Origin of the sequence: Natronobiforma cellulositropha (assembly GCF_025629245.1) — an archaeon.
Taxonomy (GTDB): Archaea; Halobacteriota; Halobacteria; order Halobacteriales; family Natrialbaceae; genus Natronobiforma; species Natronobiforma cellulositropha.
Map to the genome: position 1 here is coordinate 223,688 of NZ_JANZXN010000015.1, position 55,084 is coordinate 278,771.

The 55,084-nt window shown below is 65.6% G+C and carries 55 protein-coding genes, 2 tRNA genes and 1 CRISPR repeat array (2 of these 58 cut by a window edge); of the genes, 30 read left to right on the forward strand and 27 right to left on the reverse strand.

Annotated elements, in window-relative coordinates:
• On the reverse strand, positions 1 to 1,297 hold the 5' portion of the coding sequence (locus tag N0B15_RS06775) for an APC family permease (RefSeq protein WP_263018840.1). 143 nt of this gene lie to the left of the window's left edge; only the first 1,297 of its 1,440 coding nucleotides appear in the window; its start codon is at positions 1,295 to 1,297; its stop codon lies off the left edge, out of view.
• 185 nt (positions 1,298 to 1,482) lie between these two features.
• Between N0B15_RS06775 and N0B15_RS06780 the strand changes: the two genes are divergently transcribed.
• The 3 genes from N0B15_RS06780 (at position 1,483) to N0B15_RS06790 (ending at position 3,482) form a co-directional block, all read left to right on the forward strand.
• A complete protein-coding gene (locus N0B15_RS06780) occupies positions 1,483 to 2,466 on the forward strand; it encodes a hypothetical protein (RefSeq protein WP_263018842.1) in 984 nt (327 codons plus the stop codon).
• Between the two features lie 90 nt (positions 2,467 to 2,556).
• Positions 2,557 to 3,051, forward strand: coding sequence for a ferritin-like domain-containing protein (locus N0B15_RS06785; protein ID WP_263018844.1), 495 nt, complete (start codon positions 2,557 to 2,559; stop codon positions 3,049 to 3,051).
• On the forward strand, positions 3,048 to 3,482 hold the full coding sequence (locus N0B15_RS06790) for a metal-dependent transcriptional regulator (RefSeq protein ID WP_263018845.1): 435 nt from the start codon (positions 3,048 to 3,050) through the stop codon (positions 3,480 to 3,482). The genes N0B15_RS06785 and N0B15_RS06790 overlap by 4 nt, the downstream gene beginning before the upstream one ends.
• A 9-nt stretch (positions 3,483 to 3,491) precedes the next feature.
• Here N0B15_RS06790 and N0B15_RS06795 read toward each other — a convergent pair whose 3' ends face one another.
• Complete coding sequence (locus N0B15_RS06795; protein ID WP_263018848.1) at positions 3,492 to 3,662, reverse strand: FmdB family zinc ribbon protein; 171 nt, start codon at positions 3,660 to 3,662, stop codon at positions 3,492 to 3,494.
• A 203-nt stretch (positions 3,663 to 3,865) separates the two neighbouring features.
• Here N0B15_RS06795 and N0B15_RS06800 point away from each other — a divergent pair.
• Positions 3,866 to 3,938: transfer RNA gene (locus N0B15_RS06800), tRNA-Gln, on the forward strand.
• Positions 3,939 to 4,228: 290 nt separating this feature from the next.
• On the opposite strand, the gene N0B15_RS06805 is transcribed toward N0B15_RS06800, so the two are convergent.
• Positions 4,229 to 4,696 (reverse strand): pyridoxamine 5'-phosphate oxidase family protein, encoded by a 468-nt coding sequence (locus tag N0B15_RS06805; RefSeq protein ID WP_263018849.1) that lies wholly within the window; start codon positions 4,694 to 4,696, stop codon positions 4,229 to 4,231.
• A gap of 137 nt (positions 4,697 to 4,833) precedes the next feature.
• Positions 4,834 to 5,397 carry a hypothetical protein gene (locus N0B15_RS06810; protein WP_263018850.1) on the reverse strand — a complete coding sequence of 188 codons (564 nt, stop codon included), beginning with the start codon at positions 5,395 to 5,397 and terminating at the stop codon, positions 4,834 to 4,836.
• A 329-nt stretch (positions 5,398 to 5,726) separates the two neighbouring features.
• Here N0B15_RS06810 and N0B15_RS06815 point away from each other — a divergent pair, with 329 nt between their 5' ends.
• The 5 genes from N0B15_RS06815 to N0B15_RS06835 all read left to right on the forward strand — a co-directional run bounded on the left by N0B15_RS06815 (position 5,727) and on the right by N0B15_RS06835 (position 12,746).
• Complete coding sequence (locus N0B15_RS06815) at positions 5,727 to 7,922, forward strand: methyl-accepting chemotaxis protein (RefSeq protein ID WP_263018851.1); 2,196 nt, start codon at positions 5,727 to 5,729, stop codon at positions 7,920 to 7,922.
• 98 nt (positions 7,923 to 8,020) lie between these two features.
• The gene (gene leuS / locus N0B15_RS06820; protein WP_263018853.1) at positions 8,021 to 10,669 is read left to right on the forward strand and encodes a leucine--tRNA ligase; all 2,649 of its coding nucleotides are present in this window, start codon (positions 8,021 to 8,023) and stop codon (positions 10,667 to 10,669) included.
• A 170-nt stretch (positions 10,670 to 10,839) separates the two neighbouring features.
• Positions 10,840 to 11,112 (forward strand): DdfA family disk-determining factor, encoded by a 273-nt coding sequence (ddfA, locus tag N0B15_RS06825; protein WP_263018855.1) that lies wholly within the window; start codon positions 10,840 to 10,842, stop codon positions 11,110 to 11,112.
• A 71-nt stretch (positions 11,113 to 11,183) separates the two neighbouring features.
• The gene (locus N0B15_RS06830) at positions 11,184 to 12,086 is read left to right on the forward strand and encodes a J domain-containing protein (RefSeq protein ID WP_263018857.1); all 903 of its coding nucleotides are present in this window, start codon (positions 11,184 to 11,186) and stop codon (positions 12,084 to 12,086) included.
• Positions 12,087 to 12,137: 51 nt separating this feature from the next.
• On the forward strand, positions 12,138 to 12,746 hold the full coding sequence (locus N0B15_RS06835) for a DUF420 domain-containing protein (protein ID WP_263018859.1): 609 nt from the start codon (positions 12,138 to 12,140) through the stop codon (positions 12,744 to 12,746).
• Positions 12,747 to 12,759: 13 nt separating this feature from the next.
• Here N0B15_RS06835 and N0B15_RS06840 read toward each other — a convergent pair whose 3' ends face one another.
• Genes N0B15_RS06840 through N0B15_RS06850 form a run of 3 tightly spaced genes read right to left on the reverse strand, consistent with a single transcriptional unit; the run spans position 12,760 to position 15,481 of the window.
• Positions 12,760 to 13,551 (reverse strand): ABC transporter permease, encoded by a 792-nt coding sequence (locus N0B15_RS06840; protein ID WP_263018860.1) that lies wholly within the window; start codon positions 13,549 to 13,551, stop codon positions 12,760 to 12,762.
• Positions 13,548 to 14,552, reverse strand: a complete 1,005-nt coding sequence (locus N0B15_RS06845; protein WP_263018862.1) for an ABC transporter ATP-binding protein — start codon at positions 14,550 to 14,552, stop codon at positions 13,548 to 13,550. The genes N0B15_RS06840 and N0B15_RS06845 overlap by 4 nt, the downstream gene beginning before the upstream one ends.
• Before the next feature lie 56 nt (positions 14,553 to 14,608).
• On the reverse strand, positions 14,609 to 15,481 hold the full coding sequence (locus N0B15_RS06850) for a TrmB family transcriptional regulator sugar-binding domain-containing protein (protein WP_263018863.1): 873 nt from the start codon (positions 15,479 to 15,481) through the stop codon (positions 14,609 to 14,611).
• A gap of 139 nt (positions 15,482 to 15,620) precedes the next feature.
• On the opposite strand from N0B15_RS06850, the gene N0B15_RS06855 reads away from it, so the two are divergent.
• The 3 genes from N0B15_RS06855 (at position 15,621) to N0B15_RS06865 (ending at position 19,921) form a co-directional block, all read left to right on the forward strand.
• Positions 15,621 to 16,589: a TIGR03557 family F420-dependent LLM class oxidoreductase gene (locus tag N0B15_RS06855; RefSeq protein ID WP_263018864.1), complete on the forward strand. Its 969-nt coding sequence runs from the start codon at positions 15,621 to 15,623 to the stop codon at positions 16,587 to 16,589.
• 174 nt (positions 16,590 to 16,763) lie between these two features.
• Positions 16,764 to 19,167: a CRISPR direct-repeat array (repeat unit 30 nt; unit sequence GTTTCAGACGAACCCTTGTGGGGTTGAAGC).
• Between the two features lie 51 nt (positions 19,168 to 19,218).
• Positions 19,219 to 19,575 (forward strand): hypothetical protein, encoded by a 357-nt coding sequence (locus N0B15_RS06860; RefSeq protein WP_263018865.1) that lies wholly within the window; start codon positions 19,219 to 19,221, stop codon positions 19,573 to 19,575.
• 103 nt (positions 19,576 to 19,678) lie between these two features.
• Positions 19,679 to 19,921 (forward strand): hypothetical protein, encoded by a 243-nt coding sequence (locus N0B15_RS06865; protein ID WP_263018867.1) that lies wholly within the window; start codon positions 19,679 to 19,681, stop codon positions 19,919 to 19,921.
• A gap of 1 nt (position 19,922) precedes the next feature.
• On the opposite strand, the gene N0B15_RS06870 is transcribed toward N0B15_RS06865, so the two are convergent.
• On the reverse strand, positions 19,923 to 20,273 hold the full coding sequence (locus tag N0B15_RS06870; protein ID WP_263018868.1) for a winged helix-turn-helix transcriptional regulator: 351 nt from the start codon (positions 20,271 to 20,273) through the stop codon (positions 19,923 to 19,925).
• Between the two features lie 157 nt (positions 20,274 to 20,430).
• Here N0B15_RS06870 and N0B15_RS06875 point away from each other — a divergent pair, with 157 nt between their 5' ends.
• The 4 genes from N0B15_RS06875 (at position 20,431) to N0B15_RS06890 (ending at position 24,802) form a co-directional block, all read left to right on the forward strand.
• Positions 20,431 to 21,312 (forward strand): ABC transporter ATP-binding protein, encoded by an 882-nt coding sequence (locus tag N0B15_RS06875; RefSeq protein ID WP_263018869.1) that lies wholly within the window; start codon positions 20,431 to 20,433, stop codon positions 21,310 to 21,312.
• Positions 21,309 to 23,099, forward strand: a complete 1,791-nt coding sequence (locus N0B15_RS06880) for an ABC transporter permease (protein WP_263018870.1) — start codon at positions 21,309 to 21,311, stop codon at positions 23,097 to 23,099. The genes N0B15_RS06875 and N0B15_RS06880 overlap by 4 nt, the downstream gene beginning before the upstream one ends.
• Before the next feature lie 52 nt (positions 23,100 to 23,151).
• Positions 23,152 to 24,222: an ABC transporter permease gene (locus N0B15_RS06885; RefSeq protein WP_263018872.1), complete on the forward strand. Its 1,071-nt coding sequence runs from the start codon at positions 23,152 to 23,154 to the stop codon at positions 24,220 to 24,222.
• A 121-nt stretch (positions 24,223 to 24,343) separates the two neighbouring features.
• Positions 24,344 to 24,802: a response regulator gene (locus N0B15_RS06890; RefSeq protein ID WP_263018874.1), complete on the forward strand. Its 459-nt coding sequence runs from the start codon at positions 24,344 to 24,346 to the stop codon at positions 24,800 to 24,802.
• A 13-nt stretch (positions 24,803 to 24,815) separates the two neighbouring features.
• Here N0B15_RS06890 and N0B15_RS06895 read toward each other — a convergent pair whose 3' ends face one another.
• From N0B15_RS06895 to nikR, 8 genes are all read right to left on the reverse strand, one after another.
• On the reverse strand, positions 24,816 to 25,514 hold the full coding sequence (locus N0B15_RS06895; RefSeq protein ID WP_263018876.1) for an urease accessory protein UreF: 699 nt from the start codon (positions 25,512 to 25,514) through the stop codon (positions 24,816 to 24,818).
• Positions 25,504 to 26,208, reverse strand: a complete 705-nt coding sequence (gene ureE, locus N0B15_RS06900; protein WP_263018877.1) for an urease accessory protein UreE — start codon at positions 26,206 to 26,208, stop codon at positions 25,504 to 25,506. The genes N0B15_RS06895 and ureE overlap by 11 nt, the downstream gene beginning before the upstream one ends.
• 1 nt (position 26,209) lies before the next feature.
• Positions 26,210 to 27,214: an urease accessory protein UreD gene (locus N0B15_RS06905; RefSeq protein ID WP_263018878.1), complete on the reverse strand. Its 1,005-nt coding sequence runs from the start codon at positions 27,212 to 27,214 to the stop codon at positions 26,210 to 26,212.
• Positions 27,211 to 27,828, reverse strand: a complete 618-nt coding sequence (gene ureG, locus N0B15_RS06910; RefSeq protein WP_263018880.1) for an urease accessory protein UreG — start codon at positions 27,826 to 27,828, stop codon at positions 27,211 to 27,213. Before ureG ends, N0B15_RS06905 begins: the two co-directional genes overlap by 4 nt.
• Positions 27,828 to 28,238, reverse strand: coding sequence for an urease subunit gamma (locus N0B15_RS06915; protein ID WP_263018882.1), 411 nt, complete (start codon positions 28,236 to 28,238; stop codon positions 27,828 to 27,830). The genes ureG and N0B15_RS06915 overlap by 1 nt, the downstream gene beginning before the upstream one ends.
• Entirely contained in the window at positions 28,235 to 29,938 is a 1,704-nt protein-coding gene (gene ureC / locus N0B15_RS06920; RefSeq protein WP_263018883.1) for an urease subunit alpha, read from the reverse strand. Before ureC ends, N0B15_RS06915 begins: the two co-directional genes overlap by 4 nt.
• The gene (locus N0B15_RS06925) at positions 29,935 to 30,309 is read right to left on the reverse strand and encodes an urease subunit beta (protein WP_263018885.1); all 375 of its coding nucleotides are present in this window, start codon (positions 30,307 to 30,309) and stop codon (positions 29,935 to 29,937) included. The genes ureC and N0B15_RS06925 overlap by 4 nt, the downstream gene beginning before the upstream one ends.
• Positions 30,310 to 30,572: 263 nt before the next feature.
• A complete protein-coding gene (nikR, locus tag N0B15_RS06930) occupies positions 30,573 to 30,977 on the reverse strand; it encodes a nickel-responsive transcriptional regulator NikR (protein WP_263018887.1) in 405 nt (134 codons plus the stop codon).
• A gap of 146 nt (positions 30,978 to 31,123) precedes the next feature.
• Between nikR and N0B15_RS06935 the strand changes: the two genes are divergently transcribed.
• The 6 genes from N0B15_RS06935 to N0B15_RS06960 all read left to right on the forward strand — a co-directional run bounded on the left by N0B15_RS06935 (position 31,124) and on the right by N0B15_RS06960 (position 37,661).
• Positions 31,124 to 32,542 (forward strand): metal ABC transporter substrate-binding protein, encoded by a 1,419-nt coding sequence (locus N0B15_RS06935; protein ID WP_263018889.1) that lies wholly within the window; start codon positions 31,124 to 31,126, stop codon positions 32,540 to 32,542.
• Positions 32,543 to 32,953: 411 nt separating this feature from the next.
• Positions 32,954 to 34,216, forward strand: a complete 1,263-nt coding sequence (locus tag N0B15_RS06940) for an urea ABC transporter substrate-binding protein (RefSeq protein ID WP_263018890.1) — start codon at positions 32,954 to 32,956, stop codon at positions 34,214 to 34,216.
• Positions 34,209 to 35,105 carry an urea ABC transporter, permease protein UrtB gene (gene urtB, locus N0B15_RS06945; RefSeq protein ID WP_263018892.1) on the forward strand — a complete coding sequence of 299 codons (897 nt, stop codon included), beginning with the start codon at positions 34,209 to 34,211 and terminating at the stop codon, positions 35,103 to 35,105. The genes N0B15_RS06940 and urtB overlap by 8 nt, the downstream gene beginning before the upstream one ends.
• Entirely contained in the window at positions 35,102 to 36,184 is a 1,083-nt protein-coding gene (locus N0B15_RS06950; RefSeq protein ID WP_263018893.1) for an ABC transporter permease subunit, read from the forward strand. The genes urtB and N0B15_RS06950 overlap by 4 nt, the downstream gene beginning before the upstream one ends.
• The gene (locus N0B15_RS06955) at positions 36,184 to 36,963 is read left to right on the forward strand and encodes an ABC transporter ATP-binding protein (RefSeq protein WP_263018895.1); all 780 of its coding nucleotides are present in this window, start codon (positions 36,184 to 36,186) and stop codon (positions 36,961 to 36,963) included. Before N0B15_RS06950 ends, N0B15_RS06955 begins: the two co-directional genes overlap by 1 nt.
• On the forward strand, positions 36,963 to 37,661 hold the full coding sequence (locus tag N0B15_RS06960) for an ABC transporter ATP-binding protein (RefSeq protein WP_263018897.1): 699 nt from the start codon (positions 36,963 to 36,965) through the stop codon (positions 37,659 to 37,661). Before N0B15_RS06955 ends, N0B15_RS06960 begins: the two co-directional genes overlap by 1 nt.
• 1 nt (position 37,662) lies before the next feature.
• On the opposite strand, the gene N0B15_RS06965 is transcribed toward N0B15_RS06960, so the two are convergent.
• From N0B15_RS06965 to N0B15_RS06975, 3 genes are all read right to left on the reverse strand, one after another.
• Entirely contained in the window at positions 37,663 to 37,893 is a 231-nt protein-coding gene (locus tag N0B15_RS06965) for a hypothetical protein (RefSeq protein WP_263018899.1), read from the reverse strand.
• Positions 37,894 to 37,982: 89 nt separating this feature from the next.
• On the reverse strand, positions 37,983 to 38,522 hold the full coding sequence (locus N0B15_RS06970; RefSeq protein ID WP_263018901.1) for a CBS domain-containing protein: 540 nt from the start codon (positions 38,520 to 38,522) through the stop codon (positions 37,983 to 37,985).
• 74 nt (positions 38,523 to 38,596) lie between these two features.
• Positions 38,597 to 38,953, reverse strand: coding sequence for a DUF555 domain-containing protein (locus N0B15_RS06975; RefSeq protein ID WP_263018903.1), 357 nt, complete (start codon positions 38,951 to 38,953; stop codon positions 38,597 to 38,599).
• Positions 38,954 to 39,304: 351 nt separating this feature from the next.
• On the opposite strand from N0B15_RS06975, the gene N0B15_RS06980 reads away from it, so the two are divergent.
• Positions 39,305 to 39,484 carry a hypothetical protein gene (locus N0B15_RS06980; protein WP_263018904.1) on the forward strand — a complete coding sequence of 60 codons (180 nt, stop codon included), beginning with the start codon at positions 39,305 to 39,307 and terminating at the stop codon, positions 39,482 to 39,484.
• Positions 39,485 to 39,611: 127 nt separating this feature from the next.
• Positions 39,612 to 40,343 (forward strand): archaeal proteasome endopeptidase complex subunit beta, encoded by a 732-nt coding sequence (gene psmB / locus N0B15_RS06985; RefSeq protein WP_263018906.1) that lies wholly within the window; start codon positions 39,612 to 39,614, stop codon positions 40,341 to 40,343.
• 34 nt (positions 40,344 to 40,377) lie between these two features.
• Here psmB and N0B15_RS06990 read toward each other — a convergent pair whose 3' ends face one another.
• The 4 genes from N0B15_RS06990 to N0B15_RS07005 all read right to left on the reverse strand — a co-directional run bounded on the left by N0B15_RS06990 (position 40,378) and on the right by N0B15_RS07005 (position 45,410).
• The gene (locus N0B15_RS06990) at positions 40,378 to 41,592 is read right to left on the reverse strand and encodes a hypothetical protein (RefSeq protein WP_263018908.1); all 1,215 of its coding nucleotides are present in this window, start codon (positions 41,590 to 41,592) and stop codon (positions 40,378 to 40,380) included.
• 124 nt (positions 41,593 to 41,716) lie between these two features.
• Positions 41,717 to 42,856, reverse strand: coding sequence for a Gfo/Idh/MocA family protein (locus N0B15_RS06995; protein ID WP_263018909.1), 1,140 nt, complete (start codon positions 42,854 to 42,856; stop codon positions 41,717 to 41,719).
• 324 nt (positions 42,857 to 43,180) lie between these two features.
• Positions 43,181 to 44,467, reverse strand: coding sequence for a TIGR00341 family protein (locus tag N0B15_RS07000; RefSeq protein ID WP_263018910.1), 1,287 nt, complete (start codon positions 44,465 to 44,467; stop codon positions 43,181 to 43,183).
• Positions 44,468 to 44,558: 91 nt separating this feature from the next.
• Positions 44,559 to 45,410: an eIF2B alpha/beta/delta subunit family protein gene (locus N0B15_RS07005; protein ID WP_263018911.1), complete on the reverse strand. Its 852-nt coding sequence runs from the start codon at positions 45,408 to 45,410 to the stop codon at positions 44,559 to 44,561.
• 129 nt (positions 45,411 to 45,539) lie between these two features.
• On the opposite strand from N0B15_RS07005, the gene N0B15_RS07010 reads away from it, so the two are divergent.
• The 3 genes from N0B15_RS07010 to N0B15_RS07020 are packed head-to-tail and all read left to right on the forward strand — an operon-like array spanning position 45,540 to position 47,707.
• The gene (locus N0B15_RS07010; protein ID WP_263018912.1) at positions 45,540 to 45,860 is read left to right on the forward strand and encodes a DUF7969 family protein; all 321 of its coding nucleotides are present in this window, start codon (positions 45,540 to 45,542) and stop codon (positions 45,858 to 45,860) included.
• Between the two features lie 53 nt (positions 45,861 to 45,913).
• Positions 45,914 to 47,017 (forward strand): Mrp/NBP35 family ATP-binding protein, encoded by a 1,104-nt coding sequence (locus tag N0B15_RS07015; RefSeq protein WP_263018913.1) that lies wholly within the window; start codon positions 45,914 to 45,916, stop codon positions 47,015 to 47,017.
• Positions 47,018 to 47,074: 57 nt separating this feature from the next.
• Complete coding sequence (locus tag N0B15_RS07020; RefSeq protein ID WP_263019213.1) at positions 47,075 to 47,707, forward strand: uracil-DNA glycosylase; 633 nt, start codon at positions 47,075 to 47,077, stop codon at positions 47,705 to 47,707.
• Position 47,708: 1 nt separating this feature from the next.
• On the opposite strand, the gene N0B15_RS07025 is transcribed toward N0B15_RS07020, so the two are convergent.
• The gene (locus tag N0B15_RS07025; RefSeq protein ID WP_263018914.1) at positions 47,709 to 47,933 is read right to left on the reverse strand and encodes a hypothetical protein; all 225 of its coding nucleotides are present in this window, start codon (positions 47,931 to 47,933) and stop codon (positions 47,709 to 47,711) included.
• A 132-nt stretch (positions 47,934 to 48,065) separates the two neighbouring features.
• Here N0B15_RS07025 and N0B15_RS07030 point away from each other — a divergent pair, with 132 nt between their 5' ends.
• A complete protein-coding gene (locus tag N0B15_RS07030; RefSeq protein WP_263018915.1) occupies positions 48,066 to 48,806 on the forward strand; it encodes a hypothetical protein in 741 nt (246 codons plus the stop codon).
• A gap of 47 nt (positions 48,807 to 48,853) precedes the next feature.
• Positions 48,854 to 48,937 (forward strand) — tRNA-Ser (locus N0B15_RS07035).
• A 301-nt stretch (positions 48,938 to 49,238) separates the two neighbouring features.
• On the opposite strand, the gene N0B15_RS07040 is transcribed toward N0B15_RS07035, so the two are convergent.
• Positions 49,239 to 50,144 carry a DUF7551 domain-containing protein gene (locus tag N0B15_RS07040; protein ID WP_263018916.1) on the reverse strand — a complete coding sequence of 302 codons (906 nt, stop codon included), beginning with the start codon at positions 50,142 to 50,144 and terminating at the stop codon, positions 49,239 to 49,241.
• A 450-nt stretch (positions 50,145 to 50,594) separates the two neighbouring features.
• Between N0B15_RS07040 and ppc the strand changes: the two genes are divergently transcribed.
• Entirely contained in the window at positions 50,595 to 53,285 is a 2,691-nt protein-coding gene (gene ppc, locus N0B15_RS07045; RefSeq protein ID WP_263018917.1) for a phosphoenolpyruvate carboxylase, read from the forward strand.
• Between the two features lie 98 nt (positions 53,286 to 53,383).
• Here the strand turns inward: ppc and N0B15_RS07050 are convergent, their stop codons facing one another.
• Positions 53,384 to 54,220, reverse strand: coding sequence for an alpha/beta fold hydrolase (locus N0B15_RS07050; RefSeq protein ID WP_263018918.1), 837 nt, complete (start codon positions 54,218 to 54,220; stop codon positions 53,384 to 53,386).
• Positions 54,221 to 54,311: 91 nt separating this feature from the next.
• Positions 54,312 to 55,084 carry the 3' portion of an AAA family ATPase gene (locus N0B15_RS07055; protein WP_263018919.1) on the reverse strand. The gene runs 178 nt beyond the window's last position, so the window shows 773 of its 951 coding nt (coding positions 179–951); the start codon falls outside the window, past its right edge; it ends in the stop codon at positions 54,312 to 54,314.

The following is a 55,084-nucleotide window of genomic DNA, read 5'->3' on the forward strand; positions in this document are numbered from 1 at the left end:
GCAGGGCCGGATAGGCCGGGGTCCTGAAGTCCGGGTCGTACCAGTCGGGCGGGTTTCGTCGCAGCGCGATGAGGGCGACGCAGATGAGACCGTACATCACGAGGTGGAGAAACGAGGCCACCTCGGCGAGCAATACGACTGCGTCGGTCGCGGTGAGGACGACGATCGGCACCCCGGCGAGTCCGAGCGCGACGTGTGGCGTCCCCCACCGGAGATTCACTGCGCTCGCCTCTCGAGGCAACAGGGCGTCCTTGCTCAGGGCGTAGACCGCCCGCGAGGAGCTCAGGATCGAGGCGTTCGCACTCGAGATCGTCGCGAGCAGGCCAGCCAGCAAGATGGCGACGGCACCGAGCGGCCCGGCGTAGGCGCGTGCGACCTCGACGATCGCCGTCTCGCCGAAGGTGCCGAGTTCCGCGCTGGGGAACGCGCTGGTCGCGACGAAGATGGTCGCGACGTAGAAGGCACCGACGAGGACGACCGAGCCGACCATCGCCAGCGGCAGGTTACGGCTCGGCTGCTTGATCTCGCCAGCGACGGTCGCCACCTGGGCGAACCCGAGGTAGGAGGTGAACACGAGCGCCGCCGTCTGGAGGACCGGCAGCCAGCCGAAGGGGGCGAACCGCTCCGGGGTCGATTCGGTGCCGAACACGCCGACCGAGTCGAGGCCGCCGTAGACCAGAAACAGCGTCAGAATGCCGAGCAAGAGGGCGACGACGACGTTCTGGATGGCGGCCGTTCGCTCGGTGCCGGTGACACTCAGGACGGCCAACCCCACACCGAAGAGGACGCCGAGCGGGGCCGCGGGATTGAACGGCACCGAGATGCCGACCTCGAGGAGGACGGCGGCCGCGTAGTGGCCGAAGCCGACGAGGTAGAACGCCGAGGCGAACACCAGCCCGAGCCAGAGTCCGAGTCCGACGATCGTGCCGTAGACGGTGCCGAGTCCGCGCGAGATGAAGTAGTACCCCCCGCCGCTTCTGGGCATCGCCGTCGCGAGTTCCGAGGCGGGGAGGGCGACGAGCAACGCGATGACCGCGCCGATCGCGAACGACCCCATCGCGGCGGGTCCAGCCTCCCCGGCGGCCAGCCCCGGAAAGACGAAGATTCCGGCGCCGATCATGGTCCCGACGCCGATCGACAGCCCGCCGACGAGCCCGATCGTCCGCTCGAGTTCCGTTCCTTCTTCGTGGACGGTCGCCGCTTCGGTCGCCGTCGTCTCCTCGATGATCGGACGGTCACCCTCGACGTTCGTCGGCTCCGTCGACGCCGTCTCACCGTCGGTGGACCGGTCACCCATACGTCCGTATTCTGTCGGGATGGTCAAAGGCGTACCCCTCGAACCCGGCGGCGTCTCCCCAGAAGAAACCGACCCACCGGACGGTGTGGCGCGAGATGCCGTGTCAGCGGCCCGCGTGGCGCGAGGTGTCACGTCACCACCGTCTGACGATACTTTTTGTACGACGGGCTGGTATTCGCGTACCGATGCGGGTACTCCCCCTCGAATTACCGTCGGAAACGGTCGAAGCCCTCGAGGTCGAACGCGAACTCCTCGGGTTCGAGAGCCGCGGCGCGTACGTCCGCTGGCTGCTCGAGCACCGGGCGACGGTCGAGGTCCCCGGTGACGACGAGCGCACGCTCCTCGAGACCTACCGCGAGCGCCTCGTCCACCTCGAGCGCCGGGAAGCGGCGACCGACGAGGGGGCGGAGGACCGCGAGTCACCGCTCGAGGAGACTGACGCGTGTGAGAGTCGAGGCTGGCGACGCGCGAAGAGCGATCCGACGGTCCGCGTCCGGGGGTCGCCACGGCGAACCGTGGTCGCGGATTCGACGACACCAGCGGGTGACCCGGACACGGACGGAGACGACGGGACGCTCGAGTACCGTTCGGAACCGTCCGAGAACACCCATCCCGAAGCGGACGCCGACGGTGCAGTCTCGACGCGTTCGTTGCGGGCGCTCGAGCGCGCTCACGACGTAATCGACTCGATGAACCTGACGCCCGAGCGCGTCGAGCGCATCCGTGAGGACCGGGTCGCCGCGGACGCCGGATCACTCGGTAGCGTCGAGACGAACCGCCTCGACGAACTCTCACGGCGAGCGGTCGCGAAGACCCGGACGACGCTCGGCCGTAACGTACAGACCGGACTGTCCTACACCTCCTCGAGCGATCTCGCAGGATCGGACGTGCGGCCGGGCGAAGACGTCGTCGACCTCGAGACGCTCTCGGTGCCGGGGCGGTCGGCCGACCTCGTCGAACGCCGACGCGAACTCGCCGGGCGGGCGGTCGCGTTCCTCCGCGATGCCGAGCAGGCCCGACGGGCAGACTTCGTCGAGGCGCTCTACGAGGAGTACTCCGCCGGATACGAGACGGTCGATAGCTGGTGGCGCTGTGTCAAGGTGGCGCTCAAGCAGGTCGAGTCAGTCGAAGGCGGAGCAGGGTCGCGCGTGTGGCGGTTTCGACGGTAGCTTCGACCCGGACGCCAGTCGCGGAGAGAACGTCCTGACCCGCCGACTCGGAGGGGGACCGTTAAGTGATCCGGTCCCCGACAGGTGGATATGAGTCTGGGACAGCGTGTCTCGAGCGACCACCAACTCACACGCCTCCTGCAGATTGGCGTCATCCTGGAAGAGGTCGTCGAGTCACGCGCCGCCCACCACCTCGAGTCACTCCCCGAGGACGAACGGGACGACCTCGACGACGAGGTGCGGGCGCTACTGACAGAAGCGACGGCAGAGTCGGCAACACACCGCGAGCGACTCGAGGAACTCATCGACGACCTCGACGCCGAGACGGTTCCCTACGAGGAGATCAACGCCTTAGTCGACGCCCGCTACGGCCCGCCGGAGGACACCGACGGCGTCCTCTACGATCAGCTGTGTAACGAAGAGACCGCCTACAAGTTCTACGACGACCTCATCGGAGCCATCGAAGCCTCGGACACCGAGTTCGCCGTCGACCGCGAGCGCGTCCTCGAGACGCTCAGAGAGATCCGCGAGGAGGAACGCGAGGGCGTCGAAGACGTCACCCACATCATGGAGCGACGAGCATGAATACGGCCGACCAGTACCTGAAAGCGGTCTACCTCGCCCAGCGACTCGAGGACGGTCCCGCCTCGACCGGCCAACTCGCGGAGATGCTCGGGGTCAGCCCCGCCAGCGTCAACGAGATGATCGGGAAACTCGAGTCACGCGGTCTCGTCGAACACGAGAAGTACAAGGGCGCACGCCTGACCGACGACGGTCTCGAGCGCGCCCACGATGCTCTCCAGACCTACTGCATCATCGAACGCTTCCTCGCGAACGTCCTCGAAGTCGACGCCTTCCGCGAGGAGGCGCGCACGCTCGAGAGCGTCATCGACGACACGGTCGCCGACCGTCTCGACACCATTATCGACCGGCGCAGCGAGTGCCCGGACTGTTTCGACCCGGAAACGGACTGTTGTGAGTACCTCGAGGTCGAAGCGAGCCAGCACGGAGACTAACGGCGCGGACTACGTCGACTCCAGGAGGTCGTCGTAGGTCGTCCGTTCGATTAGATACGAGCCACACGTGGTACACTGCTGTCGGTCGCGTTCGAACCGTTGGCCGCACGCACGACACTCGTAGAGTTCCTCCCCCGACCGGTCCCCGAACAGGCGCTGGACTCGAGCACTCAACGTCATTCGTCTGCTCGAACCTCGAACACCACCTGATTTAGTTAGCGTGTCCATACCGCCCGCCCGAGCGCTCGCCAGCCCGTTTCGTCGAGAGACGTGACTGTGTGAGACGTGGGTCACTCACGCTCGAGTGAGTCGGTACGGGCGGCGTACCCGCCGGGAAAAATAACAACCCATAAGCCGCTACACCGGTAACGTCAGGCCGCTGCAGTCCCGTGGTGTAGTGGCCAATCATGTTAGCCTTTGGAGCTGACGACGGCGGTTCGAATCCGCCCGGGACTACTTCTGCCGCGAGCAATTCCGCGAGCGGCGACTGTCCTCGCGGATTCGAATCAGAGAGTGGAGCGAAGCGGAACGACCGTGGTTCGAATCCGCCCGGGTCTATTTTCGCGCGAACAACTCCGTGAGCGCGAAATATCCTCGGCGGTTCTAGCCCAGCAGACGAGAGGATTCGAGTCTGCGCGGTTCGAATCCGCCCGGGTCTATGTCTACACGTTGTGGTTCATCCACCGCCCTGCACGGGTATTCCGGGGTGGGAGTGCTCCGTTGAGATCACAGGGTGGCTCGCCCACTTACCGCTCGAGTTCCGGCGGGAGACCGGTGTGTTTGACCCCCGACTGGTCCTGGATCTGAAATTCGTAGATGGACACCGCGCTCGAGCGGGCTGCCGTCTCGAACAGGTCCGGCCGCCAGGCGCCGTCGAGGGCGTCCCCGATGGCCGCCCACTCGGATTCGGGGACCTGCTCGAGCGTCCCTTCCAGGAGCACGCTCTCCCAGTTGAACCTGGTGTCGGCTGTGTAGACGAGGACGCTCGCGACGTCGGCCTGCTCGCTCAGCGTCGCTTTCCGACTCGCCGACCCCGTGAGGAAGGTGAAGTAGAGGCACGAGTCCCCGTCGAACCCGTACGACAGTGGGAGCAGGTACGGTGCGTCCGCGGTCGGAAAGCCGAGTACGCCGGTCCGCTGGCTCGCGAGGAACGACCGAATCTGGGCGTCGTCCATCCGGACCAGTCCGTAGCCCTCGAGTTCGTCGATTGACATCGTTCAGTGAGTTCGAGGGCGGCGGATATAAAGGTCAGACGGAGCGTCGACCGCGGACTGACAGTCAGGCTCGCGAGTCGTTCACGTCGAGGGGACGGCTGTTGCTCGAGTCGGACGGACGGGATGAGGAGAGTGAATTACTCGCTCTCGACCGGGATCTCCGTCTCCTCGCCGGTACGGCGCGTTCGGCTGTCGAGGAGACCGCGCGTGATCAGGTCCGTGACGGGATCCAGGCTCCGGTGGAGGCGGCGGGCGATGAGGGCCACGGGCACCAGCGTCACCAGCAGGAACACGAGGTGGTAGACCCAGGCGGCGGCGACGTTCTCGACCATCGGGACGAGCGCGGGGGCGAAGCCCTGGTAGGCGACCAGTAGCGCGACGAAGACGAAGAGGTACTTCGCGATGGCACCGGTGTCCTCGACGACGCGTTGCGGACCCTCGAGACTGTCGGCGACGAGCGCTTCGACGCGGCCCGCGACGGCGAGGAGACCACCGGCGACGAGGTAGGTCCCGAGGGCGAGTAAGACAGCACTGACCGAGATTTCGAAGCCGCCGAACAGCACCTCGAGCCCCGGTAACAGCGAGACGAGGCCGAGCAGGACGAGGCCGCCGACGGCGATCAGGGCGATACGAACGAGGGGATAGATGTGGCTCTCTTCGAGTGCGGGCGAGAACGCGATCGTGTCGTTGTCATCACTCATAGTCATCGTTGGGCTAACGTGGTAGCGACCATAAGTTTCCCGGTGGCGTGACGATCGAAGCGGGGAGAAGCGGTGGACGGATTGGAGGTTTGGCGATTGATGTCGGAACTCTATAGTATCAATAGCGATAGCTGTATTGTGAACAGGGAAGTCACGGTTCGTGAACATTCATTATATTTCGTCGGTTCAGTATCTTTTAATATCTCGGCCACTCTTCCTCTGGCATGGCGAATATCGATCGGTTCGTCCCGGACGTGATTAGTACCAGCTATTCAAGAAAACTGATAATATTGTTGTTCGTAGTCGTTCTTTGTATTTCAGCTATCGGATTGGCGATTTATACTCAGACGAGTTCCGCACTCGAGGAGGACACACAACAACAGATCAACCAGTCGACGCTGTTGCAGGCGGAGACGTTGACCGAGTGGGTCGACCGGATGACCTACCAGACGCAGTCGCTCTCTGAGACCGCTGCGTTGACCGACGGAGCGAACCACGAGATACGGGGCGCGCTCTCGAACGCCGATGGGAACTCCCACGAGAGTGTTACCGCGGTCCACTACATCGAGACTGGATCGTACGAAATCCTCGAGAGCAGCAATACGAGCGCAACGGGCGTCGCGTTCTCGGAGTACGACGTCCGGTGGGCCGAGCAGGGACTCGAGTTCGACAACACATCACACACCCAGTTCACCACGCCGTTCGAGGATCCGGTGACCGGAGAGCAGTCCATCGCGTTCGTCAGCCCCGTCGACGGTGATTCCGGCCACGCAGTGATGTTCGTCGTCGACCTGATCGACTACTCGAGCTTGCTGATGCGTCCCTCCGACGACGAGGGCTCACACACGTTCGTCGCCAACTCCGAGGGGACCGTCGTGATGAGCCACCACACGCACAGCATCGGTGACCAGAACATGGGTCAGGACGAGTTCGAAGCACAGTCCCCGCCGGTACTCGCCGCGCTCGACGGCGTCACCGGCTACGAAGAGATGGAGATGCACGGCCACGGCGAGGAGATGGCGATGGGCTTTACCCGCATCGAGGGGACCGACTGGGTCGTTATGACCCACATCCCAACAGAGGCCGCCTACTCGCTCCAGGGGACGATCGAGAACTCGGTGATCGCGCTCGTCCTCGTCTCCGTGCTCGGGCTCGGCGCGATCGGCGTCGTCATCGGCCGCGACACCGCCGGTTCGCTCAACCACCTCTCGTCGAGAGCGCAGGAACTCGAGCAGGGTAACTTAGAGACCGAACTCTCAACGACGCGCCGGGACGAGATCGGCACCCTCTACGCGGCCTTCGAGAGCATGCGCGTCTCCCTGCGCGAGACGATCACCGAAGCGGAGGCCGCACGCGAGCAGGCGATCCACCGCGAACGCGAACTCGCCGAACTCGCGAAACAGCTCGAGGAAGAGGCGAGCGTCGTGATGGCCGACGCCGCCGACGGCGACCTCACCGAGCGGATGTCGGTCGAGGGCGACAACGAGGCGATGAGCCAGGTCGTCACCGAGTACAACGAGATGATGTCCGGTATCGAGGGCACTGTCGAGGAGCTGAAACACTTCGCGACCGACGTTGCCGCCCACAGCGAGCAGATGACCGCGAGCGTCGAAGAGGTCGAGGCAGCGAGCGAGCAGGTGACGAAGTCCGTCCAGGAGATCTCCTCGCACACCGACCACCAGCACGCGACGTTCCAGCAGGTCGAAGCCGAGATGGGCTCGATTGCCGCGATGACCGACGACATCGCCTCGCTCTCACAGACCGTCACCGAGGCCGCAGAGCAGACCGCAGACACCGGCAGCGACGGTCGCGTTGCCGCCCGCGAGGTGAAAGAAGCCATTGCCCGCATCGACGCGGAGTCTCAGGAGACCATCGACGAGATCGAGAAGCTCCAGGCCGAGATGGACCGCATCGAGGCGATGGCGGAGTTCATCTCCGAGGTCGCCACCCAGACGAACGTCCTCGCACTGAACGCGAACATCGAAGCGACGCGCACCTCGAGTGAGTCCGACGGCTTCAGCGCCGTCGCAGGCGAGGTCAAGTCGCTCGCGAGCGACGCGAAAGACTCCGCACAGAAGATCGAGACCGTCGTCGGCTCGATCCAGGAGCAGATGGGACGGACCGCGACGGAAGTCGAACAGACGCGTGCAGAGATCGACGCCAGCGCGAAGACGATCGACGAGGCCAGCACGGCACTCGAGGAGATCGCCGAGCACGCGGATACGACCCACGAGGGCGTCCGCGAGATCGCGAGTCTGACCCAGCAGCAGGCGAGTTCGACCCAGGAGGTCACGGAGATGGTCGTCGACGCCTCGACGATCAGCGACAAGGTGAGCGAGGAAGCCGAGACGGTCGCCGCGGCGGCCGAAGAACAGACGAGTTCGCTCCACGAGGTCAGCCACAGCGCGAACGACCTCGCGGGTGAGGCCCACTCGCTGCAGTTCTCGCTCGATCAGTTCGAGACGGACGCCGACCTCGATGGAGAGACCGACGAGGAGCGGCCACCGCAGATCAGTTCGGACTGAACGCACCGCCACCGGCGGGTGGGGTGCGATCCGGTCGCCGACTGGCCGAACAGTGATATACTCACACGGCCCAGTGAGAGACAACGGCTATTCCGGCAATGACGAGGAACTACGATCACGCAGAGGCGCAGGAGTTCTGGCAGTACATGTGGCGCAACGAGAACGTCTTCACCCTCGAGTCCGACGTCGAGGACCCGACGTACGTCCTCGGCATGTTCCCGTACACGTCGGGGACGCTCCACATGGGTCACATCCGAAACTACGCGATCACCGACGCCTACGCCCGTTACCGCAGGATGAGCGGCGACGACGTGCTCCACCCGATGGGGTGGGACGCCTTCGGCTTACCGGCCGAAAACGCGGCGTACGAACGCTATACCGACCCCCAGTCGTGGACGAAGGCGTGTATCTCGCGGATGCGCGACGAACTCGAGACGATGGGCTTTGGCTACGACTGGTCGCGCGAGATCACGACGTGTGAGCCGTCGTACTACCGGTGGAACCAGTGGCTCTTCCGGCGCTTTTACGAGGCCGGACTCGTCGAGTACGAAGCGGCGATGGTCAACTGGTGTCCGGACTGTGAGACGGTGCTGGCGGAGGCCCAGGTCGAGACAGGAGACGGACACCGACGCTGCTGGCGCTGTGAGACGCCGGTGTCGCGTCGCGAACTCGACCAGTGGTTCTTCACGATCACCGACTACGCCGACGAACTCGTCGACGGTCTCGACGACCTCGAGGGCTGGCCCGACGGCGTCACGGAGATCCAACGCAACTGGATCGGTCGCCAGGAGGGCGCACACGTGCGCTTCGAGGTGGTCACCGCCGACGGGGACGCCACGCCCGTGGAGGTGTTCACCACCCGCCCGGAGACGGTCTACGGTGCGACCTACGTCGCGCTCTCGCCGGGCCACGACCTCGTCTCGAAGCTCTCGAGCGACGGCGACCTCGCCACGTACGTCGAGGACGTCTACGGCCGCAGCGCCGCCGAGGTCGGCTACAGTGGCCGACTGACGGACGCGCGAGCGATCCACCCGCTCACCGGCGAGGAACTGCCGGTCTACGTCGCCCCGTACGTCCTCGAGGACGTCGGGACGGGTGCGGTGATGGGTGTTCCCGCACACAACGAACGCGACCACGCCTTCGCCAGCGAGCACGACCTGCCGGCCGTCTCGGTGATCGATACCGACGGCGCACCGAGTGAGGGCGCGTTCACCGGGGAGGGAACGCTGACGCGAAGCGGCGAGTTCGACGGACTCGAGAGTCCGGTCGCGCGCGAGCGACTGCTCGAGGAGGTCGACGCCATCGACGAGGCGGTCACCTACCGGCTGCGTGACTGGCTGATCTCGAGACAGCGCTACTGGGGGACGCCGATTCCGATCGTCCACTGCGACGACTGTGGGCACGTCCTCGTCCCCGAAGAGGAACTCCCCGTCGAACTGCCGCCGTTCGTCCAGACGACCGGCAACCCCCTTGCAGAGAGCGAGAAGTTCCTCGAGACGACCTGTCCCGACTGTGGCGGTCCCGCAACGCGCGAGACGGACACGATGGACACCTTCGTCGACTCCTCGTGGTACTTCCTGCGATTCCTCTCGCCCGACCTCGAGGACGCGCCGTTCGACACCGAGCGTGCGAACGCCTGGCTCCCCATCGACGTCTACGTCGGCGGGGACGAACACGCGACCTTGCACCTGCTCTACCTGCGCTTTTTCACCAAGGCACTCGCAGACCTCGGCTTACTCGAGCACCGGGAACCGGTCGAACGCCTCGTCAACCAGGGGACGGTCCTCCACGGTGGTGAGAAGATGTCGAAGTCGACGGGCAACGTCGTCTCACCCCACGAGTACGGCTCCGAGACGACGCGGCTGTTCTTGCTCTCGGCCGCCCACCCCGAACAGGACTTCGAGTGGACGACCAACCGCGTTGGCTCGACCTACGACTTCCAGCAGACGCTCTTCTCGATGGTCGTCGACGCCGTCGAGGGACCGACGGGGCGGAGCGACCGCGCCCCGCAGGACGCCTACGTCGAGCGTGAGATCGATCGCACCATCGCCGCCGTCACCGTCGAATACGAGCGCTTTCGGTTCCACCGCGCGCTCTCGGAGATCCGTCGCCTCGCCCGACTGTTGCGCCGCTACGCCGGCTACGAGACCCCACACGAAGCGGTCCACCGGCGCGGCCTGCGCACGCTCACCGCACTCATCGCGCCGATGGCACCCCACCTCGGCGAGGAGTGCTGGAACAAACTCCGCGGTGACGGCCTGGTCGTCACCGCCCCGTGGCCCGAATCGGACAGCCAGATCGACTACCCGCGACTCGAGCGCCGCCTCGTCGAGCGCACCGTCGACGACGTGCGCGACATCACGAGCGTCGTCGACATCGAGAACCCCACCACGATCGACGTGGTGGTCGCCCCCGAGTGGAAGTACCGGGCCCACCGGATCGCTCTCGAGTGCGCCGACGGTGATGGCGACGGACGGGTCCCGATGGCGGAGGTCGTCGAGGCGATCCTCGACGACGCGTTGGTCGCCCAGCACGACGACGCCGAGCGCCACGCGGCCGAACTCGCGGGGCGACGGGCGGAACTCGACCCGACGCTCGAGCGCGAGCGCGAACTCGAGATTCTGACGCAGGCGAGTTGGCTCCTCGAAGACGAGTTCGGCGCGTCCGTGATCGTCCGGCGGGGGACCGACGACGAGGACCTCACCGCGCGGGCGAGACCCGGAAAGCCAGCGATTCACATCGCCTAACGGCCGTCTTCGACGGCTCGGCCCCTTCCGCCGTCCGAACGGACGCCTGAAGGCGGTTTCCGGATGGCATAAATAACACTTCGTAATCGAAGCCCCCCTTTCCGTCTGCGGTAGTATCTGTCGGCGATAGAAGGATAGGCTTATGCCTGACGTCCATAAAGTCGATTCGTATGGAAGAGGGGGGCGACCGGGTCGATTCGTGGCACCATAGGACACCCAGTCAGGCGGTCATCGAAGCGGTCGCCGACGCCGAGGGCGTGGCACCGACTGATCTCTGTCCACCCACCTACGAGTCACTCCACGACGTCGTCGATCCGTCGGCGCTCGACGACCTCTTCGCCCCCCGCCACAACGGCATTCCACGCGGCAACGGACGTATTACGTTCCAGTTCTGCGGGTACACCGTCATGGTGACCGGCGACGGCAACGTCACTCTCGAGTGACCTGACACTCTCGTGTGCACACATGTCGCACACGGAAAGACTCTTTTCTACCAAGGCAGAACTACGCTACGATGGAACGCCACTACGACGTCCTCGGTGTCACGCCGGAGGCGGACCGGGCCGACGTTCGACTGGCCTATCGGGCGTTGTTGAAGGAGTGTCACCCCGACCAGGGTGGCTCCCGCCTCGAGTTCCTCCGACTCAAGCGCGCCTACGAGGCGATCACCGGCGAGCGTGCGCCGGAGGAGGGCGAGACGGACGGCGGGGCGGTGCCGAGCGGCCAGCTCGGTGCGGGTACCGACCCGACGTTCGAGCCGTCACCACGGCCGCGAGACCGACCGGGTGGAACCGGAGCCGGGCTGCGAAACGAGGGCGAGTTACTGAGCGTGACGTTGGTCGGACTGGTCCCGGACTTACAGCTCCGGTCGATCGTCTCGGGTCGGCTCAGCCCGTCGCTACAGCGAGCCGTTGCGTTCTTCGAAGTCGAGAACGTATCCGACCGAACTCTCGAGTGGTCGGGTCGCTCGAACACGAGTTTCATCGGCGACGACGGCTTTCTCTACGAAGGGGCGAACATTCTGCGGCCACACGCAGACTCGCTACCGTCACCGTGGTGTGTGACCGACGTCGAACTCGAGCCCGGACGGGCGGTGAACGGCGTCGTCGTCGCCGGTGAGGTTCCGGACGGAACGGCCATCGACCGGGTCGTCTACACCCAACACGCCACGAGCGAAGACGGGCGTGGGTCCGACGAGACCGAGCGGTACCTCTTCGAGATCAAACCGCGTATCCGGGACGCACTCGAGTACGTCCCGTTCGCGGTCGCCGACCCGGACGAGGCGAGCGAACGCCGCGCACGGTCGGCCGACGAGGCGAATGGAGCCGACGGGACCGACGAGGAGTCGCCGTCGTATCGGATCGACGTCGAGTTCGACGGCGACAGTGACGGAGACGTCTCGTTCGACCTCGAGTGAGTCACGGACGAAGAGCAACACAGATACGGGTGCTGTCCTAACGCTCGAGCGATGGCTACTGCTGACGCGAGGCGACGAATTCGCGAGAACCTCCTCGGCGTGACGGTCGCGCTGACGCTCGTCGGATACGCACTGGTGATCGGCACGTTCGCGCTCGACCTCCCGTTCTATCCGGAACTCACCGAGACGCAGGTGAACTGGCTGACCCACGCTATCGCGGTCATCAACGCCGCGACGACGGCGCTGCTCGTCCTGGGCTGGCACTGGATCCGCCAGAACGAGGTCGAGAAACACCGCTGGGCGATGGTCGGTGCGTTCGCGCTCATCTTGCTCTTTCTCGTCGTCTACCTGATCCGCGTCGGCGGCGGCGGAGAGAAGTACATCGACGACGTGTCGACCGCCGTGTGGGCTGCGTACATCGTCATGCTCGCCGTCCACATCCTCCTCTCGATCGTCGCGGTTCCGGTCGTCCTCTACGCACTACTGCTCGGACTGACCCACACCCCGGCCGAGCTACGCCGGACTCCCCACGCCAGGGTCGGGCGTATCGCCGCCGCCTCGTGGATCCTGAGCCTCGTCCTCGGCGTCGTCACCTACCTGATGCTCAACCACATCTACGACTACCGCTTCGAGCCGTTGGCCGTATTCGGGCTGTGGTGACCCGAGCGTCCGTTCACTCCGTCGCGGGAATCGAGCGTGCGCCGATCACGAAGAAGACGAGGGCGAACGCGCCGAGGACGAGCAGGTTCCCGAAGGCCGGATCCACGCCCGTCACCGACTCGAGCGTCCCCGAGACGCCGGTCTCAGCACCGGGGTAGCTCGCGGCCCTGACGCCGCGGGCGAAGTAGGTCAGCGGCGAGAGGTCGACCAGCGGGGCGAACCAGCCGGGAAGTTGTTCCAGGGTGACGAACGTCTCGGAGAGGAACAACAGCGGGAGACCGATGGCGTTGCTGGCGGCGACGGCTCCGTCCTGGGAGTCGGTGTAGCTGCCGATGATCGCCCCGACGCCACAGAAGCAGACGACACCGACGAGGACGTACGCGAGCAACCAGACCGAGAGGGCGATCTCCGCTCCCGTCAGGGCGACGACCAACGCGAGGATGAGCAGGCCGGCGACGGCGATGATGACCGTGTTGACGAGCGTCTGTGAGAGCAACCACTCGCCGCGCGTCAGCGGCGTCGTCGCGAGTTTCTCGAAGCGGTTGCCCTCGCGGTGGCGCGCGACCTCGCTGCCGAGTCGCGACAGTGGCGTAAAGAGCACGACGACGGCGAGGTAGCCGGGCACGTAGTACGCAGGCGGTTCCGAGAACAGGCCGCCACCGCCGGGGTCGCTCCGGACGAGCGCCCCGAAGATGACGATCAGGATCACCGGGAAGAAGAAGGTGAAGAAGACCGCCGTCCGTCGGCGGGTGAACGAGCGCCAGTCGGCACTCGCCTGCGAGCGCACCCGAGTGAGACGAGTCATCGCTCCTCACCTCCGTCTCCAGTCTCGTCGCTCGAGCGTTCTGCCGGCCCGGTCGGGTCGGCCGTCCCCGCCGCTCGCGTCGCCAGCGCTTCGGTCTCACCAGCGAGCGCCAGGTAGACGTCCTCGAGGTCGGGTTCGGCCCACTCGAGACTGGTGTACTCGAGACCGCGCTCGGCCAGCGCGTCGACGACGCGGGCGATGTCAGCCGGTGAGACGTCGCGCACCAGCAGGTCGCTCTCGCGTGCATCGACCTCGACGGCGAACTCGAGTGCGGACTCGAGGTCCGCGCGGATCGGCTCGAGGGTCTCGTCGGTCGCGAGCGAGACCGTGAGCGAACTCGGACCCGCGTGGGCGTCGATCAACGCCTCGGGCGTCCCGAGTGCAACGAGATCCCCGTCGGCGAGCAACCCGACTCGATCACCGAGGCGGGCGGCTTCGGCCATGTCGTGGGTCGTCAGCAGGACGGTCGTCCCCGCATCGGCGAGACCCTCGAGCAGTCGCCAGACGGTTCGACGGCCCGCGGGGTCGATGCCGGTCGTCGGCTCGTCGAGGACGAGCACTTCGGGGTCGTTGACCAGCGCCGCGCCGACGCAGACGCGTCGTTGCTGGCCGCCCGAGAGGTTCTCGTAGCGGGTGTCGCCCGCCCCGGTGAGACCGACGTCCGCCAGAACCGTCTCGGGGTCGCGCGCCTCGTCGTAGAGTCCGGCGTAGTAGGCGAGTAACTCGCGGGCGCTCAGGCGCGGTTGCGGTGAGAACGCCTGGGGCAACACGCCGATACGAGCGCGCTCGAGGTCGGTCGGCGCACGCTCGAGGACCCGAACGGCGCCCTCGTCGGGAACGGCCGTCCCGGTGAGCGTGCGAACGAGCGTCGTCTTCCCCGCGCCGTTTGGTCCGATGAGCGCGAAGACCTCCCCGCGTTCGACGGTCAGTGACACTCCCGAGAGGGCGACGGTGTCACCGTACGATTTCGTCAGGTTCGTCGCGTCGACCGCAGCGTCCATGTGCCGACGCTACCGACCGACCGCGCCTAAGCCGTTCGGTTCGCCGGCCGGGACGCTCACTCGAGCGGAGCGAACGTCACCGACCGGGTCCGGAACTCCTCGACGAACGCGCCGCTCCCGCCGAGGGTGATGCGTTCACCCTCGACGTCGTCGGTCTCGCGCTCGAGGATGAGGGCGTTCTCGATGGCGAACGACTCGAAGACTGGCTCGAGGATGCTCTGGCGGACGTCGGCCAGTCGGCCCTCGACAGTGTCGTAGGTGTCGACGCCGACCGGCTTCGCTTCGGCCGTGACGCGCACGTCGTCGTCGGCCTGGACGTGCAACGTCGCCTGGAAGACGGCCTGTCTGATATTGGTGTAGGTCGCCGGGAGTGGCGCTGGCTCGCTCGTGTACGCCTGCGTCGCGATGCGCCAGTAGTTCCCGAAGAACGACCCCATCAGCAGGAAGGCGAGGTCACGCTGTTCGAGGACGAGCGCGCCGTCACCACCCGCACCCGTCAGCATCCCGTGTGGAGCCATCACGCCCCACCGGTAGTCGACGGTCGCGAGCAGCGGCGCGGTCTTGCTCCAGAGGCGGGCGACGCTGGCGACACCCTCGAAACGCGAGGCGGCGAGGTCGTCGTTGTCGGTGACGAGGACGATCACCAGGACGCCGCGCTCGAGCGCGGCGCGAAGGTGTGACTCGAGGTGGTCGAAGACGGCGACCGGTGCCGAGAGGGCGACCTCCTCCTCCGCCTCGTCGATGAGCGTCGCGAGACGCTCGAGGAGTACCTCGCGGTCGGCCACGCCGTCGAACGGCAGCGACAGGCCGCCATCCGCCAGCGCCACCGGGTCGGTCGCTTCGGCCGCCTCGCCCGTCGGCGAGAGCTGGCGTCCGTCTCTACACGATGAAAAGACCTGTCCGAGACTCGAGCGGGTGACCCTGTCCATACCCGATAGTGGTGGGGGCGACACCAATGAGTGTTTACCTTCGAACCCTTGCACGGAGGAGTCAGCCGTCGACGCCAGCCGACCCGAGCGGCCACTGCAGGGCCAAGCGTTAGAACGCGACTCGGTGAAGGTCTCGCCCATGTCCGACAGACAGCTCGGGTTCACACTCTCGAGCGAGGAGCACCCGCCAGCCGACCTCGTCGACAACGCCATCCGCGCCGAGGCGGTCGGCTTCGACTTCGTCTCGGTCTCCGACCACTTTCACCCGTGGGTCTCCGCACAGGGGCACTCGCCGTTCGTCTGGTCCGTCCTCGCAGCCATCGCCCGCGAGACCGACGAGATCGGCATCGGCGTCGGCGTCACCTGTCCCACGATCCGAATCCACCCGGTGAACGTCGCCCACGCGGTCGCCACCACACAAGTGTTGGCCGACGGCCGGTTCACCTTCGGTGTCGGCACCGGCGAAAACTTAAACGAGCACGTCACGGGCGCGCGCTGGCCCGAACACGACGTCCGCCTCGAGATGCTCGAGGAGTCGATCGACGTCATCCGCGCCCTCCTGACCGGCGAGGAGGTCAGCCACCACGGCGACCACTACACCGTCGAGAACGCGACACTCTTCACCGCACCCGAGGAGCCTGTGCCGACGGTCGTCAGCGCCTTCGGGCCGAAAGCCGCGAGAATGGCCGCCGAGTACGGCGACGGACTCTGGTGTTCCGGTCCCGTCGCGGAAGTCGTCGACGCCTACGAAGAAGCCGGTGGCGACGGCCCGACGTACACCCAGCTCCACGTCTGTTACGAGGAGACCGAAGACGAAGCGATCGACCGCGTCCACGAGCGCTGGCCGAACGGCGCACTCCCCGGTGAACTCGCCCAGGAACTCCCCTCGCCAGCACACTTCGAGCAGGCCGCCACGATGGTCGAACGCGAGGACGTCGCCGAGGGGAGTACGGTGACCGACCCCGACCCCCAGGCCCACGTCGAAGCGTTCGAACAGGCGTTCGACGCCGGCTACGATCACGTCTACGTCCACCAGATCGGTCCCCGACAGGACCTCGCACTCGAGTTCTACGAGGAGGAAGTGCTGCCCGAACTCAGACAGCGCTGACTCGACCGTCAGCCGTCGCGACGCCCCTCGAGTCGCTCACGAATCACCCCTACACCAGGTGAACACGCGACGCGCGTCCGTCGACCCCCACCCCGACAGCGGCTACCGGAGGTCGACGGAAACGTATAGGTGGATTCGCTCGAGAGAGTCCCTGTGGCCTGGAAATCGGGCACGGTTTCAGACGAACCCTTGTGGGGTTGAAGCGTCTCGGAGGCCCTTGAGCGCGGCCACTCGGAAGAGGGTTTCAGACGAACCCTTGTGGGGTTGAAGCGCCTCGAATTTGACAGGATCATCAACTGTTATCTGGTTTCAGACGAACCCTTGTGGGGTTGAAGCCGTCGATGCCGAGACCGCCGGGGAAGCCGAGTATCGTTTCAGACGAACCCTTGTGGGGTTGAAGCGTCGAGTCCAACGACGTCCAGCCCGGCGACACGCACAGTTTCAGACGAACCCTTGTGGGGTTGAAGCCTGAGACGACAGTCGAGTATGATCCTGACGCCGTGGTTTCAGACGAACCCTTGTGGGGTTGAAGCGGATCGACGTCGTGCCAGACGAGAGGATGCCCCGACTGTTTCAGACGAACCCTTGTGGGGTTGAAGCGTTCCAGATTACCGCTCGCTCGTGGAATGGGTCGAGTTTCAGACGAACCCTTGTGGGGTTGAAGCTCGCACAAAGTCGGGGCGAGAGACCACGCTCGCAAGGTTTCAGACGAACCCTTGTGGGGTTGAAGCAACCAATGTCTATACCACAAAGTTTTGAAAGTAATGGTTTCAGACGAACCCTTGTGGGGTTGAAGCACCTCCTTCGGAATCTCGTGCGTCGGGAACGCCTGTTTCAGACGAACCCTTGTGGGGTTGAAGCCTGTCGTCCAGGACGCAATCAACGCGAGTAGCGAGTTTCAGACGAACCCTTGTGGGGTTGAAGCGGCTCTGGCGGCCGACTACGTGGCGGATCATCGAGGAGTTTCAGACGAACCCTTGTGGGGTTGAAGCGAACAGGTCGGTGGCTTCGACGACTACGAACCGTGTTTCAGACGAACCCTTGTGGGGTTGAAGCTGCCGGAGACTATAGCGGCCATAGCCACACCAGTAGTTTCAGACGAACCCTTGTGGGGTTGAAGCCATCTCAGCCGTGTCGACCGCCTCGCGCAGGATCTTGTTTCAGACGAACCCTTGTGGGGTTGAAGCGCAACATCGATAACCGAACCTTCTCCTGATTTGAGTTGTTTCAGACGAACCCTTGTGGGGTTGAAGCGGAGGGACGGCATGAGCGAGTGCCCGCAGTGTGCGGGTGTTTCAGACGAACCCTTGTGGGGTTGAAGCGACTTTACCACAGTCGATACCGGAGACATCGGCTTCGTTTCAGACGAACCCTTGTGGGGTTGAAGCCCTCGGGATGCCATGCTCCCGAGCGAGCGGCAAGGTCGTTTCAGACGAACCCTTGTGGGGTTGAAGCGACCTCGGTCACGGCCGGGCCGACCGGCCTCGAGGCCGTTTCAGACGAACCCTTGTGGGGTTGAAGCCTCTGCGAGTTCGGTTCCGGTCCCGACGACGCCCGCGCGTTTCAGACGAACCCTTGTGGGGTTGAAGCTCGGCGTGGCCTGCAGGATACTTTGCAAGTGGGTAGGTTTCAGACGAACCCTTGTGGGGTTGAAGCTTGCGGTAGCCCTCCAGGTTGGGTTTGAACTGTGCGAGTTTCAGACGAACCCTTGTGGGGTTGAAGCGATCTTCAACGATGGCGAGGGTGAGACGCGCCTGCGTTTCAGACGAACCCTTGTGGGGTTGAAGCCCCTCGAGGACGGACATGGACGTCGATCGGAAACGGTTTCAGACGAACCCTTGTGGGGTTGAAGCCTGACCAGCGCGGACCACGTCCAGGACTACCACTTGTTTCAGACGAACCCTTGTGGGGTTGAAGCGATTTTAGGATCGACACCGCGCGCTTGAGTTCGCCGGTTTCAGACGAACCCTTGTGGGGTTGAAGCGAGCAGATGGACCTCGACCAGACGACCGACACCGACAGTTTCAGACGAACCCTTGTGGGGTTGAAGCTGGTTAGCGTGCCGACAGTATAGGCCTGATGGCGTTTCAGACGAACCCTTGTGGGGTTGAAGCGCGCTCGAGGACGACTTCGGCGAGGGGCCGGGCGAGAGTTTCAGACGAACCCTTGTGGGGTTGAAGCGACCCAGGGCCGGATGCGCGATCGTGGGATGTCGAGTGTTTCAGACGAACCCTTGTGGGGTTGAAGCGTGCAGTGGTGCGAGAGCGAGGGGATCGACAACCTGGTTTCAGACGAACCCTTGTGGGGTTGAAGCGAGATAGAACCGAGCAATATCGATGCTCAGCAGGTTGGTTTCAGACGAACCCTTGTGGGGTTGAAGCCCGACGAGGTGGACGCGGACGAGTGGTTCCGTATGAGTTTCAGACGAACCCTTGTGGGGTTGAAGCTGCTGCTAGGAGATGCCTGAGATACGTATCATCAGCGTTTCAGACGAACCCTTGTGGGGTTGAAGCGACACGGAGGACACAGCGGACTGGTCCTGAGATGGGTTTCAGACGAACCCTCGAGGGGGTACAGCAGTCACGAGAGCGGAGAACGAATTATGGTGTTCTCTTCCCGAGGTGTACGTATGCCAGGTGGACAGGGAGACGACGCTGGCGAAGAGACTGAGAAAAGCGAATACAGAGAGCAGCTCGAGCGACTGACCGCAGCGGCGGACGAAGAGCTGATACGCGGCCACGTTGGCTACGATATGTACATCGAGGGTGATTCGGCGTCCCTCGACGTTTTTCTCGAGGTGTTCGAAGACGAGTTCGTCGTCGAGCGGACCGATTCCCCGGAGGCGCTGTTGATCCCGTACGATGAGAACGAGGGGGCGGACGACGATGGTCGGCTGGGACGGGTGGCGATCGTCGACTGTATCCACGATACGCTCGGCACCGATGTCTTCCACGGCAGCTGGTTCACCGCCATCGGCCGCTCGTGACGCCGGCGCTGACGATACCTCGAGGGGCGGCTCACCCCGGAGAGTGCAAGTGACACGGTTTCACATACTGATCGGCTAGGTGTATGCGGGGTGGCCACAGTCGATGCCCTCCTCGAGCGAGTCCGCGTCACGCGTCGAGCAGAACCGGACGGCGGCGAGCATTGCGGGTGGGTCACTGGTCGTTATCGTGGGGGTCGCGATTGCGTACTGGGGCGGGGTGCTCGAGTCGCTGATTCCTCCGGGCGGTCCCGCGGCGGATGCGATTCCGCTCATCGTGGTCGTGTCGGTACTGCTGGTGGCGCTCGTGGTGTGGAGTTGGGGACGGGTGCTCTCGTGGCTCGGCTGAGTTACTCCTCCTCGAGCCAGTCGCCCGCCCAGCACTCGATTTCGCCGAAGATGGGAGCGAGCGACTCGCCCTTGTCAGTCAGACTGTAGTAGGTCGCGATGGGGGCGTCTTCTTCGATCCGACGCGAGACGAAGCCCATCTCGCCGAGGTCGTCGAGGACGCGCGAGAGGGTGCGGGCGTTCGCGCCGGTCGCGCGTTTGAGTTCGTTGAAGCGGTGTTCGCCCGAGAGCAGTTCGTGGAGGACGGCGAGTCGCCACTGCGAGCCGATCTGTTCGAGCGATTCGATGACGGGGCAGGCATCGGGAGCCGGCTGGTCGGAGTCGGTCTGTTCGAGCGTCTGATCAGAGACCATCGATGACAGTGGCTACGGATGCACGCGGTATAGAGGTTCGGTATCGAACTAGCTAACGCGACGTTATCGGGTGGGGTGAAGTGACGGCTGACGCCGTCGCGTCGGGTGGTTCGGCCACTACCTTTTACTGATGGCTATTCGTGTGTCGGTGTAATCGATGATCGAAGTGTCCAACCTCCGAAAGGAATACGGAGGGTTCGTCGCTGTCGAGGATAGTACGTTCTCGGTGGCGCGCGGCGAGGTGTTCGGCGTCGTCGGGCCGAACGGTGCGGGGAAGACGACGACGCTCAAGACGCTCGCCGGATTGATCGAGCCGACGGCGGGGACGGCGACCGTCGCCGGACTCCCGGCGGGCGACCCCGAGACGGCCGCGATTCTCGGATTTTTACCCGAGGAGTCGCCGCTGTACGAGGAGATGACGGCGACGGCGTATCTCGAGTTCTTCGCGGATCTGTACGACGTTCCACGGGCGGTCGCCCGCGAGCGCATCGCGGAGACGCTCGATAGACTCGACCTCGAGCACCGCGAGCGACGTATCGGGAACATGTCGAAGGGCATGAAGCGGAAGGTCGCTATCGCGCGGGCGCTGGTGAACGATCCGGAGGTGTTGATCTTCGACGAGCCAGCGTCGGGACTCGATCCGCTGACGACGAACTACATCGTCGAGTTCACCCGGGAGTTGAGCGAGGCGGGAAAGACCGTCGTCTTCAGCGCGCACAACCTCTTTCACGTCGAGAGTATCTGCGACCGGGTGATCATCATGGCCGACGGAAACATCGTCGCGCGTGGCTCGCTCGAGGAGATCCGTGAGGCCCACGGCGGGACGACCTATCACGTCTACGCGACGGTCGAGACGGCCGTCGGTGTGGCAGTGCGCGAGAACGGCCACGTCCGGCACACCGTTTCGGACATGGATGCGGTCGACGACGTGCGCCGCCGGGTCGAGACCGAGGGCGGTCGAGTCGTCGACATCCAGACGCACACGCCGAGTCTCGAGGAGATCTTCCTCGACGTTGCCCGCCGTGAGGAGGCGAGATGAGACTGCGGCGGATCGGACGGATCGCCCGCTGGGAGGTCACGAAGGGAGCGGGAACGCTGGATCGAAAGACGGTGTTCGCGCTCGTCGTCCTGGCGCTGCTCGTCGGTGTGGTGGGCGTCTCGGCGTTCGACGACGGGGGCGGACTCGAGGACGGTATCTACGTCGTGGGCGTCGACGCCGAGAGCGCGGAGGGAGACCCCTACCGGCAGGTCGTCGCGGCGAGTCCCGAGTTCAGACTCGAGGAGACGACGATCACCGCGTTCCGACTCGGTGAGAGCGACGCGGACGTGTTCGTCGGCGGGCCGCGTCTCCTCGAGTCGGACGGGTCGACCAAGGGTGACGCCGCCTACGCGGCGTTTCGCGACGCCATCGAACGCTACAACTACGAGTCGATGCTGGCAGAACCCGACGAGGCGGCGGCGTTTCCGGTCACCGTCAGTGTGCAGTACCAGGAGCGCGCGCCAGCGAGTGCGGACGGGAGCGGGAGTGGCGACGCGAGTAGTGGCGGATTCGACGGGAGCGGAGCGGAGGGGGGCGCTGGGTCGGGCGGCGCACCCGACGGAGCGTCGAGCGGTAGCGGTGAGGGTGGCGGACTGGGGATTCCGGACGTCGGCGGTGGACTCGGTGAGCGCATCGAGGCGGGGACGCCGAGTGCGCTCTCGCCGCCGTTTCCGTTCGGGCCGCTCATCCTGGCGTTCCTGTTCGTCGTCCCGATGAACTTCGTGATTCAGGCCTACGGAAGTACGATCCTCGACGAACGGATCAAGCGCCGTGGTGAACTGCTGTTGGTCTCGCCGGCGTCACGGTACGAGATCGTCGCCGGAAAGACGCTGCCGTACCTGCTGGGGCTGGTCGCAATCGTGGTCGTCCTGGCCGTCGCGCTCGAGGGTGGCGTGTTGTCGGTCCTCGGCGCGTTGCCCATCGCGCTGGTCTTCCTCGCGGCGACGTTCGTCGGCGCGATGCTCGCGCGCTCGTTCAAGGAGCTGACGTTCGTGACGGTGGCGATCTCGGTGTTCATGACGACCTACACGTTCGTCCCGGCGATCTTCACCGAGGTGACCGCCATCGCGCTCATCTCGCCGCTGACGATCGTGGTGATGGACTTACAGGGTGAGAGCGTGACGCTCGGTCAGTACCTCTTCTCGACGGGTCCGTTCTACCTCGTCGCGGCGGTGTTGTTCCTCCTCGGGATCGGCCTTTATCGCGAGGAGGATATGTTCGCCCAGAAGGCGATTCCCGCGAAGGTCGTCGACGCGCTGGTGAGCCGTCTGCACGGCTACCGGAGCGTGCCGCTCCTCTCGATTCTGTTCGTCCCGTTCGTCTTCGTCGGCCAGCTGCTCGCCGTTGCACTCCTGTTTCCGGCACCCGAGGCGCTCGCCCTGCCACTGTTGTTGGTGTTCGCCGCTGCAATCGAGGAACTCGCCAAGAGCATCCACGTCTACGCCGGCATCGCTCGCTCGCGTTTCGACGCCTCGCTGCGGACCGCGCTCGTTCTCGGCGTCCTCTCCGGTGGCGGGTTCTTCGTCGGCGAGAAGCTCACACACGCCGTCCAGTTCGTCGGTCTTCCGGACCTCCCGGCCGGGCAGGTCGTGTTCGGGCAGGCGCTGACGAGCGACCCGCTGCTCGTGCTCGCGCTGTTTCTCGTCCCGCTCGTCGTCCACGCGACCACGGCGACGATTTCGGCGATCGGTGCCAGCTACGGCCGGACCCAGTACGCCGCCGCGTTCGTCCTCGCCACCCTGCTCCACGCGGGGTACAACCTGGGGGTGATCCTCCTTGTCGTCTGAGGACCGAGACCGCTCGAGTGAGCGTCGTTCGGACCGCACTCGATCGACCCGCATGCTCGGTAGCGAGGCGACCTGGAGCGCGAAGTGGGCGATCGCCAGGCGGGAACTCGCCTCGCTTCGTACGGAGAAGACGATCGTACTGGCGATCGTAATCCAGGTGTTCATCGCGGCGTTCTCCTCGTTTCTGGTCGTCGGACTCGTCTCGCTGTACGACCCGACGTCCGTCGAAGGCGGCGAACTCGTGGTCGCCGTCACGGGCGACGACCCCGAAGCGCTACTCGCCGCCGCGGCCGAACGGGACGGCATCGACGCACGCTGGGCATCGGACCGCTCGAGCGCGTACAGCGCGTTCGAGGAACGACGCGTCGCTGCGGTCCTCGACGCGAGTCGAGACGCCGACGGGCGGCTGGCCGTGCGCGTCACCGCGCCGGACGAAGGGATCGGAACGACGCTCCTGATCGTCGAACTACGTGGTCTCCTCGAGGACGTCGAACGTACCGAGCGGGCGAGTTCCGTCGACCGCCTCGAGACCGTCCCGCTCGCCGTTCCGGCCGACGCGGGTGCGAGTCCCTACTTCGGCTTCACCTACACGGTGTTACTGCCGCTGTTGCTCTTCTTACCCGTCTTCATCAGCGGGTCGATCGTCGTCGATTCGTTGACCGAAGAGCGCCAGCGGGGGACGCTCGAGTTACTCCGGGTGGCTCCGCTCTCGCTCGCGGACGTAGTCGACGCGAAACTCGTCTCGATGGCGGCGCTGGCACCGGTCCAGGCGATCGCCTGGCTGGTGTTGCTCGTGCTCAACGGGACGGCCGTGGCGAACGTGCCGGCACTGGTGATACTCGTCGCTGCGCTCGCGCTGATCGTCGTCGGCGCTGGCGTCGCCATCGCACTCGTCGCGCCGGACCGGCGACAGGCACAGCTGCTGTTCTCCGGCACCGTCATTGGCATACTGGTCGTCGCGAGCGTCCTGCCCGAGCACCCGGCGAACACGGTCGCGAAACTCGCCGTCGGTAGCGCTACGTCGGTGACGTGGCTCCTCTTCGCTGGCTACTGCCTCCTCGGCGCGGCCACGTTCTTTGGAGTCCGGTGGGGAGTGGCCCGTCTCGAGGCGGAGTCGCTCTGAGCAGGCTCGAGCGGAACGGCCGACGGTGTCCGTCGGTCTCCCTCGTCAGGAGTGGAGGGGGATCACGAGAGGGGGCGTAGGCAGCGGTTCCGTTATCCCTCTCGGCCACGAACGAGGTGCCATGGACGAGTCGCGAGCCACCGGAGCTGCACCCGTAGACATTCTCCTCGTCGAGGATAATCCCGGCGACGTTCGACTCACAGAGGAGGCGTTCAAGGAGGGGAACATCGAGAACACGCTCCACGTCGTTGGAGACGGCGTCGAAGCGCTCGACTTCCTCTATCAGCGCGGCGAGTACACGGATGCGCCACGACCCGAAATCGTCCTGCTCGACCTCAATTTGCCGCGGAAGAACGGCGACGAGGTGCTCGCCGAAGTGAAAGGAGATCCCAACTTGCGGCGGATCCCGGTGATCGTCCTCACGAGTTCGAAGAGCGAAGAGGACGTGGTGAAATCCTACGACCTCCACGCGAACGCCTACCTCATCAAGCCGGTCGATCCCTTCGAGTTCATCAAGACCGTCGCCACGTTCGAGGACCTCTGGTTCTCCATCGTCAGACTGCCCGAACACGAGCAGTGACTCGGTGGCCGGCTCAACTCATAAACAGCCGCCGCGTCGCCCGCTCGTGGCGCATCCCCATGGCTTCTGCGAACGGCGCGAACGCGCCCATCTCCCCGAGCGGCGTCTCGACGTGGCGCGCACAGACTTCCTCGAGCACCGGCAGCGTCGACTCGAGAACCGACTGCACGTCCGTGTGTCCGAACCGGCCGAGTCGCTGGGCAGCCCCCAGCAACGAGACGAGGAAGGCGTAGCCCTGGGTGAGACACGCAACCTCGCACTCGAGACCGGCCGCCTGCGTGTAGACGCCGAAACAGACCGCGTAGTGACCCGGCGTCGTCCCCGCCTCGACCGCGGTGGCGTAGGCGGGAGCCACCGCCTCACCGTCCGCCGCCGCTAGCAACAGGTCACAGAACTGGCCCCCCGCCCTGGTCGAACTCTCGCGGAACTCGCGTGGCAGCGTCACGGCGTGGAGGCGCTCGTCGACCGCGAGCACCCCATCCAGATCCCCGTCCGCACTCGCAGCGTGGGCGTTCGCGACGGCGACGGTCTCACAGGGACCGACGACGCGCTCGAGATAGGCTTCCACGACCGCCCTGAGGTCAGAGACTTCCTCGAGCAGCCCCTCGTTGGCGTACTGTTCGATGCCGTAAGAGGCCGTATAGGAGCCGACCGGCAGCGAGGAGTCGGCGAGTCGGAGTGCGGTCAAGAACGCACTCGAGTCAGTGGGCATGGTCCTCGTGCTCGCTCGAGCCGTCGTGTTCGTGATCATCACCGTCGTGACTGTGGTGGTGGTCGGCACCACGAGAGTCGTGTTCGTGATCATCACCGTCGTGATTGTGGTGGTGGTCAGTACCGTCGTGGCCGTGGTGGTGAGGAGCGCCCTCGTCGCCGTGGCTCTGGTGGGCGGCCGCCCCACCGCGGGTGTGCCCGTGAGCGCCCGGGTCGGCGGCGAACAGTTCCGCGTCCACCGTGACGGCGTGGATTTCGCAGTCGGGGAGGACGCTACGGACGATACGCTCGAGAATGTGGCGGTCGGCGACGAGCGGAACGTAGACGGCTCCCCCAGAAACCGCGAGGTCCCAGTGCTGGTTACCGATCCGGTGGCCGAGTTCGGCCGCGAGCGCCAGTCCCTCGGCGGTCGGATCGGGCAGCGTGACGGCGACGGCGTCGCGTGGCTCGAGTGTGACGACGATCATCCGGTCGGGGGTGTGCTCGAGGACGTCGCCACCCGACAGTGCAGGTCGGTCGACGACGATGCCGAGATCGGTCCCGGCGTCGGTCGTGACGCGCAGGCGCGAGCGCCGGCGCTCGGTCTCGTCGAGGACGACGCGCTCGAGTGTGCCCGCGGCGTCGTGGGCCGCTCGAGCGCTCGCGAGGTCGATGTCGGCGTGGACGTTGCCGAGCACGCTGTCGATGCGCTCCATCTCAGTACCTCCGGTCGGGTCCGAGACCGACGCCGAGCGTCGCGCGTCTGACCTGCTCCCACGCGAGTCGGATTGCGTCGGTCACGTCCGCGCCGCGGTGACCCAGCACGCGACAGACGACCCCGGCGTCGGCGGGGAGCGTCGACACCCCGGCGTGGACCGGGGGCGGTCCGTCGTCGAATCCGTCGTCGTACGCGGCGGCGAGGCGCTCGTGGATCTGGTCTGTGAGCGTCTCGGCGTCGGCTGTGGAATCGGGAACGAACGCGTAGAGCGTCCCCACGACGTCGTAGGGGCCGACGCTCGCCGGACCGCGTGGGTCGCGTTCGGATGGGCGCAGGTCGACGACATCCGCACAGACGAGGTCGTCACCACGGCGCGCCTCGAGTCGCGCCCGGTAGTGGTCGAAGCTGAACGCCTCGTGGTGGCTCAGACCGTCGGCGACCACCACGTCGCCGAGGATGGCGACCGCGTCGGGAGCGAGGTCGACCGTCGTCGTCTGGAGACAGCGCGCGGACTCGTTGAGGATGGTCGGCCCTGGGATGTACTCGAGGTGTGCACCGGGCCCGACACAGAAGGTGGCGTCGAGGTGGCCGTAGTCCGTGTGCATGCTGTGGACCTTGGTCGCGCCCTGTGTGGCGAGATGAGCGCGTGCGCCCGCGCGCACCTCGACGTCGACGCGGTGGCGGTCACCCTGTGCGACGCCGCCGGTCGGCTCCTGGGCGATGAGCGTCGTCACTCCGGGGGCGGGGTCCGACGAGAGGGTGCCGGTCAGGTGGTAGGGCACTCGAGTCCGGTCGGAGAGCAGACGCGTCGGGCCGTGGCCCTCGCGCGCGAGGACGAGTTCCAGCAGCCCGTTCTTCCCCGGCCCGGCGGCGGGTGCCTGCGCGAGCGGTTGCTCACCGTAGGCTTCGAACGCCGGTGGAAGTGGGGGACTCGAGTCGTCGGCCCGGGGACTGTGTGCGCTCCCCCGGTGTCGCCGGTGTGTGCCGGTCTCGCGTGCGTTCATGCGAACAACACGCGTTCGATGTGTTCGCGAACCGTGGGAATCCCCTGCCCGGACTTGCAGTCGGTGAAGACGTAGGGGTCGCCCCCGCGGACCTCGCGGGTGTCTCTGTCGATCACCTCGAGGTCGGCGTCGACGTACGGGGCGAGGTCGGTCTTGTTGACGACGAGCAGGTCGGCCTGGGTGACGCCGGGACCGCGTTTCCGGGGGATGTCCTCGCCTTCGGCGACCGAGATGACGAAGACGAAGTAGTCGGCGAGTTCGGGGTTGAACGTCGCCGCGAGGTTGTCGCCGCCGCTCTCGACGATCACCACGTCGAGGTCGGGGTTCCACTCGGTGAACTCGTCGATGGCGGCGAGGTTCATCGAGGGGTCCTCGCGGATGCCGGTGTGGGGACACGCGCCGGTCTCGACCCCGCGAACCAGGTCCTCGGGAACCGTCTCGGCGAACGCCCGGCGCAACACGTCGGCATCTTCCTGGGTCATGATGTCGTTAGCGATGACGCCTACCTCGTAGCCCAGGTCGACGAGGTCGGGGACGAGGTGTTTGACGAGTGCCGTCTTCCCGGAGCCGACGGGACCGCCGATACCGATCTTCGCGACGTCTCGGTAGCCCATCACTCGCCCTCCATCGTGTCGTCGGTGTCAGCATCGGTACGAGCGCCGTCGGTGTCGGCATCGTCGAGGTCGCCCGCTCGCTCGCCCTCGAGCTGGGCTCGCGAGTCCGCCCGGATGGGTTCGTGGATGGTCACGAGTTTCGTCCCGTCGGGGAAGACGGGTTCGACCTGGATCATCTCGACCATCTCGGGGACGCCGTCCATCACCTCCTCGCGGGTGAGCAACTGGGTCGCCTCGGCGCGGATGTCGGTGACCGACCAGCCGTCTCGAGCGCGTTCGCACGCCCAGTCGGCGATGTAGGCGACCGTCTCGGGGTGGTTGAGTTCGACACCACGGTCTTTGCGTCGTCTGGCGAGCTCTGCAGCCATGAACACCGTGAGGCGTTCGTCTTCTTTCGGTGAGAGAATCATAGCAGGTACCGCTGTGCGAGAGGCAGTTCGTCAGCCGGTTCGCACGTGACCGGTTCGCCGTCGATCGAGACCTCGAACGTCTGGGCGTCGATGTCGATGTCGTCGGGGCAGGTGTCGTTGTGGAGCATATCCGCCTTCGACACCGAGCGGATGTCCCGGACCGCCCTGACGGGTGTCTCGAGACCGTAGGTGTCGTCGATGCCGGCCTCGACGGCCGCCTGGCTGACGAACGTTAGGCTCAGGGCGCGTTTGGCGGCGCCCATCGCGCCCGCACGCGGGCGCATCTTCACGGGTTCACAGGTCATCAGCGAGCCGTTGGCCTCGCCCATCTGGCTCCAGACGGGGAAGCCGCCTTTGATCACGGTGTGTGGTTTGATCCCGAAGAAGGCGGGCTCCCAGAGGACGATGTCGGCGAGTTTTCCCGGCTCGAGCGAGCCGACGTAGTCGTCGATGCCCGCGGTGATCGCCGGGTTGATGGTGTACTTCGCGACGTAGCGCTCGATCCGGCGGTTGTCAGCGTCGGTTCCCTCGTCGCCGGGGAGTGGGCCACGCTGGCGTTTCATCTTATCCGCCGTCTGCCAGGTGCGGCAGATCAACTCGGCCATCCGGCCCATCGCCTGCGAGTCGGTGGTCATCATCGAGATCGCGCCGGTGTCGTGGAGGACGTCCTCAGCGGCGATGGTCTCGGCGCGGATGCGCGACTCGGCGAAGGAGACGTCTTCGGGGACGTTCGGATTGAGGTGGTGACAGACCATCACCATGTCGAGGTGCTCGTCGAAGGTATTCACGGTGTACGGCATCGACGGGTTCGTCGAGGAAGGCAGCATGTGTTCGAAGCCGACGAGTTCGAGTACGTCGGGGGCGTGGCCGCCGCCCGCACCCTCGATGTGGAAGGTGTGAATCGTCCGGCCGTCGATGGCCTCGAAGGTGTCCTCGACGAAACCCGACTCGTTCAGCGTGTCGGTGTGGATACAGACCTGGACGTCCTCCTCGTCGGCCACCTCGAGACAGGTGTCGATGGCGGCGGGCGTCGACCCCCAGTCCTCGTGGAGTTTGAGCCCCGCGACGCCCGCTTCGATCTGTTCGTGGATGGCGTCGGGGTGGCTCGCGTTGCCCTTGCCGTAGAAGCCGACGTTGACCGGCCAGGCCTCTGCAGCCTCGAGGAACTTCCGGATGTTCCAGGGACCCGGCGTGCAGGTGGTCGCGCCGCCGCCGAAGCCGCCGCCGAACATGGTGGTCACGCCGCTGGCGAGGGCGTGGTCGATCAGCTGTGGACTGTTGAAGTGGACGTGGACGTCGAGCGCTCCGGGCGTCGCGATCAGGCCGTCGCCGGGGACGGTGTCGGTACTCGGGCCGATGACCATGTCGACGCCGTCCATCGTGTCCGGGTTGCCGGCCTTCCCGACGCCGACGATTTCGCCGTCGCGGACGCCAACGTCTCCCTTCTGAATGCCCAGCACGGGGTCGATTATCACGACGTTCGTGAACGCCCAGTCGAGCGCTTCGGCCTGGGTCGCCCGCGCGCACATTCCCATCCCGTCGCGCATCGTCTTTCCGCCGCCGAAGACCGCCTCCTCGCCGGGGACGGTGTGGTCGACCTCGACCTGCGCGAGCAGGCTGGTGTCGGCGAGTCTGAGCCGGTCACCCGTCGTCGGGCCGAACAGGTCGGTGTACTCCCGGCGCGAGAGGTCGCGGCTCACGAGATGTACCCCGCGTCGCGTGCGCGCTCGAGTGCGTCCGCTTTCGCCCCCTCGTCGTCGAGTGGGCCTTCGACGAGTCCGGCCATGCCGTAGACGCGCCGGTCGCCACCGATGGCGACGAGTTCGACCTCGCGCTCGATGCCGGGTTCGAACCTGACGGCGGTCCCGGCGGGGATGTTCAGCCGGGTGCCGTAGGCGGCGTCGCGGTCGAACGCGAGCGCGCGGTTGACCTCGAAGAAGTGGTAGTGAGAGCCGACCTGTGCGGGCCGGTCCCCCGTGTTCTCGACGGTGACGGTCGTCGTCTCCCGGCCCTCGTTGATCGTCACCGGGTCGTCGGCGGGGAGTACCTCCCCCGGTGTTAAGGAGGTCACTGCCGATCACGTCCGTCTCGTCCGCGAGTACTCGTTCGCATGGTGTGGCGTTTGCGAATAAGAACCAAGTGCGTTACTCTTGGTGACATTCTGGCGTGAATCCGCCCATTCATAAGGGGAGAACGCGCTGTGGCTGTCGAATAGTGTGAAAAGAAAAAATCGTCCTCAGGGAGCGAGACAGCGCCAACTATCTGGAAAGGTTTGCCGAGAAAGTGGCCGATGTCCGAACGGGCGGTCGCTGCCGCCGAAAACCGCCCGCGCCGTCAGACCGGCGTGAACTGGACGTGTTTCATCCCGTCGAGACTCGAGAGGGTGCTCACGAGGTCACGGATCTCCTCGCCGGGACCCTCGACGATGACCGTCTCGAGACAGCGGTGGGCGTCGAAGTGGACGTGCTGGGTCGCCACGATGACTCCCGCGACGTCGTGTTGAATCTCGAGCAGGCGGTCGTTGATCCCCGTCGCCTCGTGGTCGTAGACGAGGGCGATCGATCCGCGCTGGGTCTCCGCGGCGTTTTGCTCCCAGTCGTGTTCGGTCAGAAACGCACGGAGGGCGTCCCTGACGGCTTTGGACCGACTCGAGTACTCGCGTTCGTCGACGACGGCGTCGAGGTCGGCGACGAGGTCGTGGGGAAGCGTCAGACTCACCCGTTCTACCCGCTTTGCCATAGGCGGTGTTCGAATCCGATCCGTATACATCCTCCTTCTCTTCGGTCCTCACTTTATTTCAATTCAGATTTAGATAATAGTAGTACTACAAGAGTTATGAGTAATATATTAAGTATAAGACGAGCAGGACAAAACGGAGACCACCGATGGAATACACGCGACGATCGGTACTCACTGGTGGGGGAGCCGTGGCGGTCGGTGGGGTGGCGGGCTGTCTCGAGCCACCGGGTGCGAGCGGGGCAGCAACCGGCCCGGAGTCGGTGTTCGCCTCCTTCTTCACGCTCGCCGACTTCGCGCGAAACGTCGCCGGCGAGGAGTTGGCCGTCGAGAACGCGGTCCCGCCGGAACGCCACGGCCACGGCTGGGAGCCACGGACCTCGCTCGTCCCGGACATCCTCGAGTCGGACGCCTTCGTCTACCTCGACGTCGAGGGCTTCCAGCCCTGGGCGGAGACCGCCGCACGCGAGATCGAACGCGAGTACGAGGGCGAGGTGGCACTCATCGACGCGCTCGCAGGAATCGAGTTACTCGAGTACGACGGCCACGACCACGGCCACACACACGACGAGCGGATCGAGGACGCGGACGTAGACGAACTCGTCGTGATCGACCGTGCGGACGACGAGGCGGTTGCCGACGCCCACTACGGCCACTGGCACGGGTCGCTGCCGGCCGTCCCGCTCGGGAGCCACGTCTCACTCGGTGCGGTGTTCACCGACAGCGACGGTGTGGCGTTCTCACTCGAGGGTGCGTACGCGTTCGACGCGAGAGCCGAGGGTGGGAGTGACGTCCTCGAGATCGACTCCCACGGCGACCACGTCCACCTCCGAGGTGTGGAGAGTGGAACGACGCTGGTCGTCTTCGAACTCCGCGAGGATGGCAGCGTCGTCTGGGAGGCCCCGCCGCTCGAGGTGGCCGTCGGCGAGGCGGACGGGGCGGACGGGGCGGGTGGCGACGGCCACGGCCACGGAGACGGTGGTTATGGACACAGCCACGGCGATGGGGATCACGGCCACAGCCACGGCGAGTACGACGCGAAGTTCTTCTCCGACCCGGTGTTAGCCCAGCGCGGCGTCGCGAACATCCGCGACGGACTGATCGACCTCGACCCGGCCAACGAAGCCGTCTACGAGGAGAACGCGGCCCGCTACATCGAACGGCTCGAGGACCTCCACGAGCGCTTCGAGCGCGCACTGGCCGAGCGCGACCACGACGTGGTCGTCCTCGCCGGTCACGACTCCTTCCAGTACCTCGGCGCGCGCTACGGCTTCGAGATTCACACCCCGGTCGGACTCTCCCCCGACGCACAGCCCTCGAGCGGCGAGATCGCAGAGACGGTCGAGTTGATCGACGAGGAGGGACTCGCGTACGTCCTCTGGGACTACTTCGACGGCGACCGCCTGGCGGAAGCCATCGTCGCCGAATCGAGCGCCGAGGAGGCGCTGATGGTCTCACCCGCCGAGAGCATCGTCGAGTCCTGGGAGGAGGCGGGCTACGGCGACTACCTGGGCCAGATGGAGGAGATTACCCTGCCCGCGCTCGAGAAGGCGCTCGGTGCGCAGTAGTGTCCGGGACCGTGTACATACTCGTACCGCTGACGCGCGCGACGCTCGAGGCGGCCGTTCTGTCTGTTTCTCGACGACTGCTGTTCACGTCCTGTCGGTAGAGACGAACGCCGTCGTCCGGGTGGACGACGAGCCGACAGTCGAGTTACATCTGTGCGAGGTGCTACCTGGACGTTTGTGTCTCCCCAGGCCGTGTGACAAACGTGCGTCCAAAATATTAGGACGGTTATCTCATCACCTATTGTAACAGGAAAGGAATATTCACGGGTAGAGATTGTATTCTCTGGTGCAAAGCCTTTTATATCAACCCTATTTTCCACAAGTGTACACAATGAGCGATCATATGTGGGATATGGGCCGAATGGTTTGCTACGAATGTCCGAATGTCGAAACTGCAAGCGGTGACCGTGCATGAACGGACGACTCTCTCGCAGGGCGGTTCTCGCGGCAGGTGGTGCGGGTGGGCTCTCGGCGCTGGCTGGCTGTACGGCGGACGGTGGTCTCCTCGGCGGCTCCGACGACGACGACGGGCCACCGACGATCGGTGTGCTCGAGGATCGCTCCGGGACGTTCGCGCTCAACGGCGAGTCGAAGTGGCAGGCGTCGCTGCTCGCCGTCGAGGAACTCAACGAGGCGGGTGGCGTCCTCGGCGAAGAGATCGAAGTGTTCGACCCGGACCCGCAATCGGACAACGAGCGCTACCGTGAACTCACCAGAGAGGCGATCACCGACGAGAACGTCGTCGCCCTCTGGGCGGGCTACTCGAGTGCGACGCGCGAGGCGATCCGTCCGATCGTCAACGAGCACGACCAGCTGTACTTCTACACGACGCAGTACGAGGGCGGCGTCTGTGACAGTACGATCTTCCCGGTCGGGGCGACGGCCCGCCAGCAACTCGGCGCGGTAATTCCGTACATGATCGAGGAGTACGGCCCACGCATCTACACGATCGCTGCCGACTACAACTTCGGCCAGATTTCGGGTGACTGGGTGAAGATCTTCGCCGAGGAACACGGCGCGGAAGTCGTCGCCGAGGAGTACATCCCCCTGGAGGAGACCGACTTCGGTTCGACGATCAACAACATCCAGGGCGAGGACCCGGACTTCATCGCCTCGATGCTCGTCGGCAACGAACACGAGAGTTTCTACAGCCAGCGCGCCGACAACGAACTCGAGATCCCGATGGCCTCCTCGACGACGATGGCCCAGGGCTACGAACACCTGCGTATCGATCCGCCGGGGCTGACCGACGTCTACGTCGGCGTCAACTACATGGAGGAAGTCGAGACAGACAGCAGCCAGGAGTTCGTCGACGCCTTCTACGAGAAGTTCCCGGACGCCCCCTACATCAACCAGGAGGCCCAGAACAACTACTTCTCGGTCCACATGTGGGCCGAGGCCGTCGAGGCCGTCGGCACCTTCGACCAGGAGGAAGTCATCGCCCACCTCGAGTCAGGCGTCGAGGTCGACGCCCCGGAGGGAACGATCGAACTCGATCCGGCGACCCACCACATGACCCACCACATGCGCGTCGGCCACGCCGACGAGAGCCACGAACTCGAGTTCTTCGAGGAACAGTACATCGAACCGTCGTTCCTCCACGAGGTGGGCTGTGACCTGACCGAGACGCCCGAGCAGACCCAGTACGAACCCGAAGACTTCTACGATGTTTGAGTTCGACCTCTACAGAGTACTGAGCTTCGCGTTCCAGTTCCTCGATAGCTTCGCGGTGATCGTCCTCGCGACGGTCGGTCTCGCGATCATCTTCGGCATGATGGGCGTGATCAACTTGGCCCACGGGGAGTTCATCCTCGTCGGGGCCTACGCCACGACGCTCGCGTTTCACGCCGGTGCGCCGCTCGTGCTCGCGATGGTCATCGGCGTCGCCATCACGACCGTCTACGGCGTCATCTTAGAGCGGACGATCATCCACCGCTTCTACGGGCGACTGCTCGATTCGATGGTCGTCACCTTCGGGATCAGCATCGTGATGATTCAGCTGACACGGATCGCCTTCGGGAACTCACTGCCCCAGATCAGCACCCCGTTCAGTTCGATCGGCTTCGGGCCGTACTCCTACTCGACCTACCGGGTCGCACTGGCAGGCGTAGCGCTGCTCACGCTCGTCAGCCTCTACTGGCTGTTCACGCGAACCGACTTCGGCGTCCGCGCTCGAGCGACCATGCAAGACGCGGACACCGCGCGCAGCATGGGTGTCGACACCGATCGGATGTACACCTCGACGTTCGCCATCGGGTCGGCGCTCGCCGGACTGACCGGCGCACTCTACGCACCCGCGAGGTCGATGAACCCGGAGATGGGATCGGGCTTTCTCGTCGAGGCGTTCGTCGCCGTCGTCGTCGGCGGTCCCTCCGTCCTGCTCGGAACGCCCCTCGCGGGCGGTCTCCTCGGGGCGGTCAACGCGGGCTTTACGACCCTCGGCGGGACCTTCATCGGCCAGGTCGCGATGCTCGTCGCCGCGATCCTCGCCATCAGGCTCATGCCGAACGGGATCACCGGCCTGATCGAGACGATCCGTCAGAAGCGGAGGGAACGCGCATGAGCGGGCGTCCGACCACGTCGGTCGTCGGCCGAGTCCGTGGCCGGCTCGAGGGACCGAACACGATGGGGAACACCAACGGGTTCTGGATCGCGTTCGCGTTCGCGGTGCTCGTCTTCGCCGCCTATCCCGTACTGTTCGGCGCGTCGGCGGCGAACCGCATCGCCATGTTCCTCGTCTTCGCGCTGCTCGGCGTGAGCCTCTGTTTCATCTGGGGCTACTGTGGCATCCTCAGCTTCGGACAGGTCGCCTTCTTCGGCGTCGCAGGCTACACGTTCGGCATCGTGACGATCAACGTCACGAACTACACCGGAATGACGCTCGGGATCGTGACCGCCATCGGCGTCTCGACGCTGTTCGCGGCCGTCCTCGCCTACTTCATGTTCTACGGCGGCGTCCGCGACGTCTACGTGACGATCATGACGCTCGTCGTCGCCATCGTCTTGCACACGTTCATGCAACAGACCGCGGGCAGCGAGTGGGCCATCGGCGACGCCCGCCTCGGCGGCTTCAACGGCATGGTCGGTATCGGCAACCTCGGTATCGGCGTCGGCGACGTAGGAATCACCTTCGACGGCGTCGCGTTCTACTACGCCGCACTGGCGACCGTCGTCGCCGTCTACCTCGGCCTGCGCGTCCTCGTCAACAGCCGCTTCGGCTACGCGATGATCGCGACGCGCGAGGACGAAGACCGGACCGAGATGTTCGGCTACGACACGACCTTCATCAAGTTCGTCACGTTCACCATCGGCGGCGCTATCGCCGGTCTCAGCGGCGTCCTGTTCGTCACCTGGGGCAACTACATCGACCCCAGCCAGTTCGCGATCACCGCCGCCGCCATGCCCGTCATCTGGGCGAGTATCGGCGGTCGCGAGTCGATCATCGGCACCATCGCCGCCGCCATCGCCATCCAGACGCTCGAGTTCCAGTTCCACGACCAGTGGGCACTCGTCATCGTCGGGAGCACGCTGGTGCTCGTCATCGTCCTGTTGCCGAACGGCATCGCGCCTGCAGTCAGGGACGTGCTCGTCGAACACCGGCGCCCAGCATCGCCCGCCCCCAGCGAGGAGGTGGGTGACTGATGAGCGTCAGCGACCCGACGATCAGGACGACGCCCGCGGTCGAAGAGACCGGAGAGACCTCCTCGCGCATCCTCCAGACGCGCGGGTTACGCAAGCAGTTCGGCGGTCTGGTCGCCACCGACGACGTCGACTTCGCCGTCGAAGAGGGCGAACTGCGCTGTCTGATCGGACCCAACGGCGCGGGCAAGAGTACGTTCCTCAAACTCGTCACCGGCCGTCACGAACCCACGGCGGGTTCGATCTACTACGACGGGATGGACGTCACCGACCTGCCGACGCACGAACGCGTCGACCGCGGCATCAGCATGAAGTTCCAGGTCCCGAGTCTCTACCCCGAACTCAGCGTCCGCGACAACGTCAGGATCCCGCTCCAGCGCGTCGCCACGCCCGGTGAGTTCGAAGCGCGCACACGCGAGACCCTCGAGCGGTTCAACCTACTCGAGGAGATCGACACCGTCGCCGCGAACCTCTCACACGGCCAGCAACAGCGCCTCGAGATCGGGATGGCGATGACGCTCGAGCCGAAACTCATGCTGCTCGACGAACCCGTCGCGGGGCTGTCGATCGAGGAGACCGCAGAGATCGCCGACCTACTCGAGGCCTTACGCGCCGAAGAGGAGGTCGCGTTCGTCGTCATCGAACACGACATCGACTTCGTCGAACGCATCGCCGACCGGGTGACGGTGCTCCACCAGGGAGCGATCTTCACCGAGGGAACGATCGAGGAGGTCAAAGCCGACCCGGCGGTCAGGCGGATCTACCTGGGGGAGGGAGCCTAATGCTCGAGATCGAGAACCTGAGCGTCTCCTACGGGAAGACGCCGATCCTCAGAGACGTCGACGTCAGCGTCGACGCCGGCGAAGTCGTCGGCATCATGGGGAAAAACGGCGTCGGCAAGACGACGCTGGTGAAGGCGATCATCGGCTTACTCGAGGCCGACGCGGGGACGATCCGGTTCGACGGCCGGGACGTGACCGACGAACGCGCGGACGAGCGCGCCAGGCGGGGAATCGGCTACATCCCGCAGGGACGGGACGTCTTCCCCGAACTCACGGTCGAACAGAACCTGAAGATGGGCGAGACGATCAACGAAGCGAGTGAGACGCTCCACTACGACACCGTCTACGAGTACTTCCCGATCCTCGAAGAGCGCCGCAGCCAGAAGGCGGGGACGATGAGCGGCGGCCAGCAACAGATGCTCGCGATCGGGCGCGCGCTGGTCGGCGACCCGAAACTCCTCTTGCTCGACGAGCCATCGGAGGGGATCCAGCCCTCCATCGTCCAGGATCTCACGCGCGATCTGCGTGAACTGAGTGCGGACCTGGGAACGACGATCCTCTTCGTCGAGCAGAACCTCCACGTCGTCCAGAACCTCTCTGAGCGATGTTATGCCATCGACAAGGGGACCATCGTCGACGAACTCGAGGGCGACCGCCTCGCCTCTCGAGACGAGGTCGCCGCCTACCTCGCGGTGTAGGCTACGCGCTCGAGCGCGCCGCGACGGTCATCTTCTCGACCTGTCTGAACAGCAAGAGGGAGCCGACGAGTCCGACGGCCAACAGCTGTGCGACCGTCGGGTCGTGTCCCTGGAGGGAGAGGACGTGGCCGATGGCGACGTAGACGACGAGTGAGAGGAGCAGCGTCTGGCCGAACCAGACGAACGCGTGCCACAGCCAGCCTCGAGCCCGCGGTGTGGATGTCGGCTGCACGTGTATCGTCCGCAGAATTGTCGGAGTGGTGAATTATATCTTGCGCTCGCTCGAGCGGCGGCCGTCCGACGAACCCAGAAGAGAGGGTCTCAGGAGAGGCGTGCTGCCAGGTCCGCCTCGGTGATGATGCCGACGGTCTGACCGCCCTGGGTGATCATGACCGCCTTGTAGTGGTCGAGCAGGTTGCTGATCTCGTCGAGCGTGGCGTCTTTCGACACCGTCGGAAAGCTCTCGTCCATGTGGCGCTCGACGGATTCGTCCCGGGCCTCCTCCTCGAGGTGTGCGAGACTACCCTGGCTGATCGACCCGACGGGGATGCCGTCCTGGATCACGGCTAGCTGGGAGTAGGCCTCGTTCGCCATGCGCGAGGCGGCGACGCTCACCGGGTCGTCGGGAGCGACGCTCACGACCTCCTCGTGCATGAGGTCTGCGGCGCGGATCACGTCGCTCTCTGCGGTCTCGAGTGCGTTGACGATGCGCCGGAGCGTCGAGAGCCGCGGATCGACGTCGCCGCCTTCGATGCGGGCGATCAACGGCTGCGAGACGTCGGCGCGGTCTGCGAGTTCGCTCTGGGTCAATCCCAGATCGGTCCTCCGCTGGCGGAGGTCGGCGGGCGTCGGCAGTTCCATGTATCTCAATAACCACGGGTTATAGAAATGTGTTTGGGTCGGTGCGAAGTTCGGGTGACCGACGCGGGCGACGCTCAGTCTTCGTCCTCGGATACCTCGAAGACGTCGACGACCGAGAGCGGGACGTCCCGGAGCGCGCCACCGATCTCGCTCTTGGCGATGCGGGATGCGTGCTCTTCGCCCTCCGCGTTGAAGATGTCGATCTCGAGGGCGAGTCCGACGAGGGCGGTGTTGGCGGCGATGAACGCCGAGTCGAACGGTTCGCCACAGGCGGGACAGCCAGTCGCCCCGACTTCGACCTCGACGTACTCCATGTTCGAGTTGTTCAGTCGCTTCCCAGCTTCGCTGACGGCGACCCCGATGGCGTCGTCGATCTCTTCGACGTCACGGACGAGCCACGCGGCCTCCATCCCGACCAGATAGTTTCCCATACACTCACCTGTGCTCTCAGCCCTTTCTTGCTTTGCGGTTCGTCCGTCGCGACCAGACCCCCTTCGAAGACGGCCGCGCGTGGGAGGAGTATACACGGCACACACTGCCTCTCGAGGACGATTTCCGGCGCGCACGAGAGGAGAATTATGGAGATAACTTACGCGAAAGGCTCGAGTCGATTCGTTCCCACATACGTGTGGTGCTGACCGAATCCGGTTTCAGTTGACCCGAAGACAACCACAGTTGAATCGCACGACGGCGGCGACCCGAACTGAGGTTTACAATCATTATAAATTCTGGATGTCCAAAACGGTTATGTATCCCCTGCTGCTCGAGTCGGGCGAACGCCGATGAAATCCCGCGTGTACTGCGCGAGCCTGTTCGCACTGTATCAGCTGACCATCGCCCTCGGTATCTTCGTGATGCCGCTGGCGATCGCCGCCCACCAGGTCGGCTACACCCTCCCGATCCACCGGCTGCTCACGAACGTCGGTGAGAGATACGAGAACGCGCAAGCAACGATGGCCTGAGACCGATAGGAGACTGTTCTTCGAGTTCCACCAAACCGAAGAGCCGTGGCTCCCGTTCGATCGGTAGCGGAGAACGTACGTAGTGAACGCCGATGTTTTATACCGTCCCGGTCGTTAGTGATGCACAATGCGAACGCCCAGATACGATTCCGACTTCTCCAGCACGCTCGAGCAGTTGCGCGACGAGCCGAATCCCTACGACCCCGAGCTCGGTGCGCTCCCCCAGAACGACCGCTCGCACGGCGAGCTGGACAACGTGAACAAGACCGGGACCACCACCATCGGCATCTCCACTGCCGACGGCGTGGTCATCGCGACGGACATGCGCGCGAGCCTCGGCGGCCGGTTCGTCTCGAACAAGAACGTCCAGAAGGTCGAACAGATCCACCCCACCGCCGCACTCACCCTCGTCGGCAGCGTCGGCGGCGCTCAGTCGTTCATCTCGAGCCTGCGCGCGGAGGTCAACCTCTACGAGTCCCGCCGTGGCGAGACCATGAGCATCAACGCGCTCGCGACGCTCGCGGCCAACTTCGCCCGCGGTGGCCCGTTCTTCGCCATCCACCCCATCCTCGGCGGTGTCGACGACGAGGGCAGCCACGTCTTCAGCATCGACCCCGCCGGCGGCTGTCTCGAGGACGACTACACCGTCACTGGCTCCGGGATGCAACTCGCCTACGGCCACCTGGAACAGGCCTACGAGGAGGACCTCTCGAACGAGGAGGCGATGACCATCGCCGCCCGCGGCATCAAGTCCGCCGCCGAGCGTGACACCGGCTCCGGCAACGGTGTCTTCCTCTGTGAGATCACCGAGGAGGGCGTCGAAATCCACGGCCACAACGACTTCGACGACGTCGTCTAACTGGATCGAAGCCACGAACCGCCCGTTTTCCCGCTCACACGTCCTTCGTAGCGATCACTGTCCGCGTTCCCGACTCGTGAACCCCAACGATAGTGACGTCTGACCCCGACTGTACGTCGACTGTGTAGCTCTCACCGACTGCAGGCTCCGTGACCGTCTCGGCGACGTCCCCGTCGACGAGAATCTCGAGTGTGACCTCGTTGGCGCCCTGACTGAGCGACGTGATCAGCACCTGGACGGTCTCGCCGTCGTACTCGAGGGAGACGCCCGCCCTGACAGGCTCCTGGTCCGACGCCTCGGGTTCGAACGACTCGAGGTCTCCCGTCGGTACCGTCGCCGAGACGGTGACGACCCGCCCCTCGCGCGAAACGTCGGTGTCGTGAAAGCGCTCGAGGTCGACCATGGCGTCTGCGGCCTGCGCTGCGGTCTCCGGGTCCGCCTCGGCGTCCGCCGGGAAGAGGTAGCCACCGACGAACTGGATCCGGTCCGGGCCGAACCACCACGCCATCGCGTTCCCCTCTCGGGGTTCGCCCGTCGCGTCCGCCTCCAGCCTGAACGTGACGAACGCTGGGTCGTCGGTTCGAGCCTCGACGGCCGACTCGAGGAGCAGTGCTGCATCGGCGTCGGTCTCGAGTAGCCGTGGGGCGTCCCCACGGCCGGTCTCGAGCAGGGACGGGGTCGAGACCGGCTGTGCCGTCGCGGACAGCGTCCGCTCGCTGAGGACGAGCGTCGAGGAGTCGAACGCGACGGCGTCCGTCCTGCGGTCTGTGACGTCGATCACTGTGAACTCCCCGACAGTTCGCTCGTTCTCACCCTCCTCACGGAGTGCTGTAGCCACCGCGTCGGTGTCGAACGAGCCTTCGAAGACGATTCCACCGCTGAACACCAGAAAGGCGTCTATCGCGGTCGGGTCCGAGAGGAACTCGACCTCGTCGTTCATCTCGTCACGCAGGTCCGCAAAGAGCGGTTCTGCGGCCGGGTCGACCGCGTCGTACTCGAGTGCGGCGAACTCGAGGAGGTCGTACTCGTAGGTCTCCTCGGCCGGCAGCCACCGTTCGTAGAGGGGTCTCGTTGTGTGGGGTCCCGAAGCGGTATCGTCGCCCCCGGCACTCCCCGGGGCGTCGTCGTCGCTCGTCGGGGCGTCGTCGCCGGCCGATGATTCGAGGTCGGCCGACTCGACACACCCTGCCAGTGCGAGCGCACTCCCGAGTGGAACCGAGGCGACCAGCCGCCGTCTCGTCAAGTCCATATGCTGACAGAAATGGTGGTGGAGTAAATACGTTTCTGTAGGCCGAGACGTATTCGCCCGCGACGTCGCTGCGGTCGCAGGCCAGAGAGAACGCCGACCGCGAGGAGGTGTGGACCCCCGCCGTTCAGCGGGAACGGACGGGTGGCGTCGACTGCACCGAAGGCGACTGGGTGTCACAGTCGACGCCGGTGTCGATTTGCTGAGCACGTCCGGTCTCGCTCGAGCGATAGATCGCGTCGATAATCTGCTGGACCAGGAGCGCTTCCTCGACGGTGTTCTCGGTCGGTTCCTCGCCAGTGACGACGGTCTCGAGGAACGTCTGGTCCTGCTCTTTGTAGCCGAGCATCGACGCGTCGCCGGTCAGTTCGACGTCGGCGTAGTGGTCACAGCCGACCGTTCCGGTCTCGAGTATCGAGAGGTTCGTGCTACCGAGGGAGAGTCGCGCGCCCGCCTCGGTGCCGCGGATGTGGAGGTCGGAACTCGGCTCACGGTTGGTCGCCCAGGCGGCCTCGAGACTGATCGTCTGGCCGGTTTCACAGCGGATGAAGGCGGTGACCGAGTCGTCGACCTCGTAGGTGTCGTTGCCGGCGTTCCAGTTGCTGCCGAAGCCCTCCGGGTCTGCGTACTCCTCGTCGCGTCCGAACGTCGAACGTGCCACCCCACTGACCTCGACGACCTCCGGGAAGTCGAGCACGTAGAGCGCGAGATCGAGTGCGTGGACGCCGATGTCGATCAGCGCACCCCCACCGGCGAGTTCGGGGTTGGTGAACCACGACCCCGGTCCCGGGACGCCTCGGCGGCGGATGTAGTTCGCCTCGACGTGGGTCAGGTCGCCGAAGCGGCCCCCCTCGTGTTGCTGTGTGAACATCGCCGTTCCCGCCGCGTGGCGGTTGTGGAAGCCAACCATGCAGATTCCGTCGGCCGCCGCTGCGGCGTCGGCGATCCGTTGAGCGGACTCGAGCGTGTGCGCGAGCGGTTTCTCGACGAGGACGTGACAGCCTGCCTCGAGCGCGGCGACGGCGATGGGTTCGTGAAACCGGTTCGGCGTCGTGACGATGACGGCATCGACCGCCTCGTCGACGACGAGATCCTCGTGGTCGTCGTAGGTGGTCACGCCGAACTCGCCGGCGAATCGGTCGCGTTGCTGGGGTGAGACGTCGGCACCAGCGACGACCTCCGCCCCCAGGTCGCGGACGCTGGCTGCGTGGAGGTGGCCCATCCCCCCCAGTCCGACGATCCCCACGCCGACGTCTCGCGAAATCACGTCGAAACCCCCAATTTATTCGGCTGAGTGCGACGGAGGGATCGATCAACCGAGTGTTGCGCTCGTGTTCGAAGCGTGTGCCAGCAGTTCATCGATAGATATGCAGCATGCGACCGAAATAAGGGTTGTGACTGATTATGCAATACGAATCGTAAGACAGTCACAATTTCCAGAACGTTTTGCCAAAATCCGAGTGAATCGTTCAGTAAGATCGAATTACGGGCGGTGAATGTGTAGGTTTCGTAGCCGGCACCCGGCACCTGCCGTCGACGCTCACGTGCCTGTGTCGGGCGGACGCTCCTCACCAGCCCTGGACCGGGCCGGTCACGCGCTCCGCTGGGAATCGACGAGTTCGACGGTGACCCGCGGGTCGGTGCCGGTCGCACTCTGTAACCGCTCTCTGACGATCTCGACCAGTTCAGGCGGTTCGTCTGCCCCCGGCGGCCGTTCGACGAGGACGGTCACGTCCGGACGCGTCCCGAGGTAGACGTCGACCGGTTCGTACTCGACGGCCACCTCGTGGAACCGGAGGTCCTCGAACAAGGGGTCGTCGCTCATCGCCTCGAGTTCGCTCGAGACGTCGTGCTCGACCGCTGCACTCTGGTACGTGCCGTAGGTGACGCCCGCGAGCACGAGCGAGAGGACGGCGATGGCGACGACGAGAACCGTCACCCGCGAGCGCAGCGCCTCGAGTGCGCGGTCGGTTCCGGCGACGTGCTGGGGCCGGTAGCCCGAGAGCCAGAGGATCAACAGCGCCGTCAGGTTGATCGAGAGGAGGTTGACCAACACGAGCGTCCCCGCGGTCACCACGACCAGCGGATGTCCCCAGGCCACGCCGAGACCCACCGTCGCCGCCGGCGGAACGAGTGCGACGGCGATGGCGACGCCGACGAGCACCGACCCGACGTTGCGCGTCAGACTCACCACCCCCGCCGCGCCCGACCCGAGCGCGAGAAACAGCGAGAGGACGCCCGGCGTGGTTCGTTCGTGTATCTCCGGGACCGTCGTGATGTCGAACCCTGGAGGCAACAACACCGTTCCCCGGAGGGAGATACCGATGAGCGCGGCCGTCACCACCACGAGGAGCAGTCCGACGGCCTGGAAGCGAACGCCTCGAGCGGCCAACTCGTCGTCGTCGACGACGACCCCGACGCTCGCCGCGAGTGCCGGTCCCATCAGCGGCGCGACGACCATCGCACCGATGATCGTCGCCGCCGAGTTCAACAACAGTCCGGCCGTCGCGATCACCGTACTCAACACCAGCAACGCGAGGTACGTCGAGCGCTCGGGGGCGAGTTCTCTCGCCCGCGCCTGTAACTCCTCTCTCGAGATGCGCGTACCGGAGAACTGGCGGCGCAACTGTTCGGCCTGCCGGGAGACGACCGTCTCCGCCGAGAGGACGACCGTGTACGAGTCCTCGTCGAGACCCGCCTCCCGCAGTCGCTCGAGCAACGGTTCGACACCGTTCGGAGGGACCGGAACCGAGACGATGGCTTCGAACCCACCCGGACCGACCTCCTCGGTGACGGCGAACGCCGTCCCCTCACGCTCGAGCGCGTCGATCACGAGTTCGCGTTCACCAACCGGGACGAGTACCTGCACGAGTCGCATACACCAGGTAGGCGAGCCAACGGGGTAGGAGGCGTTGGCTCCGAGCGTGACTCTCACCGGGACCGAAACGATACGCCCGTCCGGGCCGGTCTCAGAACTCGTGGCGGCCTTCGTCCGTGATGACGCTCTCGAGCAGCGCGACCGGCGTCGCGTCGTAGTTCGGATTCTCGACCGAGAAGCCGTCGACTGGCTCGAGCATGACCTCACTGCCCGAGCGGAACTCGTTCTCGAAGACGAACCCCTCGGTGACGACCTTTGCGGCCGAGCCGAGGACGGTGACGGGCACCTCGAGGTAGTTCGCCGCGGCGGCGATGGGGAAGGTGCCGACGCGGTTGTAGAGGGTGTCCTCGACGATGCAGTCCATGCCGACGACGACGCGGTCGCACGTCTCGAGGACGTAGCCGCTGGCGCTGTCGGTGACGAGCGTCACGTCGACTCCCTCCACCGTGGCGAGCTGACGGGCGGTCTTCCGGCCGATGTAGCGCGGGCGCGCCTCGGTGACGTAGACGTCGAACGTCTTTCCGGCGTCGGTGGCGAGTTCGAGCGCCTCGATCACCGTCGAGGAGTAGTCGTGCGTGAGAATCGTCGCGCCGTCGTCGAGAACCGCCGCGGCGTTCTCCGCGGCGAGTCGCTTGCCGTCTTCGATCCGAGCGACGACCTCGTCGATCGTCTCCGCGGTCAGCACTTTCGCGTCTTCGACGCTCTCGGATTCCCCCGAGACGACCGTGTCGACGACGTCGTGGATCGCGGTCTGTAGCGAGGCGTGGGAAGGGTTCGCCCGGCGGAGCGCGCCGGCGTTTCGCTCGAGCGAGCGCGTGTACTCCTCGACGGTGGCGAACTCCCGGTCGAACAGCTCCTCGAGCGAGCGAGCCGCCTTCACGGCGACTACGGAGGAGCTGTGGGTCTGCATCTCTCGGATCTCCTCGGCCGTCTCGTCGATCATACTCGAGCAGACTCCGCTGTGAGCAAAAGGTGTTCCGGGTACGGCTGGCTCCTCCGGCGCCTGGAGACGCGAGGACGACGCCGACGCCTGGACGATGCCCTTAGGATGCGACGACGCCTACACCCACCGATGACCGTCACCGTCACCTACACCTGTCCACACTGTGGCGCGGTCCGGCCCGTCGAGCGGGAAGCCGAACTGGCCGACAGATCGGTCACGATGGGACCACAGGCGGGCTGGGAGTACGCCACGCCCGACGACCCGGCGCGCGAGTCGGCCGACGGTCTCGCGTTCGTCTGTGGCGACGGCGAGACGAGAACGCTCGAGGGCGAGCCGGCTGCGGGCTGTGGCCGCCCGTTCTACCTCAACTTCGTCCGCTTCGAACACGGCGTCGAACTCGAGCCCGAACCGCCGACGTACGGCGGCCCGCGGTTCGATTTTCTCCCCTGAGTCGCGAGCGGGCGAACACAACGCTTTTCGAGCGCGCGTCTCGAAGCGGTGGCATGGACGAAGACGCCGTTCGCGAGCGGTTACGAACTGTCGAGGACCCGGAACTCGGCGACGACATCGTCTCTCTCGGTCTCGTCAACGACATTACCGTCAGCAGCGAGGGTGACCGATCCGACGACGAGCGAGCGGCCGTCGCTATCGACCTCGCTCTCGGGGCCCCGTACTCCCCGACGGAGACGGCCATCGCGGGAGCGGTCAGAGACGCCTTCGCCGAGGACGACATCGAACCGGACCTCTCGGCGAGCATCCCCGGCCGGGACGACCAGGCGCACGCCGAAGAGCCGGTGCTCCCGAACGTCAAGAACGTCATCGCCGTCTCCTCGGGCAAAGGCGGCGTCGGGAAGTCGACCGTCGCGGTCAACCTCGCGGCCGGGCTCGCCCAGTTGGGCGCGCGCGTCGGACTCTTCGACGCGGACATCTACGGGCCGAACGTGCCGCGAATGGTCGACGCCGACGAACCGCCGATGGCGACCGAAGACCAGACGCTCGTTCCGCCGGAGAAGTACGGCGTGAAGCTGATGAGCATGGCGTTTCTCGTCGGCGAGGACGACCCAGTCATCTGGCGGGGACCGATGGTCCACAAGGTGATCACCCAGCTCACCGAGGACGTCGAGTGGGGCCACCTCGACTACCTGATCATCGATCTGCCGCCGGGGACGGGCGACACCCAGCTGACGATGCTCCAGACGATTCCCGTCACCGGTGCGGTCGTCGTCACGACCCCTCAGGAAGTCGCTCTCGACGACGCACGGAAGGGACTCCAGATGTTCGCCCGCCACGACACGGTCGTCCTCGGCATCGCCGAGAACATGGCGACGTTCGTCTGTCCCGACTGCGGAAGCGAACACGACATCTTCGGCGAAGGCGGCGGCGAGGCGTTCGCCGACGTCCACGACCTGCCGTTTCTCGGCTCGATTCCCCTCGACCCGCGGGTTCGAGCGGGCGGCGACGCCGGCGAACCGACCGTCCTCGACGAGGATGGCGAGACCGCAGACGCCTTCCGAACGCTCACCGAGAACGTCGCGAACAACACCGGTATCGTCCACCGCCAGGCGGTCTCGACGGCCGTCGAGAAGCGGACGCCGCCCGAGGAGTAGCGCCCCGTCTCGAGCGGAGAGCGCGTGGCTTTTCCCTCCGCCGGCCGAACGACGGGCGTGGACGCGAACCAGCAAAGCCGGGCGAACCCGTTCGGCATGGACGAACACTGCCGTAACTGTCCGGCCCTCTGTGAGACGCGCACGCAGGTGGTCCACGGCTACGGCGACGTCGCCGCCGACTTCCTGTTCGTCGGTGAACGGCCGAGTACGGGCGCAGACGAGGTCGGCGTCCCCTTCGCGGGCGACGAACGCGGCGAGCGCTTCCAGCGCATCCTCCAGCGCCTCGGTCTCTGCATGATGGGCTCTCCGCTCGAGCGACCCACCCTCCAGAACGTCTACCTGACGACGCTCACGCGCTGTCGCGACCCCGAGCGGCGGCCGACCGACGAGGAAGTCGACACCTGCGAACCCTACCTCAACGCCGAGATTCGGATGATCAACCCACAGATTCTGATCCCCGTCGGCGAGCGCGCGCTAGCCGAACTCGCCAGGGAGTACACGACGACGCCGGCCGACCGTCTCGACCTCGAGCGCGATCACGCGACGACGGTCCGCGGCCGTGGCTTCGAACTCGTCCCGATGATCGACCCGCTCGAACAGACCGACGACCAGACCCAGGACTGGGTCGAACACTTCGCCGCGCTCATGGCGAGCGATTACCGCCAGACGAAAGGCTCGCGCGAGCGCTGACCTACCAGTAGGGATTCTCGAGCCAGCGGTCCGAACGCGCCCCGGCGGCGAACAGCGCGAAGACGACGACGGCCGTCAGGACGAGCGTCGCGACCGTCGGCGCGATCAGCGAGCCGTCGGCTGGCTCGAGTGCGAGCGTCGAGAGCAGCGTCCAGCCGCCGAGGGCCGCGGTGACGGCGACGAGCAGGGCGGCGAGAACGCTAGCGAGGCGGCTCGGGAGTGTCATAGCTCCGTAGACGGCTTCCGGCCGGATAAACGGTCTCCCGAGGCGAGTGACAGGAGTGCGAGCGCACGGTGGGCCGTGGCGACTGCGAGCGTGAAACGCCGCGTTCAAGGCGGCCGCGGTCGTGGTCTCGGTATGATCGTCGTCGTTCCCGTCGACACCCGTTCGGCCGCCCACCCCACGACGCTCGTCGAGGAGACGGACCTGACCGCCGCCGACGCGACGACGCTCGCTCGAGCGGCGGCCGTCGACGTGCTCCGAGCGGTCGCAGCGAGCGGTGGCGAGTTGCTGGTCAACTACCGCGAGGAGGCGGACGCGGGCGGGGACGGCGAAGACACCTCAGCCGCAGCGGCCGACGCCGCCGCCCTCGTCGAAGCGGCGCTCGACTCGAGCGAGGACGTCCGTCTCGAGCGTCAGGTCGGCTCGGGCGAGAGCGCGCGCATCGGAAACACGGTGACGCACTTACTCGAGCGCGAGGAGCACGCGAGCGTCGGCGTGCTGAGTCCGTACGCGCCGCTCGTCTCGCGTACGGAGATCGACGGCGCGGCGATGTCGAGCAGACGCAGCGAAGTCGTCCTCGGGCCGACGGACGGCGGCGCGGTGTACCTGTCGTGTTTCACCGAACCGATCGACTTCACCGACGCCTACCGAACGCCCGCGCTCTCGCGGGTCGCCCGCCGCGCACACGACGCGGACCTCGGCGTGGGCTTCGCGCCGATGGTGCCGACGCTCGAGACGGAGGCGGGCCTGTGTGCAACGATTGCCGGACTCGAGGCGCGCCGACTCGCCGGGCGGGCGATTCCCGAGGCGACCGCGGCGGCCGTCACCGAACTGGGGCTGATCGTCGAGGAGGGACCTGCAGTCGGGCGGAACTGAGCGGAGACCGACAACGCTTTTTAACCCGCTCTGGAAGTGGTACTCGAGGTGGGGTGGCAGAGCGGCCCAACGCGGTTGCCTTGAGAGCAACTGGCTGTCAAGCCTCATGGGTTCAAATCCCATCCCCACCGTTTTGCTGCGAACAATTGCGACGAGCGGAGCGAGGAGTCTGTGAGCAGCAACGCGAAACGGATGGGTTTGAATCAGGGAAGTCGCAGCGCGCGAACGGAGTGAGCGCGACCGTCTTCCCGTGGTTCAAATCCCATCCCCACCGCCTTTCCACGAGAGAATACGGCACGGTAGGATTCGAAGTACGGAACGTGGGAGGAAGTGACCGACGTTCAGGCGGTGCACCCATCCCCACCGCTTCTCTGAGAGCCGACACGGTGGGCGGTGCGTATCGGCGAGCGAGACGTCCAGTGAGACCCACCGTCACCCGGTGGCCGACAGCTGCACGAGTCCCGACGAAGCCGGGTGCTCGAGTCTCGAAACGCGAAGCCGGCAGGCCGAGGAAACCGCGTCCTCACCCGACAGGCGGAGTGAAATCGAGAGCTGCGGGTCGGCAACGTGGCGGAACAACTCGATCGAGATCGGCAACGTGATCACCGTCTCACCCGCCCGCGCCAGGGCGTACTCGTGGACCGTCACGTCCCACGTCGGCGTGCCCGTCGCCCCGGCGGGCGAGGGGTGGACCGTGTACCCGCTCGCGAGTGCCGTCGTCTGGAGCCGCTCGAGCGCAGACTCGAGGCTATCCGCACCGACCCCAGTCGGCGGTGGGAGTCTGCTCGCCGCGCGCCACAGGAGCCGGGCCTGTTCGTCGCTACCGAGGCGTTCGTCGAGTTCCTGTGCCATACTCTCGAGCAAGCACAGGCAGAGTTCGTCGGGACTCGAGACGGTCTCTGCGACGCGGAAGTAGGTGTCCATGATCGCGTCCTCGAGCGCGTCGTGGTCGGACGCGGCGATGCTCTCGAAGAGCGCACCCGCGGCGTCGTGACAGTACTCGACGAGTGAGTACTCCGCAGATGGCACGTGGCCGGGAGCGACGCTCGAGGGTGTTCGAGAGGCGTCCGTGGACTGGGACTCTCGGCCACCGCGTGGGGACGCTTCGCAGACGATCACGTCGTAGTGTGGTAGTTGGGGGTCGTACTGGCGGAGTTCGGCGCGGTATTGCTCGGTTGCGCGGGCGGCGCTGCGGGCCGTCGCCCGGGAGTCGAACCGCAGGCCCGCGGCCGGAACGGGCCGGTCACCGTACCGTGCACAGACGAGCACGTACGCACCCCGCTCGCAGGCCAGCGCCTCGATGTGTGTGCGTATCTCGCCGAGTGTTCTGCCGATCATGTTTTTAGGCTCGCCTAAAAACATTAAAACCGTTTTGGAAGGGAGGGCTGGCGAGAAATCTGTGGCGGCCGGAGAACGGTGTTCGGTGCACACAGAACTGTACACGAGACGATCACGTTCCGTTTGCCACCCCCTTTCGTCCGGCCGACCCTGTCCAATTCTGTGTGAGTGGGGATGTTCCCCACAGAGTATACCACCACCAGTGTACGGTCGGAGTTCCGTTCTCCTATAGAGACCACCACCGCCATTCACTCGCTCCTCCACTATGTGACGTCCGAACAGCGGGAGGTGGTTCGATTCGACACTGCTGGCAGGTCGACCGCACACCGTTGGAGATTGTCCGTGAGAAACGGGTGGCAGTGGACGTTCGGAACCCTCACGGAAGACGATGAGTCAGGCAAACATTCGCGAAGTGCGGACTTTTATGAAACAGAGCGCGTAGGGCAGAGTATGCAACTACACAACAGGGGGGTACGCCAGGACGTCCGCGAACTCGGGACGCTCCTCGGTGACGTACTCGAAGAACAGACCTCGCGTCGAGCGTTCGAGACCGTCGAGTCCTGCCGAACGGCGGCGATCGATTACCGCGCGGGTGACATCGACTCGCGCTCACCACTGGCGACCGAACTCGAGGGACTCTCGCCGGAGCTCCAGCGCATCGTCGCCCGCGCGTTCACGACGTACTTCGAACTGATCAATCTCGCCGAGGAGCGAGAGCGCGTCCGCGCCATCCGGCAGGACTCCCAGGACGGCACGCTCGGGGACAGCCTCGAAGTCGCGGCCACAGACCTCGCCGAGGTCGATCCCGAGACGGCCCAGCGCGTTCTCTCCGACGTGCTGATCGAACCGACGTTCACCGCTCACCCGACGGAGGCCCGTCGCAAGACGGTGAAGTCGAAACTCCGCGCCGTCGCGAACCACCTCGAGACGCTCGACGAGACGCTGTTGACCGACAAGGAGGGCGCGCAGGTCTGGCGCGACCTGGACGCCGAGGTGACGAGTCTCTGGCAGACCCCACAGGTCAGAAAACGCCAGCCAGAGCCGGAAGACGAGGCACGAAACGTCCAGTGGTACCTAGAGAACACGCTGTTCGACGTCGTCGGCGAAGTGTACGACGAACTCGAGGAGGCGCTCGACGAACAGGTCGACACGCCACTCGACGTACCCAAACTCTTCGAGTTCCGCTCGTGGGCCGGCAGCGACCGCGACGGAAACCCGTACGTTACCCCCGAGGTGACGGCGAACACCCTCGAGACCCAGCGTCGGGTCGTCCTCGACCGGTACCACGACAAACTCAAGCGCCTCTCGGGCGTCCTCAGCCAGGACGGGAACCGCGTCGACGCTGGGTCGACCTTCCAGGCCTCCCTCGAAGCCGACCGCGAGCGCCTCCCGGGAGCGGCCCGGACGGCCGAAGAGCGCTACCCCGGCGAGCCGTACCGTCAGAAACTCCGCCTGATGCGCGAGCGCCTCCGCCGCGTCGGCGACGTCCGCCCGGGTGGCTACGCCGAGGCGCACGAACTCCTCGCCGACCTCGAGGCAATCGCGACGAGCCTCGAGAACAACGGCGGGGAGACCGTCGTCAGAGCCCACGTCACGCCGCTCATCCGCCAGGTCGAGACCTTCGGCTTCTCGCTCGCCAGCCTCGACCTCCGTGACCACCGTCAGAACCACACCGGCGCCATCGCCGAAGCGCTCGAGCGCGACGGCATCGACTACGCCGCCCTCGACGAGGACGAACGCGTCGAGTGGTTGACCGACGCCATCCTCCAGGACGAACAGGTGATCGACCTCTCGAACACCGAGGGTCTCTCCGACACCTCGACGCGCGTCGTCACGCTCTTCGACAACCTCGCCGCCTGGCAGGACGAGTACGGCGTCGACGCCATCGACACCTACTGCATCTCGATGACCGCGGAGCCGAGTCACGTCCTCGAGGTGCTCTTCCTGGCCAACCAGGCCGGCATCGTCTCGCTGCCCGAACACAGCGGCATCGACGTCGTGCCGCTGCTCGAGACCGAGTACGCCCTCTCCGGGGCCCGGCGCATCATGGGGACGCTCTTCGAGAACGAAGCCTACGCACAGGCACTCGAGGCCCGCGGGCGCACCCAGGAGATCATGCTCGGCTACTCCGACTCGAACAAGGAGAACGGCTTCCTGGCGGCGAACTGGTCGCTCTACAAGAACCAGGTCCGTCTCGCCGACATCTGCAACGACTACGACGTGACCATGCGGCTGTTCCACGGCCGCGGTGGCTCGATCTCCCGCGGTGGCGGCCCGATGAACGAGGCGCTGCTCGCGCTGCCAAACAGCACGATCACCGGTCAGGTCAAGTTCACCGAACAGGGCGAAGCCATCTCCGAGAAGTACGGCAACCCGCGCATCGCCGAGCGCAACATCGAGCAGATGCTCAACGCCCAACTGCGTGCGCGTCTGCAGGCGATCGACCAGCCTTCCGAGAACGTCCCCGAAGAGTGGACCGATGCGATGGAGACGATGGCCGACGCCGCCCGCAACGAGTACCGCGACCTCCTCGAGAGCGATGGCTTCGTCCAGTACTTCGAGCAGGCGACGCCGATCACCGTCATCGAGAACCTCGACCTGGGGTCGCGTCCGGCCTCGCGCTCGGGTGAGCGCACCGTCGAGGATCTGCGAGCGATTCCGTGGGTGTTCTCCTGGACCCAGTCGCGGTGTATCCTCCCCGGCTGGTACGCCATCGCCGCCGGTATCGACGCCTACCTCGACGACGGCGGCGACGTCGAGACCCTCCAGGAGATGTACGACGAGTGGCCGTTCTTCCGGACGACCCTCGACAACGCCGCCCTCTCGCTCTCGCGCACCGAACTCGAGATCGCTGCCGAGTACGCGGACCTCGCCGAGGACGACCTCCGCGAGACGTTCTTCCCCCGGCTCTCGACGGAGTACGAGCGGACCGTCGATCTCGTCACGACCATCGGCCAGCGCGAGACACTCCACACCCGCGACTGGCTGGGCGAGAACTTAGAGCGGCGAAACCCCTACGTCGACCCGCTGAACCTCTTACAGACGCACCTGCTCAACCGGACCCACCGGACCGACGTCGAGGAGCGAACCCTCCGGCTGACGGTGAAAGGCATCGCCGCCGGGATGAAAAACACCGGCTGAGCACGCTCGCACTGGTTTTTCGACTCGCGAATTCATCTCGAGCGGGCGCTCACCAGAGCGACCTCACAGCTGGAGCGTGTGCCCATCGAGTGTCGGTCTCACGCCTCGAGCGAGATTCCGTCGAGGAACTCGAGCAACACCCGGTTGAAGTAGTCGGGGTTGTCCTGGTTCGCGTTGTGACCGGCGTCGGGGATCACCTCGTAGCGACAGTTCGGTTCCCGGGCCGCCCACGCTGGTGCGTCTCTCGCGATCGTTCCCGTCCCGTCGTGCCCGCCGTGGGTGAGCAACAGCGGCCGTTCGATCCGGTACGCCGGGTCCGAGCGGTGGCACGTGGCGACGGCGTCCCAGACGGTGAGAAACTCCCGTTTCGAGAGCTGGCGCGTCGCGTCGAACGCGTACTCCCGGACGGGGTCGGTGTGGGCGGTGCGCTCGGCGATCAGCTTCCGGAGGTGTCCGTCGGGCCACACGCGAAACAGGTACGGCGAGAGCCGAAGCGCGAGATACTCGAGGAGCGGCGGCCGATCCAGCAGGTCCGTCGAGCCGACGATTCCGAGCGCGGCAACCCGCTCGGGGTGGCGATAGGTCACTTCCTGGGAGATGTAGCCGCCGAACGACTGTCCCAGCAGGACCGTCCGCTCGGCGTCGAGTTCGTCGAGCAGCGCGAGCAGGTCGTCGGCGACCGCAGGGACCGTAAATGGCTCGCCGATCGGTTTCGACCGGCCGTGGCCGCGAACGTCCCACGTCAGTACCCGGTAGCCCGCGTTGGCCAGCGGCTCCACCTGCGGTTCGAACAGCCGGTGGTCCATCGACGCACCGTGTGTACAGGCGACGAGCGGCCCGTCCGCCGGCCCAGCGAGCCAGTAGTGGACCGTCGACCCGGCCCGCTCGAGTGTCCTGGTCTCGTCTCGCTCGCTCTCCTCGTCGCCACCGTTCATGCAGGGCGTTTGTAGCCGCCGTCCGTAGCCGTTGTGGTCGCTCGAGCGCTCATCCTGAAAGTCGACGCAGACGTGAGAACAGTCGGACGGATTACTCGACCGTCGGCACCGGTACGGACTCGAGGACGGTGTCGACGATCTGTATCTTCGAGACGTTGTTGACGGTCGCGTCCGGCGTGAGGACGAGGCGGTGGGCGAGCACCGGCTGGGCGACGCGCTTGATGTCGTCGGGGGTGACGTACTCGCGGCCGACGATGGTGGCGTAGGCGCGGGCGGCCTCGAACAGCCGCTGGGTCCCGCGCGGGGAGACGCCCACTTCGACGCGGCCGTCGGTGCGGGTCTCGCGGGCGAGAGCGACCACGTAGTCGATGAGGTCGTCGTCGACGCGAACCGTCTCGGGCACCTGGCGCAGCTGGGCGACGTGTTCGGGTTCGAAGACGGTGTCGACCGAGGGACTCATCGCGTCGCGGCTCCGACGCCGGTGGAGCAGTTCGACCTCGCCAGCCTCGTCGGGGTAGCCCATCGAGGTCTTCACGAGGAAGCGGTCCACCTGCGCCTCCGGCAGCGGGAAGGTCCCCTCCTGTTCGACGGGGTTCTGCGTCGCGATGACGAAGAAGGGCTGTGGCAGCGGGCGAGTCTCGCCGTCGACGGTGACCTGGCCCTCCTCCATCGCTTCGAGTAGGGCCGCCTGGGTCTTCGGCGGCGCGCGGTTGATCTCGTCGGCGAGGACGATGTTCGCGAAGATCGGTCCCTCGTTGAACTCGAACTGGCGCTCCTGTTCGTTGAAGACGTGCGTGCCGGTGACGTCCGAGGGGAGGAGGTCGGGCGTGAACTGAATCCGGGAGAACGAGAGACCGAGCGCGG

What these genes read in the sequence shown, in the direction of transcription:
- ureG (WP_263018880.1), bottom strand. Translation starts at nt 27,828, where the DNA reads ATGGGCTACCGAGACGTCGCGAAGATCGGTATCGGCGGTCCCGTCGGC.
- urtB (WP_263018892.1), top strand. Translation starts at nt 34,209, where the DNA reads ATGTTTGAGTTCGACCTCTACAGAGTACTGAGCTTCGCGTTCCAGTTC.
- N0B15_RS06880 (WP_263018870.1), top strand. Translation starts at nt 21,309, where the DNA reads ATGAGACTGCGGCGGATCGGACGGATCGCCCGCTGGGAGGTCACGAAG.
- N0B15_RS06980 (WP_263018904.1), top strand. Translation starts at nt 39,305, where the DNA reads ATGAAATCCCGCGTGTACTGCGCGAGCCTGTTCGCACTGTATCAGCTG.
- N0B15_RS07050 (WP_263018918.1), bottom strand. Translation starts at nt 54,220, where the DNA reads ATGAACGGTGGCGACGAGGAGAGCGAGCGAGACGAGACCAGGACACTC.
- leuS (WP_263018853.1), top strand. Translation starts at nt 8,021, where the DNA reads ATGACGAGGAACTACGATCACGCAGAGGCGCAGGAGTTCTGGCAGTAC.
- N0B15_RS06950 (WP_263018893.1), top strand. Translation starts at nt 35,102, where the DNA reads ATGAGCGGGCGTCCGACCACGTCGGTCGTCGGCCGAGTCCGTGGCCGG.
- ureE (WP_263018877.1), bottom strand. Translation starts at nt 26,208, where the DNA reads ATGGAGCGCATCGACAGCGTGCTCGGCAACGTCCACGCCGACATCGAC.
- N0B15_RS06860 (WP_263018865.1), top strand. Translation starts at nt 19,219, where the DNA reads ATGCCAGGTGGACAGGGAGACGACGCTGGCGAAGAGACTGAGAAAAGC.
- N0B15_RS06955 (WP_263018895.1), top strand. Translation starts at nt 36,184, where the DNA reads ATGAGCGTCAGCGACCCGACGATCAGGACGACGCCCGCGGTCGAAGAG.
- N0B15_RS06970 (WP_263018901.1), bottom strand. Translation starts at nt 38,522, where the DNA reads ATGGAACTGCCGACGCCCGCCGACCTCCGCCAGCGGAGGACCGATCTG.
- psmB (WP_263018906.1), top strand. Translation starts at nt 39,612, where the DNA reads ATGCGAACGCCCAGATACGATTCCGACTTCTCCAGCACGCTCGAGCAG.
- N0B15_RS06895 (WP_263018876.1), bottom strand. Translation starts at nt 25,514, where the DNA reads ATGCCCACTGACTCGAGTGCGTTCTTGACCGCACTCCGACTCGCCGAC.
- N0B15_RS06810 (WP_263018850.1), bottom strand. Translation starts at nt 5,397, where the DNA reads ATGAGTGATGACAACGACACGATCGCGTTCTCGCCCGCACTCGAAGAG.
- N0B15_RS06940 (WP_263018890.1), top strand. Translation starts at nt 32,954, where the DNA reads ATGAACGGACGACTCTCTCGCAGGGCGGTTCTCGCGGCAGGTGGTGCG.
- N0B15_RS06790 (WP_263018845.1), top strand. Translation starts at nt 3,048, where the DNA reads ATGAATACGGCCGACCAGTACCTGAAAGCGGTCTACCTCGCCCAGCGA.
- N0B15_RS06850 (WP_263018863.1), bottom strand. Translation starts at nt 15,481, where the DNA reads ATGGACAGGGTCACCCGCTCGAGTCTCGGACAGGTCTTTTCATCGTGT.
- ppc (WP_263018917.1), top strand. Translation starts at nt 50,595, where the DNA reads ATGCAACTACACAACAGGGGGGTACGCCAGGACGTCCGCGAACTCGGG.
- N0B15_RS07005 (WP_263018911.1), bottom strand. Translation starts at nt 45,410, where the DNA reads ATGATCGACGAGACGGCCGAGGAGATCCGAGAGATGCAGACCCACAGC.
- N0B15_RS06785 (WP_263018844.1), top strand. Translation starts at nt 2,557, where the DNA reads ATGAGTCTGGGACAGCGTGTCTCGAGCGACCACCAACTCACACGCCTC.
- N0B15_RS06885 (WP_263018872.1), top strand. Translation starts at nt 23,152, where the DNA reads ATGCTCGGTAGCGAGGCGACCTGGAGCGCGAAGTGGGCGATCGCCAGG.
- N0B15_RS06830 (WP_263018857.1), top strand. Translation starts at nt 11,184, where the DNA reads ATGGAACGCCACTACGACGTCCTCGGTGTCACGCCGGAGGCGGACCGG.
- N0B15_RS06835 (WP_263018859.1), top strand. Translation starts at nt 12,138, where the DNA reads ATGGCTACTGCTGACGCGAGGCGACGAATTCGCGAGAACCTCCTCGGC.
- N0B15_RS06960 (WP_263018897.1), top strand. Translation starts at nt 36,963, where the DNA reads ATGCTCGAGATCGAGAACCTGAGCGTCTCCTACGGGAAGACGCCGATC.
- N0B15_RS07015 (WP_263018913.1), top strand. Translation starts at nt 45,914, where the DNA reads ATGGACGAAGACGCCGTTCGCGAGCGGTTACGAACTGTCGAGGACCCG.
- N0B15_RS07000 (WP_263018910.1), bottom strand. Translation starts at nt 44,467, where the DNA reads ATGCGACTCGTGCAGGTACTCGTCCCGGTTGGTGAACGCGAACTCGTG.
- N0B15_RS06935 (WP_263018889.1), top strand. Translation starts at nt 31,124, where the DNA reads ATGGAATACACGCGACGATCGGTACTCACTGGTGGGGGAGCCGTGGCG.
- N0B15_RS07030 (WP_263018915.1), top strand. Translation starts at nt 48,066, where the DNA reads ATGATCGTCGTCGTTCCCGTCGACACCCGTTCGGCCGCCCACCCCACG.
- N0B15_RS06870 (WP_263018868.1), bottom strand. Translation starts at nt 20,273, where the DNA reads ATGGTCTCTGATCAGACGCTCGAACAGACCGACTCCGACCAGCCGGCT.
- N0B15_RS06915 (WP_263018882.1), bottom strand. Translation starts at nt 28,238, where the DNA reads ATGATTCTCTCACCGAAAGAAGACGAACGCCTCACGGTGTTCATGGCT.
- N0B15_RS06795 (WP_263018848.1), bottom strand. Translation starts at nt 3,662, where the DNA reads ATGACGTTGAGTGCTCGAGTCCAGCGCCTGTTCGGGGACCGGTCGGGG.
- N0B15_RS07040 (WP_263018916.1), bottom strand. Translation starts at nt 50,144, where the DNA reads ATGATCGGCAGAACACTCGGCGAGATACGCACACACATCGAGGCGCTG.
- N0B15_RS06840 (WP_263018860.1), bottom strand. Translation starts at nt 13,551, where the DNA reads ATGACTCGTCTCACTCGGGTGCGCTCGCAGGCGAGTGCCGACTGGCGC.
- N0B15_RS06990 (WP_263018908.1), bottom strand. Translation starts at nt 41,592, where the DNA reads ATGGACTTGACGAGACGGCGGCTGGTCGCCTCGGTTCCACTCGGGAGT.
- N0B15_RS06845 (WP_263018862.1), bottom strand. Translation starts at nt 14,552, where the DNA reads ATGGACGCTGCGGTCGACGCGACGAACCTGACGAAATCGTACGGTGAC.
- N0B15_RS06865 (WP_263018867.1), top strand. Translation starts at nt 19,679, where the DNA reads ATGCCCTCCTCGAGCGAGTCCGCGTCACGCGTCGAGCAGAACCGGACG.
- N0B15_RS06780 (WP_263018842.1), top strand. Translation starts at nt 1,483, where the DNA reads ATGCGGGTACTCCCCCTCGAATTACCGTCGGAAACGGTCGAAGCCCTC.
- N0B15_RS06905 (WP_263018878.1), bottom strand. Translation starts at nt 27,214, where the DNA reads ATGAACGCACGCGAGACCGGCACACACCGGCGACACCGGGGGAGCGCA.
- nikR (WP_263018887.1), bottom strand. Translation starts at nt 30,977, where the DNA reads ATGGCAAAGCGGGTAGAACGGGTGAGTCTGACGCTTCCCCACGACCTC.
- N0B15_RS07010 (WP_263018912.1), top strand. Translation starts at nt 45,540, where the DNA reads ATGACCGTCACCGTCACCTACACCTGTCCACACTGTGGCGCGGTCCGG.
- ddfA (WP_263018855.1), top strand. Translation starts at nt 10,840, where the DNA reads ATGGAAGAGGGGGGCGACCGGGTCGATTCGTGGCACCATAGGACACCC.
- N0B15_RS06855 (WP_263018864.1), top strand. Translation starts at nt 15,621, where the DNA reads ATGTCCGACAGACAGCTCGGGTTCACACTCTCGAGCGAGGAGCACCCG.
- N0B15_RS06805 (WP_263018849.1), bottom strand. Translation starts at nt 4,696, where the DNA reads ATGTCAATCGACGAACTCGAGGGCTACGGACTGGTCCGGATGGACGAC.
- N0B15_RS07025 (WP_263018914.1), bottom strand. Translation starts at nt 47,933, where the DNA reads ATGACACTCCCGAGCCGCCTCGCTAGCGTTCTCGCCGCCCTGCTCGTC.
- N0B15_RS06875 (WP_263018869.1), top strand. Translation starts at nt 20,431, where the DNA reads ATGATCGAAGTGTCCAACCTCCGAAAGGAATACGGAGGGTTCGTCGCT.
- N0B15_RS06890 (WP_263018874.1), top strand. Translation starts at nt 24,344, where the DNA reads ATGGACGAGTCGCGAGCCACCGGAGCTGCACCCGTAGACATTCTCCTC.
- N0B15_RS06975 (WP_263018903.1), bottom strand. Translation starts at nt 38,953, where the DNA reads ATGGGAAACTATCTGGTCGGGATGGAGGCCGCGTGGCTCGTCCGTGAC.